Consider the following 57671-nt stretch of genomic DNA (forward strand, 5'->3'; position numbering starts at 1 on the left):
CAGCCACTTGATCCATTCCCATTCCGCAGCGGTGTCGGGCCCGCACACGACGGCGACCTGCAGTGTGTCGGGACCGTGGAAGGTGCACGCCTGCGCGAGCATCCCCCGAGCGAGCGAGCGCGCCGCGCTGCGATCGCCCTCGAGGCCGATCGCCGCGAAACCCCGCAGCGACACAGCCGTGGGCAGCGCCTGCACCACCGAGTGCGCGCGCACGAACCTGCGCAGCGACAGGGCGGCGACGGGTTCGAGATCCTCGACCGGCCCGGTGTCCGGAGGCACGAGTCGGGTCGCGAGTCGCTGCCCGCCGCGCCCCACCCTGAGGTGACCGAAGTCGGGATCGGTGCTGCGCCGCTCCCACATCCGGACGGTGCCGGCGAGGGTCCACAGCAGGGCCGGGTCGGGATGCGACCATTCGAGCGCCCGACGTTGTTCGTGCGCCGTCTCGGTGACCTCGCGCCGGAGCTGGTCGAGATAGCGCAGATAGTCCTTGCGGTCCTCGTTCGCCTCGGCGGTCTTCGTTCCCCCGCTGCGACCACCGTTGGCGAGCATGCCCACCAGGGACACGACCATCATGAGCGGGAAGATCATCGCCATGGGGCTGCGTGCGGCGCCGGTGGTGAACATCAGCGCGACCATCCCGATCATCGCCGCGACCATCACGAGCGGGAGCAGTCTGGTCACCAGATTGCCGGGCGTGGCCCGGGGAATGTCCGGTGGCGGTTGGACACTCACCTCGCCGCTGGGAGCGCGCGGTGCCTCCCGCCGTGCTCTGCGTACGAAACGCACGGTACTCACGTTCGTCACCCCCCGGAACGCCGTCGGCCGCCCCCTACGGCCCCACGGTCGTGGAAGACTAACCCATGGCTGCGACCTTCCGTGCTCCTGTTCGCCCCTCGGTCCCTCGACGGACAACTCGGGTACGACACCGGTCGGGACGATGTCGTATGGTCTGCGTCGTTCGGACTGCAGTGACGGGGGGAACCGAGGCCGATGACATCTGTGCGTGCGCGATCCGAGACCCCGGGGCAGGTGGGCGCCCCGGATCTGTGCCGGATCACCGTGCTCGCCCGCCACACCGAGGTCGATCTCGCACTGCCCCTCGACGTTCCGGTGGCGCTGCTGCTCCCGGGGATCGTGAATCTCGTCGCCGGCCACCGGCCCGACAACGACTTCGACGCGACACCCGAACGCACGGAACCCGACGGCTGGGCGCTCGCCCGGATCGGTCGGGCCCCGCTGTCCGGTGCGCTGAGTCTCGACGAGCACGGCGTCCGCGACGGGGAGATCCTCGTCCTGGAGGACGCCGGATCCCCCGCTCCTCCACCGTTGTTCGACGACGTCATGTACAGCGTCGCGGCCTCGGACCGGACCACGACGCCGTGGGGTGCGGGCCCGTCGGGTCTCATCGCGGCCGTCCTGGGTCCGGTCGCCCTCGCCGCGGGCTGCGTACCGTTGCTGTTCCTGCCCGACGGCGCGAGCCGTCTCGCCCTCGGAGCCGTGTGCGCCGCGCTGCCTCTCCTGGTGCTGCTCGCCGCAGGCATCCTCGCCCGGCTCCACGACGATCGACGGACCGCGACCGCGCTGCTGTGGTGCGCCTTCCCGCTCGCAGCGACGGCCGGGGCGCTGCTCGTTCCCGGCGAATCGCCGGCGCCGCGTCTCGTCCTCGCCGCGGCACTGACCGGTGCGGTCGCAGTGCTCGCCGTGCGTGCCACCCGCATCGGCCTCGCACCGTGCACGGCGGTCGCCGCGACCGCCGCGGGCGTCGTCGTGACGGCCACCCTCGCATCGACCACCGAACTCGAGGCGCGCGCCCTCGGAGCCGGAACGGTGGTGGTGGCGCTGCTGCTCGCCGGCACGGCACCACGCCTCGCGGCGATGCTCGCGAAACTCCCCATCCCCCCGGTCCCTGCTCCGGGCGCTCCGCTCGAACCGGAGACCCCCGAGAGCAGCGTGTCCGGGTTGCCGTCACAGGCGGAGCTCGAGCACCGTGCGAATCGGGCACGGAGCGCGCTCACCGGAATCGTCCACGCCGTCGTCCTACTCACGGCGGGCGGAGCGTGGTGCGCCGCGTTCCCGTTCGACGGAGACGTGTCCGTGCCCGCGGTAGCACTGGCCGTGGCGTCGGCCGTGGTCCTGGTCTTCCGAGGCCGCACCTACACCGCGACCGCGCAGGCGGCTCCCCTCGTGGCCGGTGGCGCGGTACTGCTGCTCGGGCTGCTCGTCGGTGCGGCAGCGAGCGGAGCGTTGCCGCCATGGGCGGTGTTCGCATCCGCTACGGGTCTCGCGTGTGCCGGTTTCCTCTTCGGTGTGGTCGCGCCGCGACGGACGTTCACCCCGGTACAACGCCGGATCGCCGAGATCGCGGAGTACGCGACCATCGCCACCGTCGTGCCGTTGGCCTGCTGGGTCGCCGGTGTGTACGCGGCGATCCGCGGACTGTGACGGTGCGGCTGTCACACCGGTTCGCGGTCCTGGCCCTCGCCGCCCTGATAGCGACCACTACTCCGGGTCTCGCGACCGCCGCGCCCCCGGTACCCGATCCGGCGCAACTGCCCGCCGGCGCGACGCCTGCGCCTCCCGAGGCCACCGAGATGCGGGTGCTGTGCGCAGAACTGCCGGATGCTCCCGACGGACCGCAGATCCCTCGGGCACAACGCATCCTCGACTTCGCGTCCGTGTGGCCGATCACCCGGGGAGCGGGGCAGGTGGTCGCCGTCATCGACACCGGGGTCCATCCGCATCCGCGGTTGCCGGCCCCGAGGCCGGGTGGCGACTACGTGTCCACGGGTGACGGCACCGAGGACTGCGACGCGCACGGCACCCTCGTCGCCGGCCTGATCGCGGCGCGGCCGACACCCGGATCAGGTTTCGCCGGTGGCGCACCCGACGTGGGGATCATCGCCATCCGCCAGTCGAGCGGCCATTTCTCCGACCGCTCCCGATCGGACGACGATGCCGCGCGCAACGCCTCCGGATACGGCGACGTACGGACCCTCGCGGCGGCCGTCCGGCAGGCGGTGGATCTCGGCGCCACCGTCGTCAACATCTCCGAGGTCGCCTGCCGGACGGTCGCCGAAGGCCTCGTCGACGGTCCGCTGGGAGCGGCAGTGCAGTACGCGACGGATGTACACGACGCGGTCGTCGTCGCGGCGGCCGGCAACACCGACACCTGCCGCGAAGGCAATCCGCGCTCGGCGGATCCGGCCGATCCCGGTGCGGATCCGTGGGATTCGGTCGTCACCCTGGCATCACCGGCCTGGTACGACGAGTACGTCCTCACCGTCGGCGCGGTCGAGGACGACGGCACACCGGCCGGGTACAGTCTGCCCGGGCCGTGGGTCGACGTCGCCGCTCCCGGGAGCGGGCTCGTCTCACTCAATCCCGGCACCGACGGTCTGGCCGACCTGATCCCCGGCCCCCAGGGCGGCAGACCGGTGTCCGGGACGAGTTTCGCGGCGCCGCTCGTCGCGGCGACGGTCGCGCTGGTGCGCTCGCGGTACCCGCAGTTGTCCGCCCGAGAGGTGATGACGCGCATCGAGAGCACCGCCCACTCCCCCGCGGAAGGATGGAATCCTCAGGTGGGCCACGGGGTCGTCGACCCGCTCGCCGCCGTCACCGCGCCGCTGCCGGCCGGGCGCGCGGAGCCGATGCCGGCGGTTGCCGTCGCCGAGCCGACTCCTCCCCCGGTACCGGATCACCGGCCGCGCACAATCGCACTGATCTCGGCTGCGGCCGTGATCGCCGCGACCGCCCTCGTTCTCGTCCTCACTGCACCGGCACGACGACTCGCCCGATCACGGACCTGAATCAGTTGCCCGCCCCGACGGGGACCGCCTCCGGGTCGGCGGCGACACCGTCGTGTGCGAGCAGCGCCTGTTCCCGGCCGAGCGCGGGTCCCGGAGCGAGCAACTGCAGGATGGGCCACGGGACCCGGGCGGGTGGATCCGTGAAGCCGAGTGCCGCAGCGGCGTCCGCATCGGTGATGCCGTACCGCACGCCGGTGTCGGCGACGTAGAACAACGAACCGAGACGGTCGGTGTCCGAGGTCAGCGAGGTGGTCTGCACGTATCTGCCGCGGCCCGGCGGGATGTGGATCGCGTCGACCTGCGGTCCGGCATCGTCCGCCTGGGCCGGGACCACCGGCACGGCGTCCTTGCCGGTGGGCAGGGCCGTCCCCGCGGACAACCGCAGAGTCGAGCGGTGCCGGTCGTTCTCGCCTGTGCCGGGCTGCCAGGTGGAGCACGCCACAGGCCTCTCCCCCGGATCGACGATGCGCGGGACGACCTCGGGAAAGGTGTCGACCGGCAGTTCGTGCACGACCGGCGCGGCTGCGAGGACGTCGGGTGGAATCACCGGAATCTCGGGTGCTCCTTGCGAATCCGAGAAGTGGATGAGATGTGCGGTGGCCCGCGAGACCTCCTGCACACCGTTCTCGAGCACTACGTGGAAACTCTGCCCGTCCGGTTCGGACACCGCGACGACCGACCCGACTCGCACACCCGGGATCGACATGCCCGGGACACCTCCGGCGCCGGTGATGTGGGGTGCCGCCAGCTTCGGCGATTCCGGCACGGCGGCGAGCAGTCCGGGACTCGCGGGGCGCGCACGGGAGACGTCGATGCCCAGCAGGCGCACGAGCGACCGGTCGTTCGGGTCGATTTCGGCGCGTCTGCCCTCGTAGAGCAAGTGGTATCTGCCGTCCGCGGCCACGAGGAGCGCTTCGTCGTCGGCGAGCGCCGAGCCTGCCCGGTGGTCGGGTGTGCCGGCGAGCACGGCGGTGGTCGAGGACTGCAGACCGTTCGGGTCGGCGACGTCGCACACCGTCCACGGCACCTCCTCTGCATCATGGACCAGGGAGGACGGCGCACCCGGGATCCCCACCAGCGGTCCGCGTGGTCGTGTCGTCAGTTCCTCGTCGGCTACGACCGCCGGTTCGGTGGGCGATCCGAGGATCAGCCGGGCCGACGCGAGATTCAGGACGGGATGGAAGGTCGTGCCGATCGCGACGTAGAGCGCACCGGAGTCGCGTCCGACGACGACGGAAGCATCACCGATCCGGTCCTGGGGGCGGAACAGGGCAAGGGCGGCACAGCCTCCCAGCACGACACACGCGACGACGACTCCGACGACGAACGCCCGGAACTGGGAACGCATGGGATCGTGGATCATTCGTACGTCGCCCCGCACCAACGCATGATCCATGCGTCGTGCCAGGAAACGGTATCCACTGACCTGCCATCGCGTGGTCGGTTGCGCTGCCATCGATCTCCCCCCGTACGGCACGCTCTCTGGCGCAACACAGTACAGTCCAGTCGGGCGTCCACCACAGGCGCTCCGCGCGGTCAGGGGGAAGGTCGGCACCGCGCCGGAATCATTGCCGGCCGTCGTTCGGGGGGATCGATGCAACGAACCGTCTTCGAGTCGGGGGATTCACGGGTCAGCACAGCGCCCACCGGTGCACGGGTCAGCACAGCGCCCACCGGTGCACGGATCAGCACAGCAGCAGGTGATGCGAGAAGCCGTGTCGCCGTGCGGCTCGTGGGTGCCCAGTGCGTCGCCGCCCTCGTATGGACGCTGGCGGTGGTGTCGGGGGCGTCCGTGTGGGTGGCCTGCGCGATCGCCGTGCCACCGGCCGCGCTGTGCCTCGTGCGGGTCGGCGGACGCGGCACAGCCGAATGGATCGCGACCGTTCTGCGCCGACGCCCGGACGACGTCTCCGTCTCGGGTGTCCTCCGCGACTTCCACGTCGGGTCGGCAGTCCCGGTGGGGGTGCTATGGGACGGCCCGTACGCGACCGTGGTTCTCGAACCGTTCTCACCGGCCGGTGCGATCACCCGACTCGGGCGCGACAGCGAGGAGACGGGGCGAACGCTCCCCCTCGACGCGATCGCCGCCTGCCTGTACCGGCACGACGTCGTCCTGGACGGGATCGATGTCGTGGTGCAGGGGCGCCGGGTTCGCGACTCGACCCCCGCGGGGCAGGCCTACGCACAGTTGCTGGGCCCGCTTCCCGCCGCGGCCGAACGCACGGTGCGGGTGGTGCTCCGACTCGACGTCACGTCCTGCGCGGCCGCTGCCGCCCGTCGGGGCGGAGGCTCCGAGGGTGCCGCCCGGACCGTCGTCGCGGCGGCGCGGCGCGTGATCCGCGCGCTCGGCGACGCCGGGTACGGTGCGCGACTGCTCACCGCGAGCGAGATCGAACAGGCCGCGCTGCGCATCTCCCACGGGGTCCCGGCGGCGGAGTGGGCCCCGACGCGCCGGCACGTCGCCCTGGCCTCCGCGTTCGACTCGGGCGGCGCCTTCGACCCACGTCGGATCGACCGCCGCCACACGGCGGCGATCTGGTCGCATCCAACTTTGGCGTCGACACTGGTCCTCCGGTTGCGACCGGGTGATGACGGGTCGGTTCGGGTCGGGGCGCTGGCACGGTTCACCACGCGCGAGGCGGACGTCCCCTCGGTGGCCGGACTGTTCCCGGCGTACGGACGTCACGCCGAACTCCTCACAGCGGCATTGCCCCTCGGGGTTCCGCAACTGGAAGACCGGGTTCCCTTGCGCGAATCGCGTAGCGGGGAACTCGACGCCCTCGCTCTTCCGGCCGGTGGGTGTGGGCAGCTCATCGGATCGGACGACGCCGGTCGCGCCGTCACCGCGCGTCTCACCGGTCCCGGAGTCCGCTCGGTCCACATCGCGGGCGAGTTGTATCTCGCCCAGCAGGTGGTCTTCCGCGCCGTCGCGGTGGGGGCACGGGTCGTCGTCCACACCGACCGGTCCGGTGCGTGGCGCGGCCTGGTCGGATCCGCGGCCGGACCCGACCGGCTGCGTCTGGCGGGCGAGTACGCGGGCGACCACGATTTCGACACGGTCGTCTACGACGGCGTCCCGCCCACCTCGTCCATGCCGCACGCGACCGCGATCCACGTGCACATCCACCCGGACGGATGGCCGCGCGAGCGCCCCACGGTGTCGTTGCTCCAACCCGGAGCGGCCGGGGGCCGTGTGGTGCTCACGGTAGGCGGCGAACGCACGCCTCTCACCCTCGTGACGATCGCGGCGGAGAGCACCCATCTCGGCCGGTCGCGCATGCCGGATCCGGCGCCTCAGCCGGGATAGCGGTCGAGGGCGGTTCCGGCGCGGACGGTGCGGGCCCACCAGGCGATCTGGTCGAGCATGCGTTCCGCGCCGTCGATCGCGGCCTCGTCCGTGGTGGTGCCGTCGGCCGCGAAGGCGTGCTTGACGCGGTGGAAGCTCACCGACTGCCGCACCGGCACCATGTGGACCTCGACGACGACCTGCCGCAACTGCTCGACCGCGCGCAATCCGCCGGACAGGCCACCGTAGGAGACGAATCCGACCGGCTTGGTGCGCCATTCGTGCTTGACGGTGTCGATGGCCGTCTTCAGCGCGGCGGGATAGCCGTGGTTGTACTCGGAGGTCACCACCACGAAGGCGTCCGCAGCACCGATGCGACCGGTGAAGGCGTCGGCGTCGGGACCGCCCGAGAGGTCGTGCGGGAGCGGAGTCTCGGCGAGATCGAGAACGCCGACGTCGAACTCGGGCCGACGCCGTGCGGTGGCCGCGAACCAGTCTGCGACGACCGGCGCGATGCGACCGGCGCGGACACTCGCGACGACGACCTCGAGGCGGATCGGATCGTTCGGTGCAGCCGTGGTCATAGGGTCGATCGTAGGTGCGGTGCGGTCGAGAGCCCGTGCGCGAGCAGTGCGGCGAGTTCCCGGTAGGCACGTGCGTCCTCGAGACCGGTCGCCTCGGCCACCTGTCGTTGCTGGATGCGGACCATGACCGAGGCGACGACGTCGGCGACGAAGGCCGCGTGGACGTCGCGCAGTTCGCCGGCCGCAACTCCCTCGGAGATGAGCTGGCGGACGCGGTCGGCGGCGAACCGGGTGTTGCGTTCGTAGACCTCGCGCGCGACCGGCGTGTGGGCGATGTCCTCCATGAACCGCGTGGAGGCGGGTTCGAGTTCGCGCCCCACGGCCTCGAGATAGGTGCCGATGCGAGCCTGGGCGTCCGCGGCCCGCGCGACGTCGGCCTCCACCCGGTCGGCGGCACCCTTGAAGAAGTGGACGGTCGCCGCGTAGACGAGCCGGTCCTTGTTCTCCGCGAGTGCGTAGAGCGTCGATTTCGAGCAGCGCAGACGCGCGGCGATGTCGTCGAGGGTCAGGTGCGCGAAGCCTTCTGCCAGGAACAACGCGACCAGATCGTCGAACAGTTGCGCCTGCCGGGCGGTGGGCCGCCGGCTACCGACTCTTGCCATACCGAGAACAGTACTGCAGTATCGTCCTCAGTACTATTTTTGGTCCCCAGTCTTCCAGGAGGAACCACCGTGCCCGTCGAGCGTCTGCTTCCCACCCGCGAGGCCTACGACCTGATCGACCTCACCCGCGACGTCGCCGACAAGGTGCTCGCCCCGCGCGTCGACGAGCACGAGCGCAAGGAGACCTTCCCCGAGGGCGTCTTCCCCGCACTCGGCGCCGCAGGGCTGCTGAGCCTGCCGTACCCCGAGGAGTTCGGCGGCGGCGACCAACCCTACGAGGTCTACCTGCAGGTCCTCGAGGAACTCGGCGCCCGCTGGGCTGCCGTGGCGGTTGCGGTGAGCGTGCACGGACTGTCGTGCTTCGCGCTCGCCACCCACGGCACCGACGAGCAGAAGAACAAGTGGCTCCCGGAGATGCTGGGCGGCAACACCATCGGCGCGTACAGCCTCTCCGAGCCGCAGGCCGGATCCGACGCCGCGGCCCTCGCGTGCCGTGCGAAGCCCGTCGACGGCGGCTACCGCATCACCGGCTCGAAGGCGTGGATCACCAACGGCGGCAAGGCCGACTTCTACACCCTGTTCGCCCGCACAGCCGACACCGGCAGCAAGGGCATCTCGTGCTTCCTCGTGCCCGCCGGCACCGAGGGCCTGTCCTTCGGCAAGCCCGAGGAGAAGATGGGCCTGCACGCCATCCCCACCACCTCCGCCCACTACGACGACGCCTTCGTCCCGGCCGAGCGCCGGATCGGCGCCGAGGGACAGGGACTGCCGATCGCGTTCAGCGCACTGGATTCCGGACGCCTGGGGATCGCCGCCGTCGCGACGGGTCTGGCCCAGGCCGCCCTCGACGAGGCGACGGCCTACGCCAAGGAACGGCAGGCCTTCGGCAAGCGCATCATCGACCACCAGGGCCTCGGCTTCGTTCTCGCCGACATGGCCGCCGCCGTCGACTCGGCCCGCGCCACCTATCTCGACGCTGCCCGGCGCAAGGACGCCGGCCTGCCCTACTCGCGGCAGGCGTCGGTGGCCAAGCTCGTCGCGACGGATGCCGCCATGAAGGTCACGACCGACGCTGTGCAGGTCCTCGGTGGATACGGCTACACCCGCGACTTCCCGGTCGAGCGCTTCATGCGCGACGCGAAGATCACGCAGATCTTCGAGGGCACCAATCAGATTCAGCGACTCGTGATCGCGCGGTCCCTCGCGGGGTGAACGATCACAAGCCGGAAGCGACAGGGGTTTTCGCGGCGAAAGATCGCTAGAGTGCCTTCATGCCGGACGCCCTGGAGCGGCTCACTCCACAGCAACGCCACCTGCTGACGCAGCGGTTCGGCCGCATCGTCGTGGTCTCCGACATGAGTTGGGGACTGGTGTCGACCACTGTCCTCGAGGTCGACACCGACGACGGGCTGCTGGTCGTGAAGGCGGGCGGAACTCCGGATCGGCACATCGGCCGCGAGATCAGCGCGCACGAGCGGTGGACCGCTCCGTGGGTACGGTGCGGTCGGGCCGCCCGCATGGTGTTCGCAGACCGCGCGACGAAACTCGTCGTGACGGAATACCTTCCGGGGCGGCTCGTCCTGGGCACCGCCGCGTCGTCCCGTCTCGACGTCTACGAACAGGCCGGCGCGCTGCTCGCCCAGTTCCATCGCCAGGAGCATGTGGTGGACGAGGGGTACGAGCGATCGGCGAACACGAAGACGCTGCGGTGGCTCGCGGCGCCGCACCGTATCGGTCCCGACGTCGCCGGCCGATTGCGCTCGATGGTCGAGGGATGGCCGACACCGACGGCCACCCTGGTGCCCACCCACGGCGACTGGCAGAGCCGCAACTGGCTCGCCGACGACATCGGTGTGGTGAAGGTGATCGACTTCGGGCGTGCCGCGATGCGCCCGGCGGGTGAGGACTTCGAGCGGCTCGCGGTACGCGAGTTCCTCCGGGTCCCCGGTGCCGAGCAGGCCTTCCTGCGTGGCTACGGCGAGGATCCCCGTGAGGAGGACGCCTGGTTCCGCCGACGTGTCCGCGCGGCGGTCGCGGTCGCGGTGTGGGCCTTCCATGTGGGCGACGACTGCTACGAGGCCGAGGGCCACCGCATGATCGCCGAGGCGCTCGGCCGCTTCCCTGTTCGCTCGATGCGCTCATCAGCAACGTCCTCGAGTTCCTGGACTGGCTGATCCGACGAGCATGTGAGAACGCCCGAGGGGGTGAGGTCGCGGACCTCACCCCCCCCGGGTGTCTTTTCGAGCGCAGCGCTCTCGGCTCAGGCGCCGATGGCCTCGCCGAGCACGGGCCACGACTCGTACAGGGCCTCCTGCCAGTAGCCCCAGGTGTGGGTACCGTCGGGCCGGACCGAGTAGGTCGCCTCGACCCCGGCTGCGTCCAGCGCACCGCGCAGTCGCGTCGTGCAATCGTTCACGCCGGCCTCGATGAGCCCGAGCAGAGCCACATCGGGAAGGACGGCGACACCGTCCTGCTCCCATGCCTTCAATTCGTACGGACCCGGGACACCGCTGCTCGTGGAGACGTACACGGCCTTGCCGCGCAGCTTCTCGGCGTTGAGCACGACGTCCTGTTCCGTCCAGTGCTCACCGGCGACCGGTCCCCACATGTTCTCGACCTCGCCCCCGCCGAACGCGACGACGATCTCCGCATAGCGCGAACCGATCTCCGAGGCGGTCTCGGCGCATCCGCTGTACGAACCCACCGCCTGGTAGAGATCGGGCGCCTGCTGGGCGAGCGCCAGCGCCGACGTCGCCGACATCGACACACCGGCGATCGCGTTGCGGCCGCTCGCGCCGAGCGTCTCGTCGACCACCGACGGGATCTCCTCGGTGAGGAAGGTCGTCCACTTGTTGCGTCCGAGAACGGGATCGTCCTCGAGCCAGTCGGTGTAGTAGCTGAACGCGCCACCGACCGGAGTGACGACGTTGACGTTCTTGTCGCCGAAGAACTCCACGATGTCGGTCTGCTCGCGCCAGGTCGCCCGGTCCAGTCCCCCGCCGGCACCGTTGAGCAGGTAGAAGACCGGTCGCGGCGCGCTCGTGTCGGCCGGTCGCAGCACCTGCAGCTCGATGGTGCGTTCCATCGACGGCGAGTACACGAACAGCGACCAATCGCGGTCGGTGTGCTTCTCGATGCGTTCGACGGTCGCGCTCTGCGACCGGGTCTCGCCGGTCGCGGCGGCCGGGAGATCCTCGGCGTGGGCGACCGCGGCACCGGACAGGACCAGCGACGAGACGGCGAGCGCCCCGATCGTCCCCATCAACGCAAACCGTCGTGCGCGCACATTCGTTCCCTTCATCCGCAACAGCCGGGCGTGATGGGCCCGCGCATCTCCCGCGTCGCAGCGTTGCGCGCGGCGAGTTCCTCGTCAGCAGGGTAGTCGACGCGAACCAGTGACAGGCCGTGGGCCGGTGCCACCGCGACGGACGCCGCACGTTCGCGTTCGTCGAGCAGGGCCGTCATCCACTCGACGCTGCGACGCCCCTCCCCCACGGCCAGGGCCGCGCCGACGAGGCTGCGCACCATCGACCAGCAGAAGGCGTCGGCGCTGACATGGGCGGTGAGGATGTCACCTTCGCGGGTCCAGTCGTATCGCTGCAGTTCACGTACGGTCGTCGCACCCTCCCGCCGCTTGCAGAAGGCGGCGAAGTCGTGCAGGCCGAGCAGCGACTGCGACGCGCGTTGCATCGCATCGAGATCGACGGCCTTCGGCCACGCGACGGTGTCGCGGGCACGCAGCGGCTCGGCGCCGTACACCGCTGTGGTGAGGCGGTATTCGTAGTGGCGCCGGATCGCCGAGAAACGCGCGTCGAAATGTTCGGGGGCGACGGAGATCCCGGTGACCCGCACGTCGCGGGGCAGGAACCGTGCGAGACGGCGGACCCAGCGCGACGGATCGTCGGGCAGCACCGCGGTGGGGACGTCGACGTGGGCGACCTGCCCGGAAGCGTGCACGCCGGCGTCGGTGCGACCGGCGACGGTGAGCAGCACGGGGGTGCGGACGATCGCGGAGAGCTTTTCCTCGATCTCCCCGCACACCGTGCGACGTCCGGGCTGCCGTGCCCAGCCGGAGAAGTCGGTGCCGTCGTACGCGATGTCGAGTCGCAGACGGGTTGTCTCGTGAGAAGCCACGAGCCCGCCGCCCTCGGAAGGGTCGGCGGGCTCGTGAGCTTCAGCAGATGCCGAAACCAAGTGGATTAGTCCTTCTTGGCCTCGTCCGCCTCGGGTGCGTCGGCAGCCGTGGCGTTGGTGTCCTCGACACCCTCGACGACGGCGTCGGCGTTCGCGACCTCGGCGTCGGTGGCCTCGGCCTCGACGGCCTGGACCGCGTTGTCCTCGGCGGGTGCCTGCGAGGCGGCGACGCGGCGAGCGCGGTCGGCCTCGGAGGTGACGGTCTTCTCGCGCACCAGCTCGATGATGGCCATGGGGGCGTTGTCGCCCTTGCGCGGCATCGTCTTGATGATGCGGGTGTAACCGCCGTTGCGGTCCTCGAAGGAGGGACCGATCTCCGCGAACAGCGAGTGGACGACGTCCTTGTTGCGGATGACCTTCAGCACCTCACGACGCGAGGCCAGCGTGCCGGCCTTGGCGTGCGTGACGAGCTTCTCGGCGTACGGGCGCAGGGCCTTGGCCTTGGCCTCGGTGGTGGTGATGCGGCCGTGCTCGAAGAGCGCGGTGGCCAGGTTGGCCATGAGCGCCTTCTGATGCGAGGCCGATCCGCCGAAGCGGGCGCCCTTCTTGGGCTTGGGCATGATTTTCTCCTAGTAACGGACCGTGAGCTGCTACAGCTGCTCGGTCTCGGCGTAGTCCTCGTTGCCGTCGTTGTCACCGAAGGAGCCGGCCTCGGTATCGCTCCAGGTACCGGTCGCGGCGTCGTAGCCGGCGACGGTGCTGGGGTCGAACGATGCCGGGCTGTCCTTGAGGGACAGGCCGAGCGAGTGCAGCTTGACCTTGACCTCGTCGATGGACTTCTGGCCGAAGTTGCGGATGTCGAGCAGGTCGGATTCCGTCCGTGCCACGAGCTCGCCGACGGTGTGGACACCTTCGCGCTTGAGGCAGTTGTAGGACCGGACCGTGAGGTCGAGGTCCTCGATCGGAAGTCCGAAGGAGGCGATGTGGTCGGCCTCGGCGGGCGAGGGACCGATCTCGATGCCTTCTGCTTCGACGTTCAGCTCACGAGCCAGACCGAAGAGCTCCACGAGGGTCTTGCCCGCCGAGGCGAGCGCGTCCCGCGCGCTGATCGAGTTCTTGGTCTCCACGTCGAGAATGAGCCGATCGAAGTCGGTGCGCTGCTCGACGCGGGTCGCTTCCACCTTGTACGTCACCTTGAGCACCGGCGAGTAGATCGAGTCGACCGGGATACGGCCGATCTCGGCGCCGGACGCCTTGTTCTGCACGGCAGGAACGTAGCCGCGACCGCGCTCGACGACGAGCTCGATCTCCAGCTTGCCCTTGTCGTTCAGGGTGGCGATGTGCAGATCCGGGTTGTGGATGGTGACACCGGCCGGGGGCACGATGTCGCCGGCCGTGACGGTGCCCGGCCCCTGCTTGCGGACATACATGGTGACCGGCTCGTCCTCTTCGGAGCTCACCACGAGACCCTTGAGGTTCAGGATGATGTCGGTGACATCCTCCTTCACCCCGGGAACGGTGGTGAACTCGTGGAGAACGCCGTCGATGCGGATGCTGGTGACAGCGGCGCCCGGGATCGACGAGAGCAGGGTGCGACGAAGCGAGTTGCCGAGGGTGTACCCGAAGCCAGGCTCGAGCGGCTCGATGACGAACTTCGAGCGGTTTTCAGCGATGACCTCTTCGGTCAGTGCGGGTCGCTGAGAGATGAGCATCTGTTGCCTCCTTGTGGGCGTCCGCCATATGACGCCCTAGTGGAATGGAGCGGTGTCCTCCCGCCCGGACGGACCGGAGGACACCACGACACCGAGGTGTCTTACTTCGAGTAGTACTCGACGATCAGCTGTTCCTGCAGCGGGATGTCGATCTGCGCGCGCTCGGGGAGCTGGTGGACCAGCACTCGCAGACGCGGGCCGACGACCTGCAGCCAACCCGGAACCGGGCGCTCGCCCTGGGTCTCGCGGGCGACCTGGAAGGGCAGCGTGCTCAGCGACTTCTCGCGGACATCGATGATGTCGTACTGCGAGACGCGGTAGCTGGGGATGTCGACCTTCTTGCCGTTGACCAGGAAGTGGCCGTGGCTCACCAGCTGGCGGGCCTGACGACGCGTGCGGGCGAGGCCGGCACGGTAGACGACGTTGTCCAGGCGCGACTCGAGGATGACCAGCAGAACCTCACCGGTCTTGCCGGGGCGGCTTGCGGCCTCTTCGTAGTAGCGACGGAACTGCTTCTCCATGACGCCGTACGAGAAGCGGGCCTTCTGCTTCTCCTGCAGCTGGAGCAGGTACTCGCTCTCCTTGATCCGCGCGCGGCCGTGCTGGCCGGGCGGGTAGGGGCGACGCTCGAAGGCCTGATCGCCTCCGACCAGGTCGACACGGAGACGACGCGACTTACGGGTAACGGGACCGGTATAACGAGCCATTTTTCTTTACCTTCCTTTCCCGTTAGACGCGACGCCGCTTGGGCGGACGGCAACCGTTGTGGGGCTGCGGGGTGACATCGGAGATGGTGCCGACCTCGAGGCCTGCGGCCTGGAGGGAACGGATCGCCGTCTCGCGGCCCGAGCCCGGGCCCTTGACGAAGACGTCGACCTTCTTGACACCGTGTTCCTGCGCCTTGCGGGCGGCGTTCTCGGCGGCGAGCTGTGCGGCGAACGGGGTCGACTTGCGCGAACCCTTGAAGCCGACGTGGCCGGAGGACGCCCAGGAGATCACGTTGCCCTGCGGGTCCGTGATGGACACGATGGTGTTGTTGAACGTGCTCTTGATGTGAGCGGCACCGTGCGGAACGTTCTTCTTGTCCCTGCGCCGTGCCTTCTGGGTCTTCTTCGGACCGGTGCTGCGTGACTTGGGAGGCATTACTTCTTCTTTCCTGCGACGGTGCGCTTCGGACCCTTGCGGGTGCGGGCGTTGGTCTTGGTGCGCTGTCCACGCACGGGCAGACCACGACGGTGTCGCAGGCCCTGGTAGCAGCCGATCTCGATCTTGCGGCGGATGTCCGCCTGAACCTCGCGACGGAGGTCACCCTCGACCTTGTAGCTCTCCTCGATGTACTCGCGGAGCTTGGCGAGGTCCTCGTCCGTCAGATCCTTGCTGCGCAGGTCCGGGTTGACACCCGTGGCCTCGAGGATCTCCTGGGAGCGGGTACGGCCGATGCCGTAGATGTACGTGAGTGCGATCTCCATCCGCTTTTCGCGGGGAAGATCGACACCTGCGAGACGTGCCATGTGGCATTCCTATTCGGTGTGCGGAGGTCTGCTCCCAGCCCGTCCCCTGCGTCGAAGAACTGTGTGATTCAAAAACACAGTGGGGCCCCGGCCTCCGTACCGGGGGTTGATCGCGCAGCTCCTCGACGGATCGAGGATCGTAACCACGCGACTGGTGCTGGAAGGTCTTCGTGCTTGTTGCCAAGCAGATCTTCGAGACGAAGGTGGATCTAGCCCTGACGCTGCTTGTGACGCAGGTTCTCGCAGATCACCATGACCCGACCGTTACGGCGGATCACCTTGCACTTCTCGCAGATCTTCTTGACGCTAGGCTGAACCTTCACGTAAGTCCGATCTCCTGTATGTGCGCCGCCGGACACGGCAGAGCCGGCCCGGCGACATGATTCTCCCCGACCGTGTGGCCGGGGAAGCTTCGTTACTTGTAGCGGTAGACGATGCGTCCACGCGTGAGGTCGTAGGGAGAAAGCTCCACGACAACGCGGTCCTCGGGAAGGATACGAATGTAGTGCTGACGCATCTTTCCGCTGATGTGGGCGAGAACCTTGTGCCCGTTCTCCAGCTCGATGCGGAACATCGCATTGGGCAGCGGTTCGATTACCCGGCCCTCGACCTCGATTGCCCCGTCTTTCTTAGCCATATCCTCCGCGATCCGTTGTTCGGCGTTGTGGTTGCATCGGCATCCGTTACCGTGACGCTCGGCAACTCCGGGACCGGACACGAACCGAGATTCGAAGGAATTCGACACGGGACCGATCGGAGCGCAGCGCGCACCACCGATCAATGGTACGGGAAGTTGACCGTCCAGGACAAATGAGCTCCGGCACACTCGTGCCCACGACCAGGAGGAGGACCGCACGTGCGGGCGTTGATCCAGCGGGTGACCACGGCGGCGGTGGCGGTCGACGGAGCCGAGGTGGCTCGCATCACGCCGGCCGAAGACGGTCACGGTCTGCTCGTGCTGGTCGGCGTCACGCACGACGACGACGAGACCAAGGCCGCGACGCTCGCCCGGAAGGTGTGGACGATGCGCATCCTCGAGGACGAGCGATCCGCCTCCGACGTCGACGCCCCGATCCTGGTGGTCAGCCAGTTCACGCTCATGGCCGACACGAGGAAGAGCAGGCGTCCGTCGTGGTCGGCCGCCGCTCCCCGCCCGATCGCCGAACCTCTCGTCGATGCGTTCGCGAACGCTCTACGAGATCTCGGCGCGACGGTGGAGACCGGGAAGTTCGGGGCCCACATGGAGGTGAGCCTCGTCAACGACGGACCGGTCACGCTCCTCGTCGACGTATGACGCCGCGGAGTACGACCGCTCGCGTCACTCCGGCCGGACGGTGAGGATACGGGGGCCGTCCTCGGTGACCGCTACCGTGTGCTCCCAGTGCGCGGCCCGGCTGCCGTCGACGGTCACCACCGTCCACTCGTCGTCGAGGACCTCGGTCTCGTAGGTACCGAGGGTGAGCATCGGCTCGACGGCGAGCACCGATCCGACGACGAGCTTCGGGCCCTTGCCCGGCTTGCCTTCGTTGGGGAGGAACGGATCCATGTGCATCTCGCGCCCGATACCGTGACCGCCGTAGCCGTCGACGATGCCGTACAAGCGGCCGTGCACCTTCTCGGCGGCATGCGTGCCTTGCTCGATCGCATGCGAGACGTCGGTCAGGCGGTTGCCCGGGAGCATCGCCGCGATACCGGCCTCGAGCGACAGACGGGTGGCCTCGCTCAGGTCGATGTCGGCCTGCGACAGCTCCCCGATCCCGAAGGTCCATGCCGAGTCGCCGTGCCAGCCGTCGAGGATCGCGCCGCAGTCGATCGACACGAGGTCGCCCTCGGCGAGCACCACCGACACCGACGGGATGCCGTGGACGACGACCTCGTTGACCGACGAACAGATCGAACCGGTGAAGCCGTGGTAGCCCAGGAAGGACGGAACGGCCCCCGCATCGCGGATGACCGATTCCGCCACCTGGTCGAGTTCCAGGGTGCTCACGCCCGGCTTGGCGGCCTCGCGCACTGCGACGAGTGCGGCACCGACCACGGCTCCCGCCGCCGCCATCGCGTCGAGTTCACCCGAGGTGCGGAACGGAACCACTGAGCGCTTGCGCCCGAAACCCATGTCGAACTACCCGTCTACTTTCCGAGTGCGGACAGAGCCCGCGAATTGATCTCCTCGACCTCACCGATCGCGTCGACCGTGATGATCGAGTCGGCGTAGTAGTCGAGCAGCGGGGCCGTCTCCTCACGGTAGACCCGGAGACGGTTGCGGATCACGTCTTCGGTGTCGTCGGCGCGACCGCGGGCGAGCATGCGCTCGACCACGACGTCCTCGTCGATGACGAAGGACAGCACGCCGTCGAGCTCGACACCGAGATCCTTCAGGATGTTCTCGAGTTCCTTGGCCTGCTCCACGCTGCGCGGGAAGCCGTCGAGGAGGAAGCCGTTGGCGGCGTCGGGCTCGGCCAGACGCTCACGCACCATGTTGTTGGTGATCTCGGCGGGAACGAGCTCCCCCGCGTCGATGTACTTCTTGGCCTCGACGCCGAGCGGGGTGCCCTGCCCGATGTTCGCGCGGAAAAGATCGCCCGTCGAGATGGCGGGGACGCCGAGCTTCTCGGACAGAATCGCGGCCTGTGTGCCCTTGCCGGCACCGGGAGGACCGAGCAGTACAAGTCTCACTTGAGGAACCCTTCGTAGTTGCGCTGCATCAGTTGACTTTCGATCTGCTTGACAGTGTCCAGCGCGACACTGACGAGAATGAGAACCGCGGCGCCACCGAAGATGCTCGAGGCCGTCTGGCTGCCGGACAGGAAGAAGTTCGGCAGCGTCGCGATGAGACCGAGGTAGATCGAGCCCGGAACCGTGATGCGGTTGAGCACGAAACTGAGATATTCGGCGGTCGGGCGACCGGGGCGGATGCCCGGGATGAAGCCGCCGTATTTCTTCATCTCGTCGGCCCGCTCCTCCGGATTGAAGGTGATGGCGACGTAGAAGAAGACGAAGAACACGATCAGGGCGAAGTAGATCGCGATGTAGACCGGGTTGTTCGGATTGACCAGGTACTCGTTGATGATCCGCTGCCACCAACTCGGATCCGGGTTCGTCGTGGCACCGGTGAGCTGCGCGACGAGATTGGGCAGGTACAGCAGCGACGACGCGAAGATGACGGGGATGATGCCCGCCTGGTTGACCTTCAGCGGCAGGTAGGTCGACGAACCGCCGTACATACGACGGCCGACCATGCGCTTGGCGTACTGCACCGGGATCCGGCGCTGACCCTGCTCGATGAACACGACACCCGTGATGAGGGCCAGGGCCACGACGCAGACGATCGCGAAGACGAGGCCGCCGCGGGATTCGAGGATCATGCGACCCTCGCTCGGCAGCGCGGCCGCGATACCGGCGAAGATCAGCAGCGACATGCCGTTGCCGACACCGCGTTCGGTGATGAGCTCACCGAACCACATGACGACGGCGGCACCGGCGGTCATCACCAGCACGATGACGACCATCCCGAAGATGCTGTCGTCGGCGAGGATCGGCTCCGAGCAGCCCTGCAGCAGCTGCCCTCGGGCGGCGAGCGCGACGATGCCGGTGGCCTGCAGGACGGCGAGCGCGACGGCGAGATAACGCGTGTACTGCGTCATCTTGGCCTGGCCGGACTGGCCCTCCTTGCGCAGTTCCTCGAAGCGTGGAATGACCACGGTGAGCAGCTGGACGATGATGCTCGCGGTGATGAACGGCATGATGCCGATCGCGAAGACCGACAACTGCAGTAGCGCGCCGCCGGAGAACAGATTGATCAGCGAGTAGATGCCGGCCTGCTCGCTGCCGGCGAGCTGATCGACACAGGCCTGGACGTTGCCGTAGTCGACGCCCGGGGACGGCACGGTAGCACCGAGGCGGTACAGCGCCACGAGCCCGAGGGCGATGAGAATCTTCCGCCTCAGGTCCGGTGTCCTGAGGGCCGAGACGAAGGCGGAAAGCAAAGATCCTCCTGGCGGGCCGATCGGGGACGACGGATCGAGAGGGATCCGTCGGACGGTAGACAACTCTGAAACTCTAACAGTGGGCCCCGATGAGAGGCGTAGCCCGGTAGCCTATGTCACCGCTGCGAACGCAGCTTGGGACACCGGTGCGAACGCGCGAACGGCCGCGGTGCAGGTATCTGCACCGCGGCCGTTCGACAGCCGTGACTCACACGCGAAAGTACAGGTCAGGCCTGGACGGTCGCGCTGCCACCGGCTGCAGCGATCTTCTCCTGAGCGGAGGCCGAGAACTTGTCGGCGGTGACCTGCACGGCCACCGTCAGCTCGCCTTCGCCGAGGACCTTGACGAGCTGGTTCTTGCGAACCAGACCCTTCGCCACGAGGTCCGCGACACCGATCTGTCCACCCTCGGGGAACACGCGAGCGATGTCCCCGACGTTGACGATCTGGTACTCGGTACGGAATGCGTTCTTGAAGCCCTTGAGCTTCGGCAGACGCATGTGGATGGGCATCTGGCCACCCTCGAAGGCCGGCGACACGTTCTTGCGTGCCTTCGTGCCCTTCGTACCGCGGCCGGCGGTCTTGCCCTTCGAACCCTCACCGCGTCCGACGCGGGTCTTGTCCGTCTTCGCACCCGGAGCCGGGCGCAGGTGATGCAGCTTGATGGTCATTCTCAGACCTCCTCAACGGTGACGAGGTGACGCACCACGTTGATGAGGCCACGATTCTGCGCATTGTCCTCGCGGACGACGGACTGGCGGATCTTCCGCAGACCGAGGGTCCGGAGGCTGTCGCGCTGATTCGACTTGGCCCCGATGGTGCTCTTGATCTGGGTGATCTTCAGCTCTGCCATTACTTCACGCTCCCAGCAGCCTGTGCACGTGCGCGCAGCATGCCGGCGGGGGCAACTTCCTCGAGGGTGAGGCCACGGCGAGCCGCGACTTCCTCGGGACGCTGCAGACCCTTGAGGGCCGCAACCGTCGCGTGCACCACATTGATGGCGTTGTCGGAGCCGAGCGACTTCGACAGGATGTCGTGGACACCCGCACACTCCAACACCGCGCGCACAGCGCCACCGGCGATGACACCGGTACCGGGGGAAGCCGGACGCAGCAGGACGACACCGGCTGCAGCCTCTCCCTGGACGGGGTGGGTGATGGTTCCGCCGATGAGCGGGACGCGGAAGAAGTTCTTGCGAGCTTCCTCGACACCCTTCTGGATGGCCGCGGGAACTTCCTTGGCCTTGCCGTAGCCGACGCCGACCAGGCCGTTGCCGTCGCCCACGATCACCAGAGCGGTGAAGCTGAAGCGACGACCGCCCTTGACGACCTTCGACACACGGTTGATCGAGACGACACGCTCGATGTAGTTCGACTTCTCGGCAGCGTTGCCGCCGCGCGAGTCGCGGTCGCGGCGGTCGCGACCGCCACGGTTGTCACCGCTGTTGGGGTTCTGTCCGGCGGGGCCGTTGCCGCCGTCACGCCGCTGACGTCCCGGCATCAGGCGTTCCTTCCGTTCGAGAAAATGGTCATCAGAACTTCAACCCGCTTTCGCGAGCCGCGTCCGCGAGGGCCGCGATGCGTCCGCTGTAGGTGTGGCCACCGCGGTCGAAGACCACGGCTTCCACGCCGGCAGCCTTCGCGCGCTCGGCGATCAACTGACCGACCTTCGCGCCGCGAGCCTTCTTGTCGCCCTCGAGAGCGCGCACATCGGGTTCGATGGACGACGCTGCGGCGAGAGTGGTGCCCGTCAGGTCGTCGACCAGCTGCACGTGCAGGTGGCGCGAGGACCGGTTGACGACGAGGCGGGGACGCTCGGCGGTGCCGGAGATCTTCTTGCGGAGGCGGAAGTGACGACGCGTCTTCGAAAGGCGACGCGTGGTGGAGGCGTCCTTGCCGCGCGGGATGCGCTTGGCCTTCTGGTTCTCGGTCTGGCTCATGATCACTTACCCGTCTTTCCGACCTTGCGACGGACCTGTTCACCCTCGTAGCGGATGCCCTTGCCCTTGTAGGGGTCGGACTTGCGCAGCCGGCGGATGTTGGCCGCGATCTGGCCGACCTTCTGCTTGTCGATGCCCGAGATCGAGAAGCGCGTGGGGTTCTCGACGGCGAACGTGATGCCCTCGGGCGCCTCGATCAGCACGGGGTGGCTGTAGCCGAGCGAGAACTCGAGGTCCTTGCCCTTGAGGGCCACGCGGTAGCCGACGCCGTGGATCTCCATCTTGGTGGTGTAACCCTCGGTGACACCGACGATGAGGTTCTGCACGAGCGTCCGCGACAGGCCGTGCAGCGCGCGGCTGCGACGCTCGTCGTTCGGGCGCGTGACGTTGATTGCCCCGTCCTCACCCTTGGCGACGGCGATCGGCTCGGCGATCGTCAGGGACAGGTTGCCCTTGGGGCCCTTGACTGCAACATCCTGGCCGTCGATGGTGATCTCGACGCCCGAAGGAACTGCAACGGGGAGTTTTCCGATTCGCGACATTGTGGTGGCCTCCCTTTACCAGACGTAGGCGAGGACTTCCCCGCCCACTCCCTGCTTGGCCGCCTGGCGATCGGTGAGCAGGCCGGAGGACGTGGAGATGATCGCCACGCCGAGGCCGCCCAGGACCTTGGGCAGGTTGGTGGATTTCGCGTACACGCGCAGGCCGGGCTTCGACACGCGGCGCACGCCGGCAAGGCTGCGCTCACGGGAAGGTCCGTACTTGAGGTCGACGATGAGGGTCTTGCCCACCTCGGCGTCCTCGGTGCGGTAGTCGGAGATGTAGCCCTCGCGCTTGAGGATCTCGGCGATGTTCACCTTGATCTTCGAGGACGGGAGCTTGACCTCGTCGTGGTACGCCGTGTTGGCGTTACGCAGACGCGTCAAGAAGTCTGCGATGGGGTCGGTCATGGTCATGGCTGACCTGTTCACCTTTCTCGATGCGGTTCCCATGCAACGCCGGAACATGCCGGCCGTGGGCCTACATCGAAACTCGGTTTCGATAGCGGATTCGTCGACGGATCGGCGACGAACCCATGACAGCGTGACAGTGGGCGGAGAACTTCTCGGTCCTCCGCCCACCGCTCACGTCACCAGGAGCTCTTGTGAACTCCCGGAAGTTCTCCGCGGTGTGCCATCTCGCGAAGGCAGATGCGGCAGAGTCCGAACTTGCGGAAGACCGAGTGCGGGCGCCCGCAGCGCTGGCAGCGGGTGTAGGCGCGCACCGCGAACTTCGGCTTCTTGTTGGCCTTGTTGACCAGTGCCTTCTTAGCCATGGGCTCAGTTCTCCTTGAACGGGAAGCCGAGGTGCTTGAGCAGGGCACGGCCTTCTTCGTTGTTGGTAGCGGTGGTCACGACAGTGATGTCCATGCCGCGCGGGCGATCGATCTTGTCCACGTCGATCTCGTGGAACATCGACTGCTCGTTCAGGCCGAACGTGTAGTTGCCGTTGCCGTCGAACTGGTTGCCGTTGAGGCCGCGGAAGTCCCGGATACGGGGAAGCGCGATGGACACGAGACGGTCCAGGAACTCCCACATGCGGTCGCCGCGCAGCGTGACGCGCGCACCGATCGGCATGCCCTCGCGCAGCTTGAACTGTGCGATGGACTTGCGGGCCTTACGGATCTCCGGCTTCTGACCGGTGATGAGCGCGAGGTCGTTGACGGCTCCGTTGATGAGCTTCGCGTCGCGGGCGGCGTCGCCGACACCCATGTTGACGACGACCTTCACGACGCCGGGGATCTGCATGACGTTCGCGTAGTCGAACTCCGCGTTCAGCGCGTCCTTGATCTCGGCGCGGTAGCGGGCCTTCAGGCGCGGCTGGGTCTTGTTCTCGGTGGAAGTCATGTCAGAGGTCCTTCCCGTTCTTCCGGGAAATCCGAACGCGCTTGCCGGTTTCCTCATCGGTGCGGTAGCCCACGCGGGTGGGGTTTCCGTCCGAGTCGACGACCGCAACGTTGGAAACGTGGATCGGGGCCTCCTGCGTCACGATGCCGCCGGAGGAGGCGCCACGCTCGTTCGCAGAGACGGCGGTGTGCTTCTTGATACGGTTCACGCCCTCGACGAGGACCTTGCCGGTCGCCGGGTAGGCCGCGATGACCTTGCCCTTGGCACCCTTGTCCTTGCCCGAGATGACGAGCACGGTGTCACCCTTGTGCACCTTCATCACAGCACCTCCGGAGCGAGCGAGACGATCTTCATGAACCGCTTGTCGCGGAGCTCGCGACCGACGGGTCCGAAGATGCGGGTGCCGCGAGGATCGTTGTCGCCCTTGATGATGACGGCAGCGTTCTCGTCGAACTTGATGTAGGAACCGTCCGGACGGCGGCGCTCCTTGGCGGTGCGCACGATCACGGCCTTGACGACATCGCCACGCTTGACGTTGCCGCCGGGGATCGCGTCCTTGACGGTGGCGACGATGACGTCACCGATTCCGGCGTAGCGACGGGACGAGCCACCGAGAACGCGGATGCAGAGGATCTCCTTGGCACCCGTGTTGTCGGCGACGCGCAGTCGCGACTCCTGCTGGATCACTTACTTCTCCTTGACCTGGATTGGTGTGTACGTCAGATTTCCGACCTGGACGTACGCGGTCGTCGGTTGCCTGCGGCGCACGCGCGAATCACACACGGGTCCCGTAAGCAACCCGTCCAGAGTAGGCCATATACCGTACGCAGGGCAAATTCGCGAATTGTGATGTCACTCCCCACCCCGGAACCGGGCGTGTCGCAGCGACGTCCACCGCTCCCCCACGCGAGGGCTGCACCTACTACCCGACACCTACTACCCGACGCACAGCACCCCACCGCCCGCGGTGCGGGTGGTGGGGTGCTGCATGTTCTCGGTCCTGTCGAGGACGAGGAGGCCTTACTTGGCCTTCTCGAGCACCTCGACCAGACGCCAGCGCTTCGACGCGGACAGCGGACGGGTCTCCATCAGCTGCACGCGGTCGCCGATGCCGGCCAGACCGTTCTCGTCGTGCGCCTTCACCTTGGTCGTACGGCGGATGATCTTGCCGTACAGCGGGTGCTTCACCCGGTCCTCGAGCTCGACGACGATGGTCTTCTCCATCTTGTCCGAGACGACGTAACCGATGCGGACCTTACGGCTCGCGCGCTGTTCCTGGTTGCTCACTGCCTTTTCCTCACTCATGCCACGTCACCCGCATTCGGGCCGGTGGCCAGTCCGAGCTCGCGCTCGCGCAGCACCGTGTAGATACGGGCGATCTCGTTGCGCACCACGCGGAGCCGACGGTTGTTGTCCAGCTGGCCGGTGGCCATCTGGAAGCGGAGGTTGAACAGCTCTTCCTTGGCTTCGCGGAGCTTGTCGGTCAGCTCTTCGTCGCTCAGCTCGCGGAGTTCCGCGGCGGGGGTACCGGTAGCCATCAGAACTGCTCCTCCCTCGTCACGATGCGGCACTTGCAGGGGAGCTTGTGCATCGCGCGACGCAGAGCCTCGCGCGCAATCTCCTCGTTGGGGTAGCTCATCTCGAACAGCACGCGACCGGGCTTGACGTTCGCGACCCACCACTCCGGCGAACCCTTACCGGAACCCATGCGGGTCTCGGCAGGCTTCTTGGTGAGGGGGCGATCCGGGAAGATGTTGATCCAGATCTTGCCGCCACGCTTGATGTGCCGGGTCATGGCGATACGAGCGGACTCGATCTGCCGGTTGGTGATGTAGGCCGGCTCGAGAGCCTGGATGCCGTAGTCACCGAAGGCCACCTGGGTTCCGCCCTTGGCGGCACCCGTACGGCTCGGATGGTGCTGCTTGCGGTGTTTGACCCGCCGGGGGATCAACATTGCGTCAGCCCTCCTTGTTCTCGGTCGAGGCAGGAGCGTCGCTCGATGCGGCGCGGCCGGCCTCGGTGCTCGTCGCGGTGGTGCCCGACGCGCCGGAACGACGCGGGCGGCTCGGACGCTCACGACGCGGCCGGTCGGCGGGAGCAGCTGCAGCAGCAGCGAGCTCACGACGGCCACCGACGATGTCGCCCTTGTAGATCCAGACCTTCACGCCGATGCGGCCGAAGGTGGTCCGTGCCTCGTAGAGGCCGTAATCGATGTCCGCGCGCAGCGTGTGCAGCGGGACGCGACCTTCGCGGTAGAACTCCGAACGCGACATCTCGGCGCCACCGAGGCGGCCCGAGCACTGCACGCGGATGCCCTTGACGTTCGGCTGACGCATGGCCGACTGGATGGCCTTGCGCATCGCACGACGGAAGGCGACACGGTTCGAGAGCTGCTCGGCGACGCCCTGCGCCACGAGCTGAGCCTCGGACTCCGAGTTCTTGACCTCGAGGATGTTCAGCTGGACCTGCTTACCGGTCAGCTTCTCGAGCTCGGCGCGGATGCGATCGGCCTCGGCGCCGCGGCGTCCGATGACGATCCCGGGACGAGCGGTGTGGATGTCCACACGCACACGGTCGCGGGTGCGCTCGATCTCGACCTTCGCGATGCCGGCGCGCTCGAGGCCGGAGGCCAGGAACTTGCGGATCGCGACATCTTCCTTGACGTAGTCCGCGTACTGCTTGTCCGCGTACCAACGAGACTTCCAGTCAGTGGTGACGCCCAGACGGAAGCCGTGCGGGTTGATCTTCTGGCCCACTACTGAGCTCCCTTCCGGCGGTTACGAGTCGAGGCCGACCCGACGCTTTCCACGATCACGGTGATGTGGCTCGACCGCTTGCGGATGCGGAACGCACGGCCCTGGGCACGCGGCTGGAACCGCTTCAGGGTCGCACCCTCGTCCACGTACGCAGTCGCGACGACGAGCGTGCTGGGGTCGAGGTTGTAGTTGTTCTGCGCGTTCGCAGCGGCCGACGCGATCACCTTGGCGACCGGCTCGGCCGCGGCCTGCGGCGCGAACTTGAGGATGGCCAGGGCCTCCTCGACGGACTTACCGCGAACGATGTCGACGACGCGGCGCGCCTTCATCGGGGTCACGCGCACGTGGCGCGCAACAGCCCGAGCGCTGTTGGTGGTGGTTTCAGTGCTCATCGACGCTTGCTCTTCCGGTCGTCCTTGATGTGGCCCTTGAACGTACGGGTCGGCGCGAACTCACCGAGCTTGTGACCGACCATGGACTCCGAGACGAACACCGGCACGTGCTTGCGTCCATCGTGGACAGCGAACGTATGACCGATGAAGTCGGGCAGAATCGTGGAACGGCGCGACCAGGTCTTGATGACCTGCTTGGTGCCCTTCTCGTTCTGCGTGTCCACCTTCGCCAGGAGGTGGTCGTCGACGAACGGGCCCTTCTTGAGGCTGCGTGGCATTCTCTAACTCCCTCCTTGACTAGCGCTTCTTGCCGGTACGGCGACGACGGACGATGAGCTTGTCGGACGCCTTGTTCTTGCGGGTGCGGCCCTCGGGCTTGCCCCACGGGCTGACCGGGTGGCGACCACCCGAGGTCTTGCCCTCGCCACCACCGTGCGGGTGGTCGACCGGGTTCATCACGACACCACGGACGGTCGGGCGCTTGCCCTTCCAGCGCATACGGCCGGCCTTGCCCCAGTTGATGTTCGACTGCTCGGCGTTGCCGACCTCGCCGACGGTGGCGCGGCAGCGCACGTCGACGCGACGGATCTCGCCGGAGGGCATACGCAGCGTGGCGTAGGTGCCTTCCTTACCGAGGAGCTGGATGCTCGCACCGGCGGAGCGGGCCATCTTGGCGCCGCCACCCGGACGCAGCTCGACCGCGTGGATGGTCGTACCCGTCGGGATGTTGCGCAGCGGCAGGTTGTTGCCGGGCTTGATGTCGGCGTTGGGGCCCGACTCGACGGGAGCACCCTGCACGAGGCCCTTGGGGGCGATGATGTAGCGCTTCTCGCCGTCCACGTAGTGGAGCAGCGCGATGCGCGCGGTGCGGTTGGGGTCGTACTCGATGTGAGCGACCTTGGCCGGCACGCCGTCCTTGTCGTTGCGACGGAAATCGATCAGGCGGTAGGCGCGCTTGTGTCCGCCACCCTTGTGACGGGTGGTGATGCGGCCGTGCGCGTTACGTCCACCGCGACCGTGCAGCGGGCGGATCAGCGACTTCTCGGGCGTCGACCGAGTGATCTCGGCGAAGTCCGACACGCTGGCGCCACGGCGGCCCGGCGTAGTCGGCTTGTACTTACGGATTGCCATGAGTCTTCTCGTCCTCTATCTCTCGAGAGTTCCGATCGCTAGGCGACCGGGCCTCCGAAGATCTCGATGGGCTTGCTGTCGGCCGTGAGGGTCACGAGCGCGCGCTTGGTGTTCTTGCGCTTGCCGTAACCGAACCGGGTCCGCTTGCGCTTGCCCTGACGGTTGGCGGTGTTGACGCTGCTCACCTTGACGCCGAAGACCTTCTCGACGGCAATCTTGATCTGCGTCTTGTTCGAGTCCGGGTGGACCAGGAAGGTGTAGGTGCCTTCTTCCATCAGCCCGTAGGACTTCTCGGAGACGACGGGAGCCAGCAGGATGTCGCGAGGATCGGCGATCGTGCTCACTTGCTCTCCTCCTTCACTTCCTGGCCGGACTCGGCCGGCCCGTGGATGAACGTGTTGAGCGCCTCGACGCTGAACACGACGTCATCGCTGTAGAGCACGTCGTAGGTGTTCAGCTGATCCGGCGCGAGCGCGTGGACGTTGGGAAGGTTCTGAACCGACTTCCACGCCGCCACGTCTTCACGGCCGACGACGAGCAGGACCTTCTTGCGGTCGCTGATCTCGCCCAGGAACGTGCGAGCACTCTTCGTCGACGGGGTCTGACCCGCGACGAGTTCGGTGATCACGTGGATGCGCTCGTTGCGCGCCCGGTCGGAGAGGGCTCCGCGCAGGGCGGCGGCCTTCATCTTCTTGGGGGTGCGCTGGCTGTAGTCGCGCGGCTGCGGGCCGTGGACGGTGCCACCGCCGGCGAACTGCGGCGCACGGGTCGAGCCCTGACGTGCGCGGCCGGTGCCCTTCTGGCGGTACGGCTTCTTGCCACCGCCGCGGACCTCGCCGCGGGTCTTGGTGGCGTGCGTTCCCTGGCGGGCCGCGGCGAGCTGCGCGGTGACGACCTGGTGCAGCAGCGCGATGTTCGCGGGAGCGTCGAAGATCTCGGCGGGGAGATCGACGGAGCCGGAGGTCTGGCCACCGGGGGCCTTGACGTCCAGGGTCAGCTTGGTTGCGGTCTCGGTGCTGGTCATGCCCGTGCACCACCCTTCACTGCGGTCTTGACGATCACGAGGCCGCCCTTGCGACCCGGGATCGCGCCCTTGATCAGCAGCAGACCGTTCTCGGCGTCCACCTTGTGGACCGAGAGGTTCTGCGTCGTGATGCGGTCGGAGCCCATACGGCCGGACATGCGCGTGCCCTTGAACACGCGGCCCGGGGTGGCGCAACCACCGATGGAGCCCGGACGACGGTGCACGGCCTGCGTACCGTGCGACGCACCCTGGCCGGCGAAGCCGTGACGCTTCATGGTGCCGGCGAAGCCCTTGCCCTTCGAGGTGCCGGTGACGTCGACGTAGGCGCCGTCCTCGAACACCTCGGCGGTGAGTTCCTGGCCGACCTCGTACTCGGAGGCGTCCTCGATCCGGAGCTCGACCAGGTGACGGCGCGGCGTGACGCCGGCCTTCTCGAACTGGCCGCGAACCGGCTTGTTGACCTTGCGCGGCGCGATGGCACCGTAGGCGAGCTGCACGGCGTTGTAGCCGTCGCGCTCCTCGGTGCGGATCTGCGTGACCACGTTCGGTCCGGCCTTGACGACGGTGACCGGGACAACCCGGTTGTTCTCGTCGAAGACCTGGGTCATGCCGAGCTTGGTGCCCAGGATTCCCTTGATCTGGTTAGTCATGTGTTGTCTCCGCTGCGTCTTTCACAAGCTCGCTGTAATCGAATGTCACTGAATGTTGACGTCGACACTCGCCGGGAGATCGATGCGCATGAGCGCGTCGACGGTCTTCGGCGTCGGGTCGAGGATGTCGATGAGCCGCTTGTGCGTCCGCATCTCGAAGTGCTCGCGCGAGTCCTTGTACTTGTGCGGCGAGCGGATGACGCAGTACACGTTCTTTTCAGTGGGCAACGGCACCGGGCCGACCACGCGGGCACCCGTACGGGTCACCGTCTCGACGATCTTGCGCGCAGATGCGTCGATCGCCTCGTGGTCATAGGCCTTGAGCCTGATGCGGATCTTCTGTCCCGCCACGCTTAGTGTCCTTTTCTTGCCGCGTTTCGTGATCCCCGGCGGAGCCGGAAACCACCTCGTCTGCACAGTTCCCCGGGGAACGGCGACCGAGAACAGCGCTCGAAACACAGTGCGAGCCGGACGTATCCGATCCGCTTGCCGCTGTTCATCTGTCATTGTTCTCCGGCCCACGCGGTCGGGCGTGTCGGCCCGCCGCTCATTCCCCGGCGTCGATGCTCGAAGGCTTCGACACCGCAAGGAACGGAACCGGCTGCGCTCCACAGGAGCACACAGGGGTACTGCTTCCGTCTTGCATGTGGCCGCGACCAGGCCGTGAGGCTCGATCCGCGACTGTCACGTCTTTCCCGATCCGAGCCGCAAAACATCCATGGCCCGGTCAAGGCAACCCGACCAGTATGCAGGAGCACGGCCGAGAGTTCAACTCACGACGGTGCGTGATGTACACCTCGGCGATACGCCGTGCGGTCGGATCCGCGTGGTCGAACCTAGCCGATGGGGTTCATCGGCAGGGTCCGAACCGGAGCGGCCGCCCCGATCGTATTCGTCGGGTCGGGACCGGGGCCCGGCTGCACCTGCGCGACCTCGGGGACCCGTGCGCCGGCGGCGACGAGCTGCGGCTCGTCGCGCCAGATCGGCAGTGCCTCCTGCAGTTCGAGCCCGATGCCGATGAGACGTTCGTCCTGCCACGGCCGCGCACCGAGCTGCACACCGACCGGCATCCCCGTCGCGGCGGAGTACCCGGCGGGCAGGGTCACCACGGGGGCACCGGAGTAGTTCGCCCATCGCACGGGGCCCGTCACTCCGGCCGTGACACTGATGCCGAGGAACTCCTGGCGTCGTGCGCCGTCGACGGAGGCGCCGGGCAGCATGATCGCGTCGAGATCCTGGTCGACGAACATCCGGTTGTAGTCGCTCTGGTACCGCAGACGGTCGCGCTCGAAGGTGAGGTAGTCGCCCACCGGCACGGCCAGCGAGGCCACCGCCGTGCCCGCGGCCACCGCGTTCTCGGGGCGATACAGGCCGAGCCGGTCGGTGAACTGCTGGTGGTAGGCACCCATCTCGACCTGGTCGCCGGTCGCGAGGGATTCCGGCAGGGACGGCATCGTCACCGGGACCGTGACCGCACCGAGCGATTCCGCCACCCGTGCCGCGTCGTCGACGACGCGCTGCACCGCCTCGGGGGGTGCGGGATTCGTGTTCACGGGCAGTCCGATCCGCACGCCGGCGAGGGGACTCGCTCCCCCGGCGGCCGTCACCGGATAACCGCCCTCGGGAACGTCGGGGCCGAGTGCCGTGATCGGGTCGGCCGGATCCGCGCCCGCGAGCACGGTCATCATCAGGGACGCGTCGGCGACGCTGCGGCCCATCGGACCCACGTGGTCGCGGGTCCAGGTCAGCGGGATCATGCCGTGCGAGGTGATGCGCCCGTAGGTCGGCTTGATCGACGAGACACCGCAGGCGCTCGCCGGGAACCGGACCGAACCGCCGGTGTCGCTACCGATCGCGAGGGGCGCGAACCGCGCGGCGAGCACGGCCGCGCTGCCGCCGGACGATCCGCCGGGCGACATCTCGGTGTTCCACGGATTGCCCACCTGAGGGGTGGCGACACCGATCGCGAACTCGTCGGTGTGCGCGTGCCCCATGAGCACCGCACCGGCGTCCTCGAGTCGACGCCACACACCCGAGTGCCCGGCCGCGATGTTGCCCTCGAGGACGCGACTCGACGCGGTGAGCGGAAGCCCGGACACCGCGAAGATGTCCTTGAGAGCGATCGGGAGCCCGCACACGAGCGGCGCCGGGGTCCGATCGCGGCGCGCACGGGCGAGGCGCTCCCCCGCCGCCTCGGCCGCCGCGTAGGCCACTTCGGGGTAGAGCCGGATCCACGCACCGATCGCTCCGTCGTACGAGCGCGTGCGGTCCAGACAGGCATCGAGCAGTTCGCGCGGGTGCAGTTCGCCGGCGTGCAGCAGCGCTGCCGCCTCGGCCGCACTCATCCTCGCGGGATCGGTGACGGTGTCGGGTGGAGGAAGCCTGCGTGGCGGAGCCGCACGACCGCTCCCCGCGGTCGCACCCCACGCGAACAATCCGCCGGCGGCCCCTCCCAGTAACCGTCGGCGTGATACTCCGGTGCTCACCCGCCAACCAAACCATCCAGTGCGTTGCGAGCCAGGTTAGGGCACGGTAGGTGTGCCACATGTCACCTCCGGCTGTGATGCTACCGAGACCGTGAAGTGACAAGGCGGATCATGTACTAGGAGAAGGCGCGCAGCTGGGGGACGGATGCGGTCGCCTCGCACGAGCGGTTGCTGCAGGCGCTGCGCACCGGTGACGTCGAGGCCGCCGGACGCGAGACGCGCGAACACTTCACCGACGGGGCCCACCGACTCGTCGAACACCTCGAAGATCTCGGCGTCTGGTCCTGACCGACCGGCGTGAACACCCCGAGGGGAAGGGACGTCGGCGCCGACGCGCATGTCCGTCCACCCCTCCCGGGATCGTGCGCACCGGTACGATTCCGACGGTGACGGACCGACCCGTCCCCGACGGGGACCGAGATCTACGGCGGGGTGTGATGTGAGCGATCACGACCAGGCAGTTCTCGTGGAGGACGTCCACAAGTCGTTCGGCGACGTCCACGCACTCGACGGGATCAGCTTCTCTGCACCGCCGGGCCGTGTCCTCGGCATCCTCGGCCCCAACGGCGCCGGCAAGACCACGATGGTCAAGGTGCTGTCGACACTGTTGCGTCCCACCTCGGGTCGCGCCGTGGTCGCCGGGCACGATGTGGTCGCCGACGCCGCAGCGGTCCGGCGGTCGATCATGATGACCGGCCAGTTCGCCGCGCTCGACGACACCCTCACCGGCCGGGAGAACCTGATCCTGTTCGGCCGCCTGATGGGTCTGGACAAGAAGTCGGCCACCCGGCGCGCCGACGATCTGCTCCGGGAGTTCGATCTCGTCGACGCCGGTCGCCGCCCCGTGAAGGGTTATTCCGGCGGTATGCGCCGACGGGTCGACATCGCGTGCGGCCTCGTGGTCCGTCCCAAGGTGGTCTTCCTCGACGAGCCGACCACCGGTCTCGACCCGCGCAGCCGGCAGGGCGTGTGGTCGCTGGTGGGGGCGCTCAAGGACCAGGGCATCACGGTGCTCCTGACGACGCAGTACCTCGAAGAGGCCGACGTGCTGAGCGACAACATCATCGTCATCGACAAGGGCACCGTGATCGCGGAAGGCACCGCGAACCAGCTGAAGTCCTCCGCGGGTGGCACCCACTGCGAGATCGTTCCGGCCGACCCGCGGGCGATACCCGAGATCCTGCACGCCCTGAACGGTCTTCTCCCCCAGGACGTCCTGGTGGGTACGGTCCCCGACACGGATCGGGTGTCCGTCCCGGCACCGGACGGCGCCGCGACCCTCACCGAGGTGCTGCGGCGCATCGAACCCCTGGGCATCGAACTCGCCGACATCGGTCTGCGACGTCCCTCGCTCGACGACGTCTTCCTCCGCCTCACCGGGCACTCCGCTTCCGACGGCGGCGGTCCGACGGACGGTGGCCCTACGAACGGCGGCCCGACAGCGCCGCCCGAGGCGGAACGAGCGGTGCCTGCGCCGGCAGGTGAGCGGCCGTGACGGCCCGCACCGACGAGACGGTCCGCGGGACGGAAGCCTCCACGGTCTCGTTCACCGACTCCTCGTCCACCCTTCCCGCACGTCGGGGAGGTGTCCACCGCCGGATCACGCCGTCGGGCGTCGAGCAGTGGTGGGTGCTGACGCTCCGGTCGTTGCGCACGATGGCGCGGTACGGCGAGTTGGTCCTCGCGGTCCTGGCACCGTTCGTCTTCGGTCTCGGCTTCTATCTGCCGCTCAAGTTCGTGATGCAGTTGCAGGGCATCGACTACGCGCAGTTCCTGATGCCCATCATCGTGTTGCAGTCGATGGCGTTCACCGCCATCTCCGCGGCGCAGCTGGCAGCGCAGGAGGGCACGACCGGTGTGACCTCGCGTCTGCAGACGATGCCCGTCGCCCCGGCGGCGCCCCTGGCGTCACGGATGACGGCGAGCATGGTGCGGTCGGTCATCTCCTTGGCCGCGGCGATCGGATTCGGTTATCTCATCGGTTTCCGTTTCTCCGCCGGGCCCGGGCAGGCAGCGTTGTTCTGCGCGACCGCACTGATCATCAGCCTGTTGTTGTGCCTGGGCGCCGACGCGATCGGATGTCTGTCCCGGAGCCCCGAGGCCACAGCGCAGGCGCTGACCCTGCCGCAGCTGATCCTCGGGATGCTCTCGTGCGGTTTCGTGCCCGAGGAGGGATTCCCGGAGTGGATCAGACCGTTCGTCCGCAACCAGCCGATCTCACAGTTCTCCTTCGCGATGCGCGACATGGCCCAGGACGGCGTGACCTGGGAGGTCTTCCGGCCGAGCCTGTTCTGGATGATCGGGCTGGCCGTGATCTGCATCCCGGGCGCCGTGTGGGCCGCGACGAGGCGGGAGTGAGTCGATGAGCAAGACCGTCGAGACACAGCGGGCACGGGCCCGATCGCGGGAGCGGGCAGGGACTCCGGGTCGCGCCTTCGCCTATCCCGAACCGGATCGCGTCCGCAGCGAGAGTTCCCTCGGCGCACTGTGGGAGCACAGCCGCCTGCAGTGCGGTCGCCTGCTGCTCCGCTGGGCCCGCGATCCGGCCACGATGATCCAGGCGCTCATCTATCCGGCGCTCACCCTGGTGATGTTCCGCATCGTGCTCGGCGACAGCATCACCGCCGCGACCGGCTATTCGTCGATCTTCGGCACCGTGCCCATGATCGTGCTCGTCGGCGCGATGTTCGGCTCGGTCGTCAGCGCGGTGGGGCTGCGCACCGAACGCGATTCCGGCCTGCTGAGCCGGTTCCACACGCTGCCCGTCCACCGCTCGTCCGGTCTGGTGGGGCGGTTGATGGCGGAGATGGTGCGCGTGTTCGTCACCTCTCTCGTGATCTTCGGCGCCGGCATGGCGTTGGGTTTCCGGTTCACGCAGGGCATCGGCCCCACCCTGCTCAGCCTCGTGGTCCCACTGATCTTCGGTCTCGGATTCGCGATGATGGTGACGGCTCTGGCGACCCTGCCGGGACGCACTCCCCTCGTCGAGACCGTCTCGATCCTGTGCACGCTGCTCATGTTCTTCAACTCGGGGTTCGTGCCGGTCATGGCGTATCCGAGCTGGCTGCAACCCGTGGTGGCGAACCAGCCGATGTCCTGCGCGATCGACACCATGCGCTCGCTCGCGATGGGCGGTCCGATCGCGGAACCGTTCCTGAAGACGGTCCTGTGGTCGGCCGGGATGGTGGCGATCTTCGTCCTCCCCGCCGTCGTCGGATATCGGCGCTCGGCCGAACAGAATTGATCCGAGCGTCACCCGTCGAGCCGACTCGACCACACGAATGGGGAAGGCCCCTCTCCGCTGGGCGGTTTCAAGGGGTCGACGCAACACCGCTGTTAGTTGGTGGGGATTAGATCACGCAGACGCTCGGCTGGAGTATCCCAGCCGAGCGTTTTGCGTGGCCGGCCGTTGAGTTCCTGGGCGACGTGCTCGAGTGTTAGGGACGTGCTTCGGATAGCAGGGTTCTGATGATCGGGTAGCGCGAGTATGAGCATCGGATAGCGGTGCCGGTCCTCGTGTGCTCGTGTCGGTTCTACGCGTGGCAACCAGGCTGCGCGTGGATCCGAACAGGAGGCACGGGTGACTGATTACCGATTGGTGATGTCGCTACTGCTGCAGGACAGGTCCTACCGGGACATCGAGGCGATCGCGGGTTGCTCGCATCGCACGGTCGCGAAGGCGAAGAAGGTCTGCCACGAGCACGGGTTGACCGCCACGAGCCAGGTCGAGGCGCTCAGCGTCGAGGAGATCGACGTCTTGTTCGCCGATGGGCGCAAGACGCCGTCGAAGGAGTTCGTCGCCTTCGACGTGGCGGCTGCCGTGAAGAAGCGCACGGGCAAGAAGAAGCTGCCGCTGCGGGTGCTGTGGGCCAACTACCTCGACACTGACGGCACGCCGGGGCAGCGGCACTACAGCTACCAGCGGTTCTGCCAGATCATCGGCGAGTACGTCGAGGTCAACGAGCTGACGATGCGGATCACGCACGTGCCCGGGCACACGATGCAGGTCGACTGGGCGGGCACGAAGATGGCCATCTTCGATCCCGTCACCGGCACCAAGACCACAGTGTCGGTGTTCGTGGCATCGCTGCCGTACTCGGGGATGGTCTTCGCCTGCGGCTGCCTGGACGAGAAGATGCCGAACTGGCTCGACGCGCACTTGCAGGCGTTCGAGTACTTCGGCGGCGCGGCGCAGGTGATCGTCCCGGACAACGCCTCGACGGCGTCGAACCAGATCGCCCGCGGTGACCGGGCCCGCGAGGTCAACCGTGAGTACCGTGACTTCCTCGAGTATCACCAGACCGCTGCCGTGCCCACTCGGCCGGTGCGCCCGACAGACAAGGGGCACGTCGAGGCTGGGGTGAAGGTGGTGACGAACTGGGTGATCGGACGGCTGGCCGATCGGCGGTTCGCTAGCCTGGATGATGCGAACGAGGCGATCGCCGCCGAGGTCGAGGCGATCAACGACCGGACCCCGTTCCGCGGCCAGAAGACCAGCCGCCGGGAGCTGTTCACCGAGCACGAGCAGTCGGAACTGTTCGACCTTCCCGAGGCCCGCTGGCAGCCAGTCATCTGGAAGAAGTCCAAGGTCAACAGGGATTACCACGTGGAGATCGCCACGGTGAAGTACTCGGTGCCCTACACCTTCGCTGGCCAGCACGTCGATGTGAAGATCACCGGCCCCACGCTCACTGTCATGGCTGGCGGGGAGGTCATCGCCTCCCACGCCGTCTCCGGTAGGCGGCACGCCTTCGTGACCGACCCTGACCATGTTCCCGCGCAGCATCTGCAGTCATCGGACCTGTGGTCGCGGGCGTATTTCGTGCGCCAGGCCCACAAGATCGGACCGCACACCGTGGCCGCGATCAGTGAGGTCCTGGATCGCCAGCGGATCGAGGCTCAGGGCTACCGCTCGTGCCAGAACATCCTCGCCCTGGCCCGCGGGGACAACAAGATGCTGCTCGAGCGGGCCTGCGGGCAGCTGGTCTCCGAGACCTCACGCCGGGCGATCAGCTACACCGCCGTCAAGCAGCAGCTGGCGGCCCTGAGGGCCCAGGCCGCCGCTCGACCCACCACCACGACCGCAGCGACGACGCCGGCGACCGCAACGCCTGTAGCGGTACCGCCGGATCGGCGAGATACCACCGGGGCGCATCTGGCCGGGCCGGAGCAGTTCAGCCTCGCCGTCCTCACCGGAGGCCCGAGCAGCGGCACCGCGGGGCGGGAGGAGCTGCAGTGACTGATCGTCATCTCACCGACGCCGACATGCCACTGTTCACCCAGTTGCGGATGACCGCGTTCGGCCAGACCGTCATCGACTTGGCCAACGATCCCGCCTGCGACGAGTGGACCTTCTCGGAGAAGATCTTCCACGCCCTGGACAAAGAGATCACGGCCAGGCAGGAACGCCGGACCCAGAAACTACTCAAGGCCTCCAGATCGCCAAACCCTGATGCTTGCGTAGAAGAGATCCGCTACCTGCCTGACCGCAACGTCAACCGCGAGCTAATCGCACGACTTTCCAGCTGTCAATGGATCGACGCCACCCGCAATCTCGTCGTGCTCGGCCAGTCCAGCGTGGGCAAGACCTACCTCGCCCAGGCGCTGCTCAATGCCGCGTGCCGAAAGTACTACACCGCGAGGTTCTTCCGGCTCGACGACCTGGCCAACCGGCTCGCCGTGCTGGAGCCGACCTCGCAGCGCAGGCTGGACTTCCTCACTGATCTGCACAACTGCGACCTGCTGGTTCTCGATGACTTCCTGACCACGCCGGTGGCTCCGCACACCGCGGCGGAGCTGCTCAACATCCTTGCCGCTCGGGAAGGGCGGGGCTCGACGCTGGTGACCTCGCAGTTCGATCCGCCAGATTGGTACAAGTCGCTCCAAGACGCGGTCATCGCCGAATCGATCCTCAACCGGATCGTCGCCGGCGCCGAGATCATCGCCCTCGACGGCCCGAACATGAGACGGCACCTCGCCACGGCAACGCCATAGCGGCCCAGCGGTCGGACGGGCAGATGCCGCTATCCGATGCCCGTCCGACCGCTACCCGATCATCAGAACCGCGCTTTCCGAAAGGCGTCCCAAACACTCGAGGTCCGCCGGGCTGTAGACACTCAGATCGGTGCCCTTGGGGAAATACTGCCGCAGCAGTCCGTTGGTGTTCTCGTTGGTGCCGCGTTGCCAGGGGCTGGCCGGGTCACAGAAGTACACGGCCATATCGGCGGCGATACCGAACTGTTTGTGCCGGGCCATCTCGGCGCCCTGATCCCAGGTCAGCGAGCCACGAAGATGCGCGGGCAGGTCTTTCATCGCGGCGATGAGCGCGTCCCGCACGGATTCGGCGTCGTGCCCGTTCGGCAGGTGCAGCAACATCGTGTAACGGGTGGTGCGTTCGACGAGGGTGCCGATCGCGGTCTTGTTCAGCTCACCGGTGATCAAATCGCCCTCCCAGTGTCCGGGCACCGCACGGTCGGCGACCTCGGCGGGCCGGTCACTGATCATCACCATCGGATCGGTGAATCGCTGATACCGCTGACCGTCCGCGCGGTGCGGTTTACGTCTCGCCCGTCCGGTCCGAAGGGTCAAGCCCCTGGTAGTGGTGTAACTCGTTTTTGATCCTTCGTTGGTGGTCAGGCGGGTAGTTGCATCAGTTCATCGGTGCTCACCTCCGTCGCCTGGCTGGTGTCGGTGTTGGTGGTCAGGGTGAGCCGGCAGCGGCTGAGCACTTCTAGGCCGAGGTATCGGCGGCCTTCGGCCCATTCGTCGGTCTGCTCGGCCAGGACGGCGCCGATGAGGCGGACGATGGCATCCCGGTTGGGGAAGATGCCCACGACGTCGGTGCGGCGGCGGATCTCGCGGTTGAGCCGCTCGGTTATCCGGCCCTCAGGGATGAGATCAACCCTGATCTCACATCGAATCAGCGATCGAGACGCTGCAAGTGGTCGGTCAACGCCTCAGCGACACGATGATGCCGGGCAGCTTCATCGGGCCATCCACGGTCACGAGCATCGACCTCGAGAGCCTGGATGTCGGTGCGTTGCGCCTCGAGCGCGCCGCGGAACTCAGGTCCGGTGACGAAGTTGTCGCAGGTCTCGCAGATGTTGGCATAGGGACACGCACCCGCGCTCTCGTGACGGGAACAGTAACCGTGGGCAACACGCGTTTTGAGCATCTCACTGCCGAGCCAACTCACCGCGTCGGGGACGATCGGTTTGCCGACCGGAGTGAGCGTGAACCGCCGCCGCATCTTGCCCATCGCCTGGTCATAGGCATCCCGCAACGTCGGTGAAGCCAAAGTGGCGTAACGCAAAGTCATCTGCGGAGTGACATGCCCGAGCAACGCCATCAACGCCTGCAGGCTCATCCCGGCGTTGGCGAGTTCGGTGGCCCAAGTATGCCGCAGCTGATGCGGGGTCACCACCAACGGCGCACCCCCGGCCCCACGCAGTCCGCAAGCCTCGACGGCAGCGAGCAGACCGTTGCGCAGCCGGGTCTGGCTGAGACGGCGGCCGTGTGCGACGAACAGGAAATCGGTCAACTCTCCGGTGCGGGGATGCGGCAATGGCCGACAGATACCACGCCCGCCGGTCCACTCGTCCAACGCGGCGATAGTGGTCGCCGAGAGCGGGACCATGCGTTCGGTGGCGAGCTTGCCCAACGGAACCTTGAGCCAGGTCCCGGCCGGGCCGTAATCGATGACGCTGCCGAGCTCGAGATCCAGTAGCTCCCCGACCCGCAGACCGGCTCCGCGCAGCACCGTCAACCCGATACGAGCGAACGAATCATCCAGCTGGGAAACCGCATTCATCACCGCAGCATCGATGTCGGGCGGCAATGCCCGCGGAAGCGGTTGGTCGAGTTTCGGGACGTCGGCGGCGAAGACCAGACGGCGCGGTGGGGCCTGCTCCCAGCCCCATTCGGTGATGTCCTCGAGCAGGTTGCGCACGCTCAGTACCGTCGATTGGATCACGGCCTTGGAGATGATGCGCCCGGCCCCGGCAGCGGCGCGTTGCCCACGCCAGGTGCGGGTGCGATTCCAGACGAGGAAGCCCTCGATGTGACTGCGGTCGAGATCCTCGAGGGAGGTGACCTCGGGATGGTTGGTGGTGAGGTAGTCCGCGAACGGCAGCAGGTCGTTGATCAGCGATTCGGCCGATTTCGGGCGGAGCACCGATGCCCGGACGGTGACGTAACGCAACAGGGCCTCGCGGATCGGATCGGCCATCGGGGCGTCGGCGAAGCGTTGGGCGTAGGTGCGGGCCCACGGTCGGCGCCGTGGTGGGGTGTCGACGATGCGGGCCTGAAACAGCATTTGTCGCAGTCCCGCGATACGGTTGCGGTAGGCGCGTTTCGATGTATCCGGGATTGACTGTGTGGCAGCCAATGCGGCGTCGAACTCGCCGACGGTCTCGGCGCTCACACCGCTGACGGAACCGCCGTGCCAGGCGAGCAGCACCGCCAGGCACTCGCCGAGGACGGTCTCGACCCATTGCGGTGTCCACCCCAAAACCAGGCCGGCGGCCCGGACCGCGGCGAACCCGTCCGGGTCGCGGTCCTCGACGGCCCGGCCGAGTCCGGTGAGGTTCTTGACGGCCGCGAGTTCGAGGTCGAGCCGCAGGTTGCCGCGTCCGATGAGGTGACACAGCAGTGGCCAGGCCCCGGTGCGGCGTAGTTCGGCCAGCCGGTCGGCAGCGGGTCGGGTCATCCAGTCCCGCAAGTCCGGATGCGTGGTGAGGAAGGTGGTCGCGATGAGGGTGCGAGCGCGCACCGACCTGTCGCTGAGCCCGAGGCTGGCGACGTGCTCGAGGTAGTCGGTGAGCACCGCACCCGGTCCGGCCGGCAGGACGACCGTCGCAACCACCGCGGTGCTCATTGTCGTGTTCCGGCGAGACTGGCGCGGGCCGCGCCGTATTCGGCGGCGAGCTGCTCGACCGACAAATGCACATATTCGGCAGTGGTGTCCGGAGACACATGCCCCATCAATTCTCGCAGCACCATCAGATCGATTCCGGCGGCAGCGAGTTCGGTGCCGTAGGTGTGGCGCAATCGGTGCGGACGCACCCTCGTCGCACCGGAGAGGTCCCGGTGCCGCCGGAACAGCGACCGCAGTCCCGCCTCGGTCACCGGCGCCCCCGCGGTGGGGCCGCGCAGCACCACGAAACACTCCTCGGTCGCCAACCCCGGTGGCCGTTCGAGGCGCAGATAGGCCGACAGTTCGGTGAAGAACACCGCATCGACCGGCACCACCCGTTCCTTGCAGCCTTTGCCGAGCACCCGGAGTCGTCGCTGGCCGAAATCGACGTCTGCCAACCGCAGGGATCGCACCTCGGCGTTGCGCAGCCCGCCGAACAGCATCGCCCACAACATCGCTCGATCCCGATGGGTGCGCAGCGACGCCGCAAACTGCTCGATCGCGTCGGCGTCGAGGGACTCGGGCAGTAGCCGCGGTTGGCGTACCAGCCTGCCTCCGGCTCGGGGTCGGCCCGGCCCGAGGTGTCCGAGCAGTCCTCGCGCTGGTGGTCGCAGTCCCTGTCCGCGCCGCGGTGAGGGCACCGGATTTTCGGTGCGTATCCCGGTCATCACCAGGTATTCGAACAATGCGCGTATCGCCGCGACTCGTCGGTTGATCGTCGATGCCGCAGTGCCCCGATCACCTCGTGTCGCCATGCCTGGGCGGGGTTTGCGGTGCACGTTCTGCCAGTCGACCCACTCGAACACCGTCACCGGCGTCACCGCAGCCACCGTGAGGTCGCGATCGAGCAGGAATCGGGCCAGATTGAGCACGTCGAACGCATATGCCCGCACCGTTGCCGAACTGAATCCGCGTCCGGCCAGATGCGTCAGGAACGCGTTTGCTGCTGCGCATCCTTCCCATTGGCCGTCGATCACATGCCCGTTGCTGCTGATGCGCACCCGAACGGTCATTGTCCGCCGCCTTTCGATCGGAGCCGACACCGCCAGCATGCGCCTCAACCGGTCGTCGGCTCAGGACCTCACGCTGCAACCGTGATCGTGTCGTGGGAGGGCCGGTTAACCGATATGGGGTTGTTGGACCAGATCTGTCGCCACACGTCGTCGGGAAATGCGGTGAAGGCGAGCAGGTCTTCGCGGGCGTCGCCGAGGTGGTCGGCGACCTCGGGCAGCCGGTGCTCGGCGTACTCCAGCAGCCGGTCGAATTGCGCGTTGACCGCCTCCGCGGTGGGCTGGTCGTAGACGCTGTGCAGCATCGCCTTCACGGCCGGCCACATGGACTTGGGGCACACGGCCATGAGGTTCGCCGAGTAGTGGGTGCGGCAGCGTTGCCACGCGGCGCCGGGCAGGTTCGCCGCGATCGCCTCGATGAGCCCGGCGTGGGCATCGGAGGTCACCAGCCGCACCCCGCCCAGGCCGCGGGCAACCAGGTCGGCGAAGAAGGTGTTCCACGAGGCCGTGGTCTCACTGGTGGCGACCTGTATGCCCAGCACCTCGCGGTGGCCGTCGCCGTTGACGCCGGTGGCCAGCAGCACGGAAGCCTTGACGACCTGCTTGTTCTCGCGGACCTTGATCGTCAACGCATCGGCGGTGACGAAGGTGAACGGCCCGGCCTCGTCCAGGCGGCGGTGCCGGAACGCGGCGACCTGCTCGTCCAGGTCCTGGGCCATGCGTGAGACCTGCGACTTGGACAGCGAGTCGATACCCAGGGTCTTGACCAGCTTGTCCATCCGGCGGGTAGACACCCCGGCCAGATAGCAGTCGGCTACGACGGTGATCAGCGCGGACTCGGCTCGCTTGCGGCGCTCGAGCAGCCACTCGGGGAAGTAGCTGCCCGAGCGCAGCTTCGGGACGGCGACGTCGACGGTGCCGACCCGGGTATCCAGGGGCCGGTGGCGGTAGCCGTTGCGGTGGTTGGTGCGCTGTTCCGAGCGGGCGTTCCACTCGGCGCCGCACACGGCGTCGGCATCGGCGGAGAGCAATGCGTTGATCATGGTCTGCAGTAGCTCGCGCATCAGATCCGGCGACGCGTCGGCGAGGGCTTGGCCAAGCAGGCCTGCAGGGTCGACAATATGAGGTGCGGTCATCGTGATGACTCCGTTCGAGGATTCGGTAGAAGGTTGACTCGAAGGATCACACGGTGGCCGCTCTACACCCGTGCACAACACGGAATCGCAGACGATCTCGGCCACCGAGTTACACCACTCTATGGGGCACTACTGTCCGAAGTGCCTGTTGCACGTGCTTTTTGAGCCCACCTCGAGCTTGGAAGTAGAGGGCTTGATAGATCGTTTCGTGGCTCACCCGCATACTTTCGTCGTCGGGATGATCCCGGCGCAGACGGTGCGAGATCTGCTCCGGCGACAACTTCCGGGACAGGCCTTCCTCGACCGCTGCCCGCAGGACCGTGTTCACCACCAGTTTGGACTGCTTGGGCCGCGCCCGGGCGGCAGCGGCGGCTCGATCGGCCTGATACGGCAGGTACCTGCCCTCGATGCTGTGCCGACGAACCTCCCGCGAGACGGTCGAGACGTTCTTGCCGATCCGAGCGGCGATGGCCCGCAACGAATCCTCGACGAGCAGGCCGTCGGCGATCGCGATCCGGTCCTCGGTCGACAGATACCGGTCGCTGATCGCCGGCCGTCCGCTGTCATCGCAGGTCACTCTGGTCGCACTGGTCACAGACTGTGTGTAGACGGTTCCGTGGTGGTAATCCACGACCCGCCCATCGGGGTGAATCCGCTTGCTGTTCGAACGCCGGATCCCCTGCCGCCAGTCCCGTGCGGTGCGTTCGTTGACCCCGACCTCACGGGCTGCTCGTCTGGCCGACCACCCGGCTGCGATCAACTCCAGACAACGACGCTTGGCTTCGGGTTTGCCCTTCGGCGAGATCTTCCCTGTGCGGACCAGTCCCTCGTCGACCAGGATCCGGCGGGCCACCGAATGCGCCACCTTCGAGGCCTTCGCCGCCCGGGTGATCGAACCGGTCTCGTTGTAGACAGACACGATCAGCGCAGGGTCGGCGGTGCCGGCCCGGCCACGGGATCTACCCGCCGGCCGGCCGATCGCCCTCAAAATCGCGTAACACCGCTGTCGGGGCAGCCCGAATGCGGCCGCGGCCTCCTTGACCGGAATCCCGGCATCGATCAGTCGTGCCAGTTGGTCACCGAACCGGTCGCAGTCCTCCGTAAACGACATGATCGTCGCAACCTCTCGTTGAGAGTGTTGCGACGATCATGTGAACCCCCCTGGCGAAGAGGGGCCTTCTCACACCTGGTCGCGACGGACCGGCCGGACTTACGAAGTCAGACCGAGTGCCTTCTCGAGGACGGGCCACGAATCCTTGAGGTCGTCCTGCCAGTAACCCCACGAGTGGGTGCCGGAGTCGCGGAAGTTGTAGGTGGCGGGGATGCCCAGCTGGTCGAGGCGGCCACGGAGGTTGTGCGTGCAGTAGTTGGTCGCAGCCTCGATGACACCGCCGACGATGATCTGGTTGGCGAGCACGTCGACCTCACCGTCGATTTCGGGGCCGGCCAGGGTGTCGTAACGTCCGGGCAGGCCGGTGCCGTTGGAGATGTACAGATCGAGTCCGCGCAGCTCCTCGGCGTGCACGTAGGGATCGTTCTCGACCCAGGCCGGATCGTCGAGCTCGCCCCACATGTTGCGGGTGTCGCCGCCACCCCAGGTCTCGACGACGAGCTTGACGAACTGCTGACCGATCGGGTCGGAGGTCTGCGCGCACCCGCTGTAGGCCGCGACGCCCTGGTACAGGCCGGGAGCAGCGATGGGCAGCTGCAGGACGGACGTACCCGAGGACGACAGACCGGCGATCGCGTTGACGCCGTTGGTGCCGAGCGCGGCGTCGATCAGCGGCGGGACCTCCTTCGTAAGGAAGGTCTCCCACTTGTTGACGCCGAGCTCCGGGTCCTCGTTCTTCCAGTCGGTGTAGTAGCTCCACTTTCCGCCGACCGGCGAGACGACGTTGACGTTCTTGTCCTTGAAGAACTCGATCGCGTCGGTACGGAAACGCCAGGTGGCACTGTCCTCGCCGCCGCCGGCGCCGTTGAGGAGGTACAGCGTCGGGCGCGGCTCGCTCGTGTCGGCCGGACGCCAGACGTCGAGCAGGATCTCCTTGTCCATTGAAGCGGAGTACACGTAGACCAGCAGCTGCTGGTCATCGTACTTCTCGATACGAGTGATCTTCGAACCGTTTTCACTGGTTACCGACTGGAGCGGTTGCTGGCTCTCTACCACCGGGTCCGCCGGCTGTGCGATTGCCGGAGCGAACGACAACGCCGCCGAAAAAACTGCGCATGCCGCGCCAACGGTCAATACACGAAGTCGTCCGGATCCTCGCATCGGATGCTTCATACGGTTCTCTCACCTTTTCGAGTTGGGCAGCGGTTGTCGGCGTCGGGTTCGACGGTGACGAACGGAACCTACCTGATTACAGGTTTCGTACAGTTACATGCGTCGGGATGCGGAAGCAACTCGTTACATCTGCTTCCTTCTCAGGTACTCGTCGAGTACAGGGCCGATCGCCGCGAGCGACTCCGGCGTCATCATCGCCCCGTGGACGCAACCGACCGGAACGTCCTTGATGCTGCCGGTCACAAGATGTGACCACTGCTGCTCGACATCGTCCTGGTTCGGCGAATGATCCGCAGCGGTGAAGTAGAGCAGATCCCCCTCGAAAACACCCGGAGTATGCGAGGCGATGAGCTCGGCGGAATGGAGCGCACCTTCGTACAGGTCTCGAAACCGCTCGGGAGAGAGGGCGAACATCTCCTGCGGGATCATCTCCCACAACTTTTCCAGGTGTTCGTCGGACAATGCCATCACGTTGTCCCCATCCTCAAGGACGACGCCGATCTGGGCGAGCTCGTCACGAATGGTGTCCCGGAAATCCCCCACCTTCAGGTTCAGTCGGCTGTCGAGCATTGTCAGACTCCCAACCTGTTCGTTCTCCCCCTGAAGACGGACAGCCATTTCGTGAGCGAGCACGCCACCGAGCGACCAGCCCATCAGATGATAGGGCCCTTCGGGTTGCACAATCCTGATCTCCTCCACATAGCGGGCGGTCATCTCGGCGAGGGACTTAGGTCGGTAACCGTCCTCCGACAGAATCCGGGATTGGACGCCATAGACAGGACGGTCGCGCACAAAATGGGTCAGACCCGAATACGTCCATGCCAAACCGTACAGAGGATGCACACAAAAGAGCGCCTTGCCGCTACCACGAGTCCGAAGCGGCAACAGGATCTGCATCGAATTGTCGTCCGACGGATCGAACGCTTCCCCGCTATCGAGATCGAACGCGATCCGCTGTGCCAGCGCCTCGACGGTGGTTTCGGCAAAGAGCCATTGGACTCGAACCTCGACACCGATCTTCTCGCGTAGGCGACTTACCACTCGAGTTGCGATCAGTGAGTTTCCGCCCAGCTCAAAGAAGTCGTCGTCGACACCGACGCGGGGTACGCCTAACACCTCGGCATAGACGTTCGCGACGATCTCCTCGATCGGGCTACGGGGAGCGCGGAATTCGCGGACCTCGAAGACGGGCTCCGGCAGGGCCTTGCGGTCGAGCTTGCCGCTGGTGTTGAGCGGGAACGCATCGAGCACGACGACCGCCGACGGCACCATGTACGACGGCAGGACGCTACGCACGGCGTCGAGCAGGACCGCCTTGTCGACAGTGTGCCCGGGTGCCGGCACGACGTAGGCGACCAGCTGCTCACCGGTCGGTGTCGGCACGACGAGCGCGACGGCCTGGCTCACCTCGGCGCAGCCGAGCAGCGCCGTCTCGATCTCGCCCAGTTCGATGCGCTGACCGCGGAACTTGACCTGGAAGTCGGTGCGGCCGAGATAGTCCAGGACGAGGGCACCGTCGGCGATGCGGCGCCACCGCACGAGATCGCCGGTGCGGTACATCCTGCTTCCCCGCACCCCGAGGGGACTCGCGACGAACCGGTCGGACGTGAGGTCGGGGCGCTTCTCGTAGCCGCGCGCGAGTTGCACGCCACCGAGATACAGCTCGCCCGGGGTTCCCACCGGGGTGGGACGCAGACGCGAATCCAGCACGTATACCTGCACGTTCGCTTCGGGAACGCCGATCGGCACGGAATGGTCGCCGTCCTCGGCGCCCCAGTAGGTCGCCGAGACCGCGGCCTCGGTGGGGCCGTAGAGGTTGTGGACCGCCGCGTCACCGAGACGCCGGAAGGCCGTCACGGTCTCCGGCGGGAGGGCCTCGCCGATGACGAAGACGTGGCGCAGGCCGGCGCAGCTACCCGCCGGGGCGTGGGCGGCGAAGACGGTGAGCATGGACGGGACGAAGTCGGTGAGCGTGACGCCGTACCGGACGATCGCGTCGGCCACGTAGGCCGGGTCGCGGTGACCGTCGTGGGTCGCGACGACGAGCGTACCGCCGGTGCGCAGCGGCAGGAAGTAACCCCACAGCGACACGTCGAAGGTCGTGGCGGTCTTCTGGAGGTACACGTCGCCGGGCGAGATGTCGTACTCCGCGGCCATCCACTCGAGCTGATTGACGATCGCCTCGTGGGGGACGGACACACCCTTCGGACGTCCGGTGGATCCGGACGTGAAGATCACGTAGGCCGGTGAGGCGGCCTGGACGGTGCCCCGCAGTTCGTCCTCGCGCACGGGCTCTGCCGGATGGTCGGGCAGAGCCGGGTCGTCGACGAGGATCGTCTCGACCCCGGCCGGGAGATCCCCGGCGTCGGCGGTGGTGCTGAGCACGCACACCGGTCGTGCGGTGTCGAGGATGTGGCTGATCCGGTCGGCCGGGTGGTCGGGGTCGAGCGGCACGTAGGCCCCGCCCGCCGTGACGACCGCGTACATGGCGGCGACCAGATCGATCGAGCGCCGGATACCCAGCGCGACAAGCGATTCGGGTCCGACACCGACCGAGATCAGGTGACGGGCGAGGCGGTTGACCCGCGCGTCGAACTCCGTATAGGTGAGGGCGTCGTCGCCGAAGACGACTGCGGTGGAGTCCGGGGTCGAGGCGACCTGCGCGCGGTAGCGCGAGAGCAGGGTCTGCGCATCGACCGGTCGCTCGGTGGCGTTCACCTCGACGGTGAGCGCGTGTCGCTCCGGCGCGGCCAGCAGGTCGACGTCACCGACGACCATCTCGACGTCGCCGGTGAGCGATTCGAGGACCGTCACGAGACGGGCGGCGAGCGACCGCACCGTCGTCTCGTCGAAAAGGTCCGTGGCATAGGTGAACTGGGCATCCATACCGGCGGGACGTCCCTCGACCTCTCGCGGTCCGACGGTGAGCTGCAGATCGAACTTGGCGATGCTGCCACCGAGATCCACCGGCTCGACGTCCAGTCCGGGCAGGGCGAGGTCGGGTCGCTCCATGTTCTGGAAGAACAGGGCCACCTGGAACAGCGGATGGTGACCAGCGGAACGAACAGGGTCGAGGACCTCCACGAGCCGCTCGAAGGGCAGGTCGGCGTGGGCGAACGCGTCGATGTCCGAGGCGCGGACCTCGCGCAGGACGTCGGCGAACGTCCGCTCGGGAGTGACGGTGGTCCGCAGCACGAGTGTGTTGACGAACATGCCGATCAGATCGTCGAGCGCCTGCTCGCCGCGGCCCGCGACCGGGGTGCCGATCGCGATGTCGTTCGCACCCGAGATCCGGGACAATAGAACGGCGAAGGCCGCGTGGAAGACCATGAAGGGCGAACATCCCGCGGCCCGGCCGAGTTCGACGACGGCCTCGTGCAGGGCCGGGTCGATCTCGAACTCGACGACCGCCCCGCGGCCCGACGCCCCGGCCGGGCGTGGCCGGTCGGTGGGCAGTTCGAGACGATCCGGTAGATCCGCAAGAACCGATGTCCAGTAGGCGATGTCTTTCGAGATCGTCGAATCCGGATCATCCTCGTCGCCCAGGACGGACCGCTGCCACAGGGTGAAGTCCGCATACTGCACGGCGAGTGGTTCCCAGCCGGGCACCGCCCCCGCCCTACGGGCGAGGTAGGCGGTGACGAGATCACGCACGAACGGCTCCATCGACGCACCGTCGGCAGCGATGTGATGGACCACGATGATCAGAACGTACTCGTCGCCCGTCCGTAAGAGTTCTAGTCGCCAGGGCACTTCGACGGTGATATCGAATCCCGTCATCACTGCATGGATCACTCGACTTTCGATCTCCGAGCTCTGGACCTCCTCGACTCGTAACACCGGGATAGCCTTCGAGACAGGCAGGACCAACTGGCTGCCCACACCGTCGCGGTCCGGATAGATCGTCCGAAGGGGTTCATGTCGTTCGACAAGATCCGCGACCGCGGCACCGAGCGCATCGGCGTCGAGTGTCCCGCGCAGACGCAGTGCGACGGGGATGTTGTTCGCCGCCGAGGCCGAATCGAAGCGATTCAGGAACCACATGCGCTGTTGCGCGAAGGATAGTGGAATCGTCTCGGGACGAGGGCCTGGCACCAAAGGTATGCGATCCCCCCCGGCGAGAGACTCGACCACGGCAGCGAGTCCCGCCACAGTGGAGGATTCGAAGAGTTCGCGCACGGTGACCCGCACACCGAGCGCTTTGGAAATCCGCGCCGCCACCCGCGTGGCGATCAGCGAGTTGCCCCCGAGAGTGAAGAAGTCGTCGTCCACCCCAGCCCGGGGCACGCCCAACACCTCTGCGTATGTCCGTGCCACGATCTCCTCGTACGGCGTAGCGGGAGCTCGGTACTCGCGCTCTTCGATCACCGGCTCCGGCAGAGCATCACGATCGAGCTTGCCCACCGGGGTCAGCGGCACCTCGTCGAGCACCACGATCGCCGACGGCACCATGTGCGGCGGCAACGATCGCGACACGAATTCCGTCAACTCCGCGGTGTCGATCGTGCGGCCGCGGACGGGCAGCACGTAGGACGCGAGGACGGTCGCACCGGACGGGGTGGACCGCCCCACCGTCGTCGCCCAGTTCACGGACTCGTGTGCGCTGAGGACCGCGTCGATCTCACCGAGTTCGATGCGGAAACCGCGCACCTTGACCTGGAAGTCGCTGCGGCCGACGAACTCGATCTCGAGCCGGTCCTCGACGGGCCGCCACCGGACGACGTCGCCGGTGCGGTACATGCGGTCGCCGGGTTCGCCGTAGGGGTTGGGGACGAACCGCTCGGCGGTCAGCGCGTTGCGGCGGTGGTATCCGCGGGCGAGTGCCCGGCCGGCCACGTAGAGCTCACCCGCCATACCGGCGGCCACGGGACGCAGACGCGAGTCGAGCACCAGGGCCGACACTCCGTGTGTAGGACTACCGATGGTGATCGGCCGTCCCGGCTGGAGCCTACCGAAGGTAGTCATAATGGTCGCCTCGGTCGGGCCGTAGCCGTTGAAGTACCTCCGTCCCGCCGCCCATTGCGCGAGCAGTTCGGGCGTGGTGACGTCGCCGCCGACACAGATCGTTTCCACACTGTCGAGGCCGGTCGGATCCATGGTGCCCAGCACGGCCGGAGTGATCGTCACATGTGTCACCCCCTCCGCCCGCAGTAACTCGGCGAGATCCGGCCCGCCGATGATCCCTGCCGGCACGATCACCAGAGTGGCACCGCTGGAGAACGTGGCTGTCCACTCGAGCACCGATGGGTCGAAGCTCGGCGAACAGATGTGCAGGGAGCGGTGCCCTGCACGGAGATGGTAGAGATCGGCAGCAGTGTCGACCACACCGCCGAGGCCGGCGTGGGTGACGACGACGCCCTTGGGCTTGCCGGTCGACCCCGAGGTGTAGATCAGGTAGGCCGGGTGGTGAACCCGGATCGGGCGTACCCGGTCGGCGTCGGTGATCGGTGCGGCGGAGCGGGATTCGACGTCGGCGGCGAACGCCGGGTCGTCGATCAGCAGCCATTCCGCGTCGTCGGGCAGTCCGCCGACGAACTCGGACGACGTGATGCCCAGGGTGGCCCCGGAGTCGTCGAGCATGTAGCGCACGCGGTCGTCCGGATAGGTCGGGTCGACGGGCAGGTGCGCGGCGCCGGTCTTCGCGATCGCCCACACGCTGAGCACCATCTCGTACGAACGGGGGAAGGACACGGCCACGAAGTTCTCCGGTCCGGCACCACGCTCGATGAGCAAGCGGGCCAGTCGCGACGAGGTTTCGTCGAGTTCGCGGTAGGTGATCGACCGTCCCTCGTACCGCACTGCCACGGCGTCGGGATCCATCGCGCCCCCCCGCGTGAGGATATCGCTGAAACTTCCTCCAGTGGTCACGTGACCACCGCGGACGTGGATGAGGCGGTCGAACTCATCCACGTCGAGGATCGCCAGGTCGCCGACGGGCGCCTCCGGAGTGTCCAACGCGCCAGTGAGCAACATCGAGAACCTGCGCGCGAACTCCTCCACGGTCCGCCGATCGAACAGGGCCGTCGCGTAGGAGAACTCGGCTCCGATGCCGGCGGGCTCGCCCTCCTCGTCGTACTGCTCACGCAGTATGAGCGAGAGATCGAACTTCGCAGTGTCGACGTCGAACGGGACTCCTGAGACCGTCAGGCCCGGAAGTTCGAGCGCTGCCTCACGAAAATTCTGGAACGACAGGACCACCTGGAACAGCGGGTGGCGTGCCGTCGACCGTTCGGGGTCGATGATCTCCACGAGCCGCTCGAACGGGATGTCGGCATGAGCGAACGCCTCGAGGTCGGCCTCGCGCACCCGTGCGAGCAGGTCGGAGAAGCCCTCACCCGTGTCCACCCGGCTGCGCAGCACGAGGGTGTTGACGAACATGCCGATCAGGTCGTCGACCTCGGCCTCACCGCGACCCGCGATAGGCGTGCCGATCGCGACGTCGTCGGTGTCGGCCATCCGCGCGAGGAACACCGCGAGCGCGGTGTGCACGACCATGAACATCGTCGTGCCGGTCCGCCGCGCGAGCGCCGCGAGACCGCGGTGCGTATCCGCATCGATCGTAAATCCGACCATGCCACCGGCGAACGACTGCACCGCCGGACGCGGCCGGTCCATCGGCAGGTTCAGCTCGTCCGGAAGCCCGGCGAGGGTGCGTTTCCAGAAGTCGGCCTGCGCCGCGAGCAGACTCGCGGCATCGTCCTCGTCGCCGAGCACGTCGCGCTGCCAGATCGCGAAATCGGCGTACTGCACGGGCAGCGGTGCCCAACCGGGAACCTGCCCCTCGGCGCGGGACATGTAGGCCGTCATCACGTCGCGGGTCAACGGCGAGATGGACCAGCCGTCGGCGCTGATGTGGTGGACGACGAACACGAGCACGTGATCGCGCTCGGAGAGCTCGAACAATCGTGCGCGCAACGGGATCTCGGTGGTGACGTCGAACCCGCGGGAGACGACCGCCGCCACCTTCTGCAGCAGGTCGTCCTCGGTGGCCGATTCGACGTCGATGTCGGGCGCGGCCTCCGCGACCGGGAGGATCAGCTGATAGGGACGTCCGTCCACTTCCGGATAGACCGTGCGGAGCACCTCGTGCCGGGCGAGCAGATCCTGGACCGCTGCCCGCAACGCGTCGAGGTCGAGCGCCCCGGTCAGGCGGACCGCGACCGGGATGTTGTTGACCGACGATTCGGTGTCGAAGCGGTTGAGGAACCACATGCGCTGCTGCGCGAGCGACAGTGGGACCCGCTCGGGACGTTCCTGTGCGACGAGCGGCGTGCGGCCCTGGGCCTCGCTCTGCTCGACGCGGGCGGCGAGAGCGGCTACGCCGGGCGCCTCGAACAGGACACGAACGGGCACAACGGTTCCCAGTTCGGAACCGAGGCGCGCGACGACCTGCGTCGCGATGAGCGAGTTGCCGCCGAGGGCGAAGAAGTCGTCGTCGAGCCCGACACGGTCGACACCGAGGACGTCGGCGAACACGCCGGCGACGACCTCCTCGACCGGGGTCGTGGGTGCACGGAAGCCGCGAGCCTCGAAGACCGGGTCGGGCAGCGCCTTCCGGTCGACCTTGCCCGAGCTGCCGAGCGGCATCTCGTCGAGGACCACGAACTGCGACGGCACCATGTAGGCCGGGAGCACCGCGCTCAGCGCGGCCTGCGCGGCGTCGCGGTCGAAGGTCGTGTTCGGGGCCGGGACCACGTAGGCGACGAGCTGATCGCGGCGCACCTGCGCGGCGGCCTGCGACACCCCGGTGTGGTCGAGCAGCGCGGTCTCGATCTCCCCGAGCTCGATACGCAGACCGCGGAGCTTGACCTGGAAGTCGGTGCGGCCGAGGTACTCGAGATCTCCGCTGCGGTCGTTGCTCCAGCGCACGAGGTCGCCCGTGCGGTACAGACGTTCACCCTCGCCGAAGGGCGAGGCGACGAAACGCTCGGCGGTCAGATCGGGGCGGCCGACGTAACCGCGCGCCACCTGCACGCCCGCGAGATACAACTCTCCCACGACACCGGCGGGAACCGGCGACAGTCGCGAGTCGAGCACGTAGGCGCGGGTGTTCCACACCGGAGCGCCCATCGCGACGGAACCACCCGTCGTTCCTGCGACCGGGCGGGCGGTGGCGTGCACCGTGGCCTCGGTGGGGCCGTAGAGGTTGTGGAGCTCGGCGTCGCTGCTCCGGGAGAACTGCTCGGCCACCGACAGCGGGAAGGCTTCACCGGCGACGAGCACGGTGCGCAGCGACGCGCAGTCGTCGGGCGACACCGACGCGGCGAACACCGCGAGCATCGACGGGACGAAGGAGGTCGCCGTCACCGCGCGCTCGCGGATGACGGTGCCGAGATAGGCGGGGTCGCGGTGCCCGTCCGGGACCGCGATCACCATGCGCGCACCGACGGCGAGGGTGCCGAAGAGTTCCCACACCGACACGTCGAAGGTGAACGGGGTCTTCTGCAGCACCACATCGTCGGGGCCGATCCCGTATTCGGTGGTGATCCACCGGATCTGGTTGACGACCGAGGCATGGGCGACCGCCACACCCTTCGGGCGTCCCGTCGAACCGGAGGTGAAGATCGAGTACGCGGTGTTCGACGGCCGCAACGGCGCGACGCGGTCGGCGTCGGTGACCGGCTCGGCCGGTGTCGCGGACAGGTCGAGGGTGTCGATCGCGAGCGACGGCACCGATGCCGTGGCCGGCACGGAGAATCCGTCGCGTTCGGTGGTCAGCACCACCACGGGCGCGGCGATGTCGAGGATGTACCCGTTGCGATCCTCGGGCTGATCCGGATCGATCGGCACGTAGGCACCACCGGCCGTAACGACCGCGTACATACCGACGAGCAGATCCAGCGAGCGGCGCATCGCCAGACCCACCCGCGCGTCGGGACCGACACCGAGCGAGATCAGGTGTCGTGCAAGACGGTTCACACGCTCGGAGAACTCGCCGTAGGTCAGCGTCTCGCCCTCGAACTCCACCGCGACCGCGTCCGGCGACCGCCGGACCTGCTCGGCGAACAGATCGACGAGGGTCCCGGCGTCGCCGAGTGCGTGCTCGGTGGCGTTCCACGTGGCGAGCACATCGGTGCGCTCGGCATCGTCGAGCAGCGCGACATCACCGACCGGGAGTGCGGGTTCGGTCACGACCGCGGTGAGGATCCGGGCCAGGCGCTCGGCGAAGGACTCCATCGTCCGGGCGTCGAACAGATCGGTGGCATAAGTCAATTCGACGAGATAACCCTCGGCGGTGGCGTCGTCCGAGACGGTGACCTGCAGGTCGAACTTCGCCAGTGCCACGTCGACATCGAGCGCCGAGACGGTCAGGCCGGGCAGCTCGAGGGAGCCGGCATCGAGGTTCTGGAACGCGAGGAGCACCTGGAACAGCGGGTGCCGTGCCGTCGACCGTTCGGGGTCGATGATCTCGACGAGCCGCTCGAACGGCAGGTCGGCGTGCCCGAACGCTTCGAGGTCGGCGCCGCGCACCCGGCCGAGCACCTGCTCGAACGACTCGCCGCCCTCCACCCGGGTGCGCAGCACGAGGGTGTTGACGAACATGCCCACCAGATCGTCGAGCGCCGCGTCGCCACGACCGGCCACCGGGGTGCCGATCGCGATGTCGTCGGTGCCCGACAGACGCGCCAGCAGCACCGCCAGTGCCGCGTGCACGACCATGAACTCGGTGGTGGAGGTGCGCCGGGCGAGATCGCGGACGGCGGAACGGAGTTCGGAGTCCAGGACGAACCGGTGCGAGGCACCGCGGTAGCTCGCGACCGCCGGTCGCGGACGGTCCGCCGGCAGGTCGAGCTGCTCGGGCAGACCCGCGAGGGTCTCCCGCCAGAACGCGACCTGCGAGGAGATGATCGACTCCGGATCGTCCTCCGAACCGAGCACCTCCCGCTGCCAGATGGCGAAGTCGGCGTACTGCACCGGCAGCGGCTCCCACTGCGGGGCGTCACCCGAGACGCGGGCCGCGTAGGCCGTCACGACGTCGCGGGTCAGCGGACCCATCGAGAAACCGTCGGACGCGATGTGGTGCACGACCAGCACCAGCACGTGCTCGGCCGCGGTCCCGGTCTCGGTGACGGCGAACAGCCGGGCCCGGAAGGGGACCTGCGTCGTCACGTCGAAGCCGGTGCCGACGATCTCGGTGGCCCGGGCGATCAGATCGGACTCGGCCACCGGGACCGGCGTCAGGTCGGGCACCACCTCGTCCACCGGCAGCACCTGCTGGTAGCCCACACCGTCGACGTCCGGGTAGATCGTCCGCAACGACTCGTGCCGGCCGAGCACGTCGGTGACCGCGGCCTGCAGGGCCGCCGCGTCGAGTGCCCCCGACAGGCCGATCGCCACGGGGATGTTGTTGACCGCCGATTCCGGTTCGAAGCGGTTGAGGAACCACATCCGCTGCTGCGCGAGCGACAACGGCACCCGGTCAGGTCGTTCGGTGGCGACGAGGGGCCGGCGCGGACCGCCGGAGACCCCGCGTTCGAGGCGTGCTGCAAGCTCTTCCACGGTGGAGGCCTCGAACAGCAAGCGCAGCGGAACGGTGGCGTTCAGCGCGGCACCGATGCGGGAGACCACCTGGGTGGCGATGAGCGAGTTGCCGCCCAGCGCGAAGAAGTCGTCGTCGAGGCCGACGCGGTCGACACCGAGGACCTCGGAGTAGATCGACGCCACGACCTGCTCGGTGGAGGTGGTGGGAGCGCGGAACTCCTTGACCTCGAAGACCGGGTCGGGCAGTGCCTTGCGGTCGAGCTTGCCGGACGCACCGAGCGGCATGGCGTCGAGGAGCACGTAGGTGGCGGGCACCATGTAGGCCGGTAACTGCGCGGACAGTGCCGCACCAGCCGCCACCTGATCGAAGGTCGCACCGGCCTGCGGGACGACGTAGGCGACGAGCTGGTCCTGACGGACGAGCACGACGGCCTGGTCGACCTCGTCGAGGACGAGCAGCGCGGTCTCGATCTCGCCGAGTTCGATGCGCAGACCGCGGAGCTTGACCTGGAAGTCGGTGCGGCCGATGTAGTCGAGCTCGCCGGCGCCCTCCGTCCAGCGCACGAGGTCGCCGGTGCGGTACAGCCGCTCACCGTCGCCGAACGGCGAGGCGACGAAGCGTTCGGCCGTGAGGTCGGGGCGCTGCATGTACCCGCGGGCGAGCTGAGCTCCCGCGAGATAGAGCTCTCCCGCGACCCCCACGGGCACGGGCGCGAGACGCTCGTCGAGGACGTAGACGCGGGTGTTCCACACGGGGGCGCCGATCGGCACGGAGACCGTGTCGGCGTCGGTGGCCTCGTGGTAGGTCACGTCCACGGCTGCCTCGGTGGGGCCGTAGAGGTTGTGCAGGCCGGCATCGGACAACAGTGCCCGCGTGCGTGCGGCCAGTGCGGGCGGGAGCGCCTCACCGGAGGCGAAGACGTGACGGAGCGAAGTGAGTTCGTCGGCCGACGCTTCGGCGACGAACACCGCCAGCATCGACGGCACGAAGTGCACGACGGTCACGCCGCGCCGCTCGATCACCGAGGCCAGGTACCGCGGATCGCGGTGACCGTCCGGCACGGCGACCACCAGTCGGGCACCGATCTGCAAGGGCCAGAAGAACTCCCACACCGACACATCGAAGGTGAACGGGGTCTTCTGCAGCACCACGTCGGCGCCGGTGAGCGGGTATTCGTGCTGCATCCAGCGCAGGCGGTTGACGATCGCGCCGTGCGGCACCGCCACACCCTTCGGGCGCCCGGTGGACCCGGACGTGAAGATGACGTAGGCGGTGTTCGACGCCCGCAGCGGAGACGTCCGCTCGGCGTCGGTGACCGGCCCGGACGCCGTCGCGGACAGGTCGAGGGTGTCGACGAGCAGGCTCGGGACGGACCTCTCCCCCGGTACGCGGAATCCGTCGCGTTCGGTGCTCAGCACCACCACGGGCGCGGCGATGTCGAGGATGTACCCGTTGCGATCCTCGGGCTGATCCGGATCGATCGGCACGTAGGCACCACCGGCCGTAACGACCGCGTACATACCGACGAGCAGATCCAGCGAGCGGCGCATCGCCAGACCCACCCGCGCGTCGGGACCGACACCGAGCGAGATCAGATGCCGCGCAAGACGGTTCACGCGCTCCGAGAACTCGCCGTAGGTCAGCGACTCGCCCTCGAACTCCACCGCGACCGCATCCGGCGACCGCCGGACCTGCTCGGCGAACAGATCCACGAGGGTCGAGGTGTCGTCGAGCGCGCGGCCGGTGTCGTTCCACTGCTCGAGGACCTGCACGCGTTCGGCATCGTCGAGCAGGTCGACATCACCGATAGCGACGGAGAGATCACCGGTGACCGCATCGAGGAGACGGACGAAGCGCTCGGCGACGCGCTCGACCGTGCGGGTGTCGAACAGATCGGTGGCGTAGGCCAAGCCCACCGAGTACTCGGCGGCACCGGTCGCGGTCGGCGTCTCGGTGACG

Annotated in this window: 54 protein-coding genes and 4 pseudogenes (2 of these 58 only partly in view); 12 read left to right on the forward strand and 46 right to left on the reverse strand. The window is 67.6% G+C overall.

Features of this window, described 5'->3' with window-relative positions; translation table 11 throughout:
- Positions 1 to 795 carry the 5' portion of a type VII secretion protein EccC gene (locus KXC42_RS17195; protein WP_033097164.1) on the reverse strand. It extends 3189 nt beyond the left edge of the window, so the window shows 795 of its 3984 coding nt (coding positions 1–795); it begins with the start codon at positions 793 to 795; its stop codon lies beyond the left edge, outside the window.
- A gap of 195 nt (positions 796 to 990) precedes the next feature.
- Here KXC42_RS17195 and eccD point away from each other — a divergent pair, with 195 nt between their 5' ends.
- Together eccD and mycP are read left to right on the forward strand one after the other, a co-directional pair.
- Positions 991 to 2442: a type VII secretion integral membrane protein EccD gene (gene eccD / locus KXC42_RS17200; RefSeq protein WP_231781809.1), complete on the forward strand. Its 1452-nt coding sequence runs from the start codon at positions 991 to 993 to the stop codon at positions 2440 to 2442.
- A complete protein-coding gene (gene mycP / locus KXC42_RS17205) occupies positions 2439 to 3806 on the forward strand; it encodes a type VII secretion-associated serine protease mycosin (RefSeq protein ID WP_033096999.1) in 1368 nt (455 codons plus the stop codon). The genes eccD and mycP overlap by 4 nt, the downstream gene beginning before the upstream one ends.
- Before the next feature lies 1 nt (position 3807).
- On the opposite strand, the gene eccB is transcribed toward mycP, so the two are convergent.
- Positions 3808 to 5262 carry a type VII secretion protein EccB gene (gene eccB, locus KXC42_RS17210; RefSeq protein WP_033096998.1) on the reverse strand — a complete coding sequence of 485 codons (1455 nt, stop codon included), beginning with the start codon at positions 5260 to 5262 and terminating at the stop codon, positions 3808 to 3810.
- Between the two features lie 276 nt (positions 5263 to 5538).
- Here eccB and eccE point away from each other — a divergent pair, with 276 nt between their 5' ends.
- A complete protein-coding gene (eccE, locus tag KXC42_RS17215) occupies positions 5539 to 7113 on the forward strand; it encodes a type VII secretion protein EccE (RefSeq protein WP_257605837.1) in 1575 nt (524 codons plus the stop codon).
- On the opposite strand, the gene KXC42_RS17220 is transcribed toward eccE, so the two are convergent.
- Both KXC42_RS17220 and KXC42_RS17225 read right to left on the reverse strand, forming a co-directional pair.
- Positions 7101 to 7676: an NADPH-dependent FMN reductase gene (locus KXC42_RS17220; RefSeq protein ID WP_019288595.1), complete on the reverse strand. Its 576-nt coding sequence runs from the start codon at positions 7674 to 7676 to the stop codon at positions 7101 to 7103. The two genes, eccE and KXC42_RS17220, sit on opposite strands and share 13 nt — an antisense overlap.
- A complete protein-coding gene (locus KXC42_RS17225) occupies positions 7673 to 8278 on the reverse strand; it encodes a TetR/AcrR family transcriptional regulator (RefSeq protein WP_033096997.1) in 606 nt (201 codons plus the stop codon). Before KXC42_RS17225 ends, KXC42_RS17220 begins: the two co-directional genes overlap by 4 nt.
- Positions 8279 to 8347: 69 nt before the next feature.
- Here KXC42_RS17225 and KXC42_RS17230 point away from each other — a divergent pair, with 69 nt between their 5' ends.
- Both KXC42_RS17230 and KXC42_RS17235 read left to right on the forward strand, forming a co-directional pair.
- Positions 8348 to 9490 (forward strand): acyl-CoA dehydrogenase family protein, encoded by a 1143-nt coding sequence (locus tag KXC42_RS17230; RefSeq protein ID WP_033096996.1) that lies wholly within the window; start codon positions 8348 to 8350, stop codon positions 9488 to 9490.
- Between the two features lie 59 nt (positions 9491 to 9549).
- Positions 9550 to 10452 carry a phosphotransferase family protein gene (locus KXC42_RS17235; RefSeq protein ID WP_033096995.1) on the forward strand — a complete coding sequence of 301 codons (903 nt, stop codon included), beginning with the start codon at positions 9550 to 9552 and terminating at the stop codon, positions 10450 to 10452.
- Between the two features lie 86 nt (positions 10453 to 10538).
- Here KXC42_RS17235 and KXC42_RS17240 read toward each other — a convergent pair whose 3' ends face one another.
- The 9 genes from KXC42_RS17240 to infA form a co-directional block, all read right to left on the reverse strand.
- The gene (locus tag KXC42_RS17240) at positions 10539 to 11540 is read right to left on the reverse strand and encodes an alpha/beta hydrolase family protein (protein WP_033096994.1); all 1002 of its coding nucleotides are present in this window, start codon (positions 11538 to 11540) and stop codon (positions 10539 to 10541) included.
- A 35-nt stretch (positions 11541 to 11575) separates the two neighbouring features.
- Positions 11576 to 12412, reverse strand: a complete 837-nt coding sequence (truA, locus tag KXC42_RS17245) for a tRNA pseudouridine(38-40) synthase TruA (protein ID WP_230826281.1) — start codon at positions 12410 to 12412, stop codon at positions 11576 to 11578.
- 65 nt (positions 12413 to 12477) lie between these two features.
- Positions 12478 to 13032, reverse strand: coding sequence for a 50S ribosomal protein L17 (rplQ, locus tag KXC42_RS17250; protein ID WP_006554582.1), 555 nt, complete (start codon positions 13030 to 13032; stop codon positions 12478 to 12480).
- A gap of 30 nt (positions 13033 to 13062) precedes the next feature.
- On the reverse strand, positions 13063 to 14124 hold the full coding sequence (locus KXC42_RS17255) for a DNA-directed RNA polymerase subunit alpha (RefSeq protein ID WP_006554583.1): 1062 nt from the start codon (positions 14122 to 14124) through the stop codon (positions 13063 to 13065).
- Positions 14125 to 14225: 101 nt separating this feature from the next.
- A complete protein-coding gene (gene rpsD, locus KXC42_RS17260; RefSeq protein ID WP_006554584.1) occupies positions 14226 to 14831 on the reverse strand; it encodes a 30S ribosomal protein S4 in 606 nt (201 codons plus the stop codon).
- 22 nt (positions 14832 to 14853) lie between these two features.
- Entirely contained in the window at positions 14854 to 15267 is a 414-nt protein-coding gene (gene rpsK / locus KXC42_RS17265; protein WP_006554585.1) for a 30S ribosomal protein S11, read from the reverse strand.
- A complete protein-coding gene (gene rpsM, locus KXC42_RS17270) occupies positions 15267 to 15635 on the reverse strand; it encodes a 30S ribosomal protein S13 (protein ID WP_006554586.1) in 369 nt (122 codons plus the stop codon). The genes rpsK and rpsM overlap by 1 nt, the downstream gene beginning before the upstream one ends.
- 209 nt (positions 15636 to 15844) lie before the next feature.
- Positions 15845 to 15958: a 50S ribosomal protein L36 gene (rpmJ, locus tag KXC42_RS17275; protein ID WP_003938068.1), complete on the reverse strand. Its 114-nt coding sequence runs from the start codon at positions 15956 to 15958 to the stop codon at positions 15845 to 15847.
- Positions 15959 to 16050: 92 nt separating this feature from the next.
- Positions 16051 to 16272 carry a translation initiation factor IF-1 gene (gene infA / locus KXC42_RS17280; RefSeq protein ID WP_006554587.1) on the reverse strand — a complete coding sequence of 74 codons (222 nt, stop codon included), beginning with the start codon at positions 16270 to 16272 and terminating at the stop codon, positions 16051 to 16053.
- Positions 16273 to 16491: 219 nt separating this feature from the next.
- Between infA and dtd the strand changes: the two genes are divergently transcribed.
- On the forward strand, positions 16492 to 16929 hold the full coding sequence (gene dtd / locus KXC42_RS17285; protein WP_033096992.1) for a D-aminoacyl-tRNA deacylase: 438 nt from the start codon (positions 16492 to 16494) through the stop codon (positions 16927 to 16929).
- 24 nt (positions 16930 to 16953) lie between these two features.
- On the opposite strand, the gene map is transcribed toward dtd, so the two are convergent.
- From map to KXC42_RS17410, 25 genes are all read right to left on the reverse strand, one after another.
- A complete protein-coding gene (gene map, locus KXC42_RS17290; protein WP_006554589.1) occupies positions 16954 to 17751 on the reverse strand; it encodes a type I methionyl aminopeptidase in 798 nt (265 codons plus the stop codon).
- Positions 17752 to 17765: 14 nt separating this feature from the next.
- On the reverse strand, positions 17766 to 18311 hold the full coding sequence (locus KXC42_RS17295; RefSeq protein WP_006554590.1) for an adenylate kinase: 546 nt from the start codon (positions 18309 to 18311) through the stop codon (positions 17766 to 17768).
- Positions 18308 to 19621 carry a preprotein translocase subunit SecY gene (gene secY / locus KXC42_RS17300; protein ID WP_006554591.1) on the reverse strand — a complete coding sequence of 438 codons (1314 nt, stop codon included), beginning with the start codon at positions 19619 to 19621 and terminating at the stop codon, positions 18308 to 18310. The genes KXC42_RS17295 and secY overlap by 4 nt, the downstream gene beginning before the upstream one ends.
- A 227-nt stretch (positions 19622 to 19848) precedes the next feature.
- Positions 19849 to 20292: a 50S ribosomal protein L15 gene (gene rplO / locus KXC42_RS17305; protein ID WP_006554592.1), complete on the reverse strand. Its 444-nt coding sequence runs from the start codon at positions 20290 to 20292 to the stop codon at positions 19849 to 19851.
- 2 nt (positions 20293 to 20294) lie between these two features.
- Positions 20295 to 20474 (reverse strand): 50S ribosomal protein L30, encoded by a 180-nt coding sequence (rpmD, locus tag KXC42_RS17310; RefSeq protein ID WP_006554593.1) that lies wholly within the window; start codon positions 20472 to 20474, stop codon positions 20295 to 20297.
- On the reverse strand, positions 20474 to 21121 hold the full coding sequence (gene rpsE / locus KXC42_RS17315; protein WP_006554594.1) for a 30S ribosomal protein S5: 648 nt from the start codon (positions 21119 to 21121) through the stop codon (positions 20474 to 20476). Before rpsE ends, rpmD begins: the two co-directional genes overlap by 1 nt.
- A 31-nt stretch (positions 21122 to 21152) precedes the next feature.
- Positions 21153 to 21560, reverse strand: a complete 408-nt coding sequence (gene rplR / locus KXC42_RS17320) for a 50S ribosomal protein L18 (protein WP_006554595.1) — start codon at positions 21558 to 21560, stop codon at positions 21153 to 21155.
- A 2-nt stretch (positions 21561 to 21562) separates the two neighbouring features.
- Positions 21563 to 22102, reverse strand: a complete 540-nt coding sequence (gene rplF / locus KXC42_RS17325; protein ID WP_006554596.1) for a 50S ribosomal protein L6 — start codon at positions 22100 to 22102, stop codon at positions 21563 to 21565.
- Positions 22103 to 22117: 15 nt separating this feature from the next.
- Positions 22118 to 22516 (reverse strand): 30S ribosomal protein S8, encoded by a 399-nt coding sequence (gene rpsH, locus KXC42_RS17330; protein WP_006554597.1) that lies wholly within the window; start codon positions 22514 to 22516, stop codon positions 22118 to 22120.
- Between the two features lie 173 nt (positions 22517 to 22689).
- Positions 22690 to 22875 (reverse strand): type Z 30S ribosomal protein S14, encoded by a 186-nt coding sequence (locus KXC42_RS17335; protein ID WP_006554598.1) that lies wholly within the window; start codon positions 22873 to 22875, stop codon positions 22690 to 22692.
- 4 nt (positions 22876 to 22879) lie between these two features.
- Positions 22880 to 23446 carry a 50S ribosomal protein L5 gene (gene rplE, locus KXC42_RS17340; protein ID WP_006554599.1) on the reverse strand — a complete coding sequence of 189 codons (567 nt, stop codon included), beginning with the start codon at positions 23444 to 23446 and terminating at the stop codon, positions 22880 to 22882.
- A gap of 1 nt (position 23447) precedes the next feature.
- Positions 23448 to 23765 carry a 50S ribosomal protein L24 gene (rplX, locus tag KXC42_RS17345; RefSeq protein WP_006554600.1) on the reverse strand — a complete coding sequence of 106 codons (318 nt, stop codon included), beginning with the start codon at positions 23763 to 23765 and terminating at the stop codon, positions 23448 to 23450.
- On the reverse strand, positions 23765 to 24133 hold the full coding sequence (gene rplN, locus KXC42_RS17350; protein ID WP_006554601.1) for a 50S ribosomal protein L14: 369 nt from the start codon (positions 24131 to 24133) through the stop codon (positions 23765 to 23767). The genes rplX and rplN overlap by 1 nt, the downstream gene beginning before the upstream one ends.
- A 333-nt stretch (positions 24134 to 24466) precedes the next feature.
- Complete coding sequence (rpsQ, locus tag KXC42_RS17355) at positions 24467 to 24751, reverse strand: 30S ribosomal protein S17 (protein ID WP_024101619.1); 285 nt, start codon at positions 24749 to 24751, stop codon at positions 24467 to 24469.
- A complete protein-coding gene (gene rpmC, locus KXC42_RS17360) occupies positions 24748 to 24984 on the reverse strand; it encodes a 50S ribosomal protein L29 (RefSeq protein ID WP_006554603.1) in 237 nt (78 codons plus the stop codon). Before rpmC ends, rpsQ begins: the two co-directional genes overlap by 4 nt.
- Positions 24984 to 25400: a 50S ribosomal protein L16 gene (gene rplP, locus KXC42_RS17365; protein ID WP_006554604.1), complete on the reverse strand. Its 417-nt coding sequence runs from the start codon at positions 25398 to 25400 to the stop codon at positions 24984 to 24986. The genes rpmC and rplP overlap by 1 nt, the downstream gene beginning before the upstream one ends.
- A 4-nt stretch (positions 25401 to 25404) precedes the next feature.
- Positions 25405 to 26202, reverse strand: a complete 798-nt coding sequence (rpsC, locus tag KXC42_RS17370; RefSeq protein WP_006554605.1) for a 30S ribosomal protein S3 — start codon at positions 26200 to 26202, stop codon at positions 25405 to 25407.
- On the reverse strand, positions 26202 to 26594 hold the full coding sequence (rplV, locus tag KXC42_RS17375; RefSeq protein ID WP_006554606.1) for a 50S ribosomal protein L22: 393 nt from the start codon (positions 26592 to 26594) through the stop codon (positions 26202 to 26204). Before rplV ends, rpsC begins: the two co-directional genes overlap by 1 nt.
- Positions 26591 to 26872, reverse strand: coding sequence for a 30S ribosomal protein S19 (gene rpsS, locus KXC42_RS17380; RefSeq protein WP_003938088.1), 282 nt, complete (start codon positions 26870 to 26872; stop codon positions 26591 to 26593). Before rpsS ends, rplV begins: the two co-directional genes overlap by 4 nt.
- Positions 26873 to 26891: 19 nt before the next feature.
- The gene (rplB, locus tag KXC42_RS17385) at positions 26892 to 27725 is read right to left on the reverse strand and encodes a 50S ribosomal protein L2 (protein ID WP_006554607.1); all 834 of its coding nucleotides are present in this window, start codon (positions 27723 to 27725) and stop codon (positions 26892 to 26894) included.
- A 38-nt stretch (positions 27726 to 27763) separates the two neighbouring features.
- Positions 27764 to 28069 (reverse strand): 50S ribosomal protein L23, encoded by a 306-nt coding sequence (gene rplW, locus KXC42_RS17390; protein WP_006554608.1) that lies wholly within the window; start codon positions 28067 to 28069, stop codon positions 27764 to 27766.
- On the reverse strand, positions 28066 to 28749 hold the full coding sequence (gene rplD / locus KXC42_RS17395; RefSeq protein WP_006554609.1) for a 50S ribosomal protein L4: 684 nt from the start codon (positions 28747 to 28749) through the stop codon (positions 28066 to 28068). Before rplD ends, rplW begins: the two co-directional genes overlap by 4 nt.
- Positions 28746 to 29399: a 50S ribosomal protein L3 gene (gene rplC, locus KXC42_RS17400; RefSeq protein WP_006554610.1), complete on the reverse strand. Its 654-nt coding sequence runs from the start codon at positions 29397 to 29399 to the stop codon at positions 28746 to 28748. The genes rplD and rplC overlap by 4 nt, the downstream gene beginning before the upstream one ends.
- Before the next feature lie 45 nt (positions 29400 to 29444).
- Positions 29445 to 29750: a 30S ribosomal protein S10 gene (gene rpsJ / locus KXC42_RS17405; RefSeq protein WP_003938093.1), complete on the reverse strand. Its 306-nt coding sequence runs from the start codon at positions 29748 to 29750 to the stop codon at positions 29445 to 29447.
- Between the two features lie 485 nt (positions 29751 to 30235).
- Positions 30236 to 31744: an amidase gene (locus tag KXC42_RS17410; RefSeq protein WP_033096991.1), complete on the reverse strand. Its 1509-nt coding sequence runs from the start codon at positions 31742 to 31744 to the stop codon at positions 30236 to 30238.
- A 282-nt stretch (positions 31745 to 32026) separates the two neighbouring features.
- Here KXC42_RS17410 and KXC42_RS17415 point away from each other — a divergent pair.
- From KXC42_RS17415 to KXC42_RS17440, 6 genes and pseudogenes are all read left to right on the forward strand, one after another.
- A pseudogene (locus tag KXC42_RS17415) lies at positions 32027 to 32173 on the forward strand (GntR family transcriptional regulator); the annotation flags it as partial.
- A 151-nt stretch (positions 32174 to 32324) separates the two neighbouring features.
- Complete coding sequence (locus KXC42_RS17420; protein ID WP_033096989.1) at positions 32325 to 33380, forward strand: daunorubicin resistance protein DrrA family ABC transporter ATP-binding protein; 1056 nt, start codon at positions 32325 to 32327, stop codon at positions 33378 to 33380.
- Positions 33377 to 34243: an ABC transporter permease gene (locus KXC42_RS17425; RefSeq protein WP_033096988.1), complete on the forward strand. Its 867-nt coding sequence runs from the start codon at positions 33377 to 33379 to the stop codon at positions 34241 to 34243. The genes KXC42_RS17420 and KXC42_RS17425 overlap by 4 nt, the downstream gene beginning before the upstream one ends.
- Before the next feature lie 4 nt (positions 34244 to 34247).
- On the forward strand, positions 34248 to 35129 hold the full coding sequence (locus tag KXC42_RS17430) for an ABC transporter permease (protein WP_033096987.1): 882 nt from the start codon (positions 34248 to 34250) through the stop codon (positions 35127 to 35129).
- Between the two features lie 336 nt (positions 35130 to 35465).
- Positions 35466 to 37124, forward strand: a complete 1659-nt coding sequence (gene istA / locus KXC42_RS17435) for an IS21 family transposase (protein ID WP_257605819.1) — start codon at positions 35466 to 35468, stop codon at positions 37122 to 37124.
- A complete protein-coding gene (locus KXC42_RS17440) occupies positions 37121 to 37879 on the forward strand; it encodes an ATP-binding protein (RefSeq protein WP_007633699.1) in 759 nt (252 codons plus the stop codon). Before istA ends, KXC42_RS17440 begins: the two co-directional genes overlap by 4 nt.
- A gap of 99 nt (positions 37880 to 37978) precedes the next feature.
- On the opposite strand, the pseudogene KXC42_RS17445 reads toward KXC42_RS17440, so the two are convergent.
- The 8 genes and pseudogenes from KXC42_RS17445 to KXC42_RS17480 all read right to left on the reverse strand — a co-directional run.
- Positions 37979 to 38467, reverse strand: a pseudogene (locus tag KXC42_RS17445) (IS30 family transposase); the annotation flags it as partial.
- A 50-nt stretch (positions 38468 to 38517) separates the two neighbouring features.
- A pseudogene (locus KXC42_RS17450) lies at positions 38518 to 38757 on the reverse strand (transposase); the annotation flags it as partial.
- Between the two features lie 47 nt (positions 38758 to 38804).
- A complete protein-coding gene (locus KXC42_RS17455) occupies positions 38805 to 40760 on the reverse strand; it encodes a tyrosine-type recombinase/integrase (protein ID WP_064257806.1) in 1956 nt (651 codons plus the stop codon).
- Positions 40757 to 41812, reverse strand: a complete 1056-nt coding sequence (locus KXC42_RS17460; protein WP_064257805.1) for a tyrosine-type recombinase/integrase — start codon at positions 41810 to 41812, stop codon at positions 40757 to 40759. Before KXC42_RS17460 ends, KXC42_RS17455 begins: the two co-directional genes overlap by 4 nt.
- A 116-nt stretch (positions 41813 to 41928) precedes the next feature.
- Positions 41929 to 42945 (reverse strand): annotated as a pseudogene (locus KXC42_RS17465) (IS256 family transposase); the annotation flags it as partial.
- A gap of 109 nt (positions 42946 to 43054) precedes the next feature.
- Positions 43055 to 44056: a helix-turn-helix domain-containing protein gene (locus KXC42_RS17470; RefSeq protein ID WP_257605838.1), complete on the reverse strand. Its 1002-nt coding sequence runs from the start codon at positions 44054 to 44056 to the stop codon at positions 43055 to 43057.
- A gap of 99 nt (positions 44057 to 44155) precedes the next feature.
- On the reverse strand, positions 44156 to 45217 hold the full coding sequence (locus KXC42_RS17475) for an alpha/beta hydrolase family protein (RefSeq protein ID WP_033097162.1): 1062 nt from the start codon (positions 45215 to 45217) through the stop codon (positions 44156 to 44158).
- A 135-nt stretch (positions 45218 to 45352) separates the two neighbouring features.
- Positions 45353 to 57671, reverse strand: the 3' portion of a protein-coding gene (locus KXC42_RS17480; protein ID WP_219129322.1) for a non-ribosomal peptide synthetase. Its footprint extends 3077 nt past the window's final position; 12319 of the gene's 15396 nt are visible here — the last part of the coding sequence; its start codon lies beyond the right edge, outside the window; its stop codon occupies positions 45353 to 45355.

This window comes from Rhodococcus sp. LW-XY12 (assembly GCF_019317345.1).
GTDB lineage: Bacteria > Actinomycetota > Actinomycetes > Mycobacteriales > Mycobacteriaceae > Rhodococcus > Rhodococcus pyridinivorans.

Coding starts and splice junctions, on each gene's coding strand:
- eccD (WP_231781809.1), top strand. CDS start 991: ATGACATCTGTGCGTGCGCGATCCGAGACCCCGGGGCAGGTGGGCGCC.
- eccB (WP_033096998.1), bottom strand. CDS start 5,262: ATGGCAGCGCAACCGACCACGCGATGGCAGGTCAGTGGATACCGTTTC.
- KXC42_RS17220 (WP_019288595.1), bottom strand. CDS start 7,676: ATGACCACGGCTGCACCGAACGATCCGATCCGCCTCGAGGTCGTCGTC.
- KXC42_RS17225 (WP_033096997.1), bottom strand. CDS start 8,278: ATGGCAAGAGTCGGTAGCCGGCGGCCCACCGCCCGGCAGGCGCAACTG.
- KXC42_RS17235 (WP_033096995.1), top strand. CDS start 9,550: ATGCCGGACGCCCTGGAGCGGCTCACTCCACAGCAACGCCACCTGCTG.
- KXC42_RS17240 (WP_033096994.1), bottom strand. CDS start 11,540: ATGGGGACGATCGGGGCGCTCGCCGTCTCGTCGCTGGTCCTGTCCGGT.
- rplQ (WP_006554582.1), bottom strand. CDS start 13,032: ATGCCCAAGCCCAAGAAGGGCGCCCGCTTCGGCGGATCGGCCTCGCAT.
- KXC42_RS17255 (WP_006554583.1), bottom strand. CDS start 14,124: ATGCTCATCTCTCAGCGACCCGCACTGACCGAAGAGGTCATCGCTGAA.
- rpsD (WP_006554584.1), bottom strand. CDS start 14,831: ATGGCTCGTTATACCGGTCCCGTTACCCGTAAGTCGCGTCGTCTCCGT.
- rpsK (WP_006554585.1), bottom strand. CDS start 15,267: ATGCCTCCCAAGTCACGCAGCACCGGTCCGAAGAAGACCCAGAAGGCA.
- rpsM (WP_006554586.1), bottom strand. CDS start 15,635: ATGGCACGTCTCGCAGGTGTCGATCTTCCCCGCGAAAAGCGGATGGAG.
- infA (WP_006554587.1), bottom strand. CDS start 16,272: ATGGCTAAGAAAGACGGGGCAATCGAGGTCGAGGGCCGGGTAATCGAA.
- map (WP_006554589.1), bottom strand. CDS start 17,751: ATGGGTTTCGGGCGCAAGCGCTCAGTGGTTCCGTTCCGCACCTCGGGT.
- rplO (WP_006554592.1), bottom strand. CDS start 20,292: ATGACCATCAAGCTGCATCACCTGCGCCCGGCTCCGGGTGCGAAGACG.
- rpmD (WP_006554593.1), bottom strand. CDS start 20,474: ATGGCAGAGCTGAAGATCACCCAGATCAAGAGCACCATCGGGGCCAAG.
- rpsE (WP_006554594.1), bottom strand. CDS start 21,121: ATGCCGGGACGTCAGCGGCGTGACGGCGGCAACGGCCCCGCCGGACAG.
- rplR (WP_006554595.1), bottom strand. CDS start 21,560: ATGAGCCAGACCGAGAACCAGAAGGCCAAGCGCATCCCGCGCGGCAAG.
- rplF (WP_006554596.1), bottom strand. CDS start 22,102: ATGTCGCGAATCGGAAAACTCCCCGTTGCAGTTCCTTCGGGCGTCGAG.
- rpsH (WP_006554597.1), bottom strand. CDS start 22,516: ATGACCATGACCGACCCCATCGCAGACTTCTTGACGCGTCTGCGTAAC.
- KXC42_RS17335 (WP_006554598.1), bottom strand. CDS start 22,875: ATGGCTAAGAAGGCACTGGTCAACAAGGCCAACAAGAAGCCGAAGTTC.
- rplE (WP_006554599.1), bottom strand. CDS start 23,446: ATGACTTCCACCGAGAACAAGACCCAGCCGCGCCTGAAGGCCCGCTAC.
- rplX (WP_006554600.1), bottom strand. CDS start 23,765: ATGAAGGTGCACAAGGGTGACACCGTGCTCGTCATCTCGGGCAAGGAC.
- rpsQ (WP_024101619.1), bottom strand. CDS start 24,751: ATGAGTGAGGAAAAGGCAGTGAGCAACCAGGAACAGCGCGCGAGCCGT.
- rpmC (WP_006554603.1), bottom strand. CDS start 24,984: ATGGCTACCGGTACCCCCGCCGCGGAACTCCGCGAGCTGAGCGACGAA.
- rplP (WP_006554604.1), bottom strand. CDS start 25,400: ATGTTGATCCCCCGGCGGGTCAAACACCGCAAGCAGCACCATCCGAGC.
- rplV (WP_006554606.1), bottom strand. CDS start 26,594: ATGAGCACTGAAACCACCACCAACAGCGCTCGGGCTGTTGCGCGCCAC.
- rpsS (WP_003938088.1), bottom strand. CDS start 26,872: ATGCCACGCAGCCTCAAGAAGGGCCCGTTCGTCGACGACCACCTCCTG.
- rplB (WP_006554607.1), bottom strand. CDS start 27,725: ATGGCAATCCGTAAGTACAAGCCGACTACGCCGGGCCGCCGTGGCGCC.
- rplD (WP_006554609.1), bottom strand. CDS start 28,749: ATGACCAGCACCGAGACCGCAACCAAGCTGACCCTGGACGTCAAGGCC.
- rplC (WP_006554610.1), bottom strand. CDS start 29,399: ATGACTAACCAGATCAAGGGAATCCTGGGCACCAAGCTCGGCATGACC.
- KXC42_RS17410 (WP_033096991.1), bottom strand. CDS start 31,744: ATGAGTGCGGCCGAGGCGGCAGCGCTGCTGCACGCCGGCGAACTGCAC.
- KXC42_RS17430 (WP_033096987.1), top strand. CDS start 34,248: ATGAGCAAGACCGTCGAGACACAGCGGGCACGGGCCCGATCGCGGGAG.
- KXC42_RS17455 (WP_064257806.1), bottom strand. CDS start 40,760: ATGAGCACCGCGGTGGTTGCGACGGTCGTCCTGCCGGCCGGACCGGGT.
- KXC42_RS17460 (WP_064257805.1), bottom strand. CDS start 41,812: ATGACCGTTCGGGTGCGCATCAGCAGCAACGGGCATGTGATCGACGGC.
- KXC42_RS17470 (WP_257605838.1), bottom strand. CDS start 44,056: ATGTCGTTTACGGAGGACTGCGACCGGTTCGGTGACCAACTGGCACGA.
- KXC42_RS17475 (WP_033097162.1), bottom strand. CDS start 45,217: ATGCGAGGATCCGGACGACTTCGTGTATTGACCGTTGGCGCGGCATGC.